General features: G+C 65.5%; 59 protein-coding genes and 1 tRNA gene (2 of these 60 running past the window's edge). 27 read left to right on the forward strand and 33 right to left on the reverse strand.

Features of this window, described 5'->3' with window-relative positions; all coding sequences use genetic code 11:
* Together EI171_RS21125 and EI171_RS21130 are read left to right on the forward strand one after the other, a co-directional pair.
* Positions 1-465 carry the 3' portion of a DMT family transporter gene (locus tag EI171_RS21125; protein WP_161534589.1) on the forward strand. 450 nt of this gene lie to the left of the window's left edge, so only the last 465 of its 915 coding nucleotides appear in the window; the start codon falls outside the window, past its left edge; it ends in the stop codon at positions 463-465.
* Between the two features lie 125 nt (positions 466-590).
* Complete coding sequence (locus tag EI171_RS21130) at positions 591-3278, forward strand: PAS domain S-box protein (protein WP_011088084.1); 2688 nt, start codon at positions 591-593, stop codon at positions 3276-3278.
* On the opposite strand, the gene EI171_RS21135 is transcribed toward EI171_RS21130, so the two are convergent.
* Complete coding sequence (locus EI171_RS21135; protein ID WP_028171426.1) at positions 3279-3632, reverse strand: GrlR family regulatory protein; 354 nt, start codon at positions 3630-3632, stop codon at positions 3279-3281.
* A 260-nt stretch (positions 3633-3892) separates the two neighbouring features.
* Here EI171_RS21135 and EI171_RS21140 point away from each other — a divergent pair, with 260 nt between their 5' ends.
* Complete coding sequence (locus EI171_RS21140; protein ID WP_011088082.1) at positions 3893-4390, forward strand: hypothetical protein; 498 nt, start codon at positions 3893-3895, stop codon at positions 4388-4390.
* Between the two features lie 57 nt (positions 4391-4447).
* Here the strand turns inward: EI171_RS21140 and EI171_RS21145 are convergent, their stop codons facing one another.
* A complete protein-coding gene (locus EI171_RS21145; RefSeq protein ID WP_011088081.1) occupies positions 4448-4834 on the reverse strand; it encodes a VOC family protein in 387 nt (128 codons plus the stop codon).
* Positions 4835-5016: 182 nt separating this feature from the next.
* Between EI171_RS21145 and EI171_RS21150 the strand changes: the two genes are divergently transcribed.
* The 3 genes from EI171_RS21150 (at position 5017) to EI171_RS21160 (ending at position 6522) form a co-directional block, all read left to right on the forward strand.
* Positions 5017-5583: a hypothetical protein gene (locus EI171_RS21150; protein ID WP_161537048.1), complete on the forward strand. Its 567-nt coding sequence runs from the start codon at positions 5017-5019 to the stop codon at positions 5581-5583.
* A gap of 162 nt (positions 5584-5745) precedes the next feature.
* Positions 5746-6294 (forward strand): hypothetical protein, encoded by a 549-nt coding sequence (locus tag EI171_RS21155; RefSeq protein ID WP_161534590.1) that lies wholly within the window; start codon positions 5746-5748, stop codon positions 6292-6294.
* Between the two features lie 151 nt (positions 6295-6445).
* A tRNA-Arg gene (locus tag EI171_RS21160) sits at positions 6446-6522 on the forward strand.
* A 66-nt stretch (positions 6523-6588) separates the two neighbouring features.
* On the opposite strand, the gene EI171_RS21165 is transcribed toward EI171_RS21160, so the two are convergent.
* From EI171_RS21165 to EI171_RS21170, 3 genes are all read right to left on the reverse strand, one after another.
* Positions 6589-7551 carry an AraC family transcriptional regulator gene (locus EI171_RS21165; protein ID WP_028171429.1) on the reverse strand — a complete coding sequence of 321 codons (963 nt, stop codon included), beginning with the start codon at positions 7549-7551 and terminating at the stop codon, positions 6589-6591.
* A 146-nt stretch (positions 7552-7697) separates the two neighbouring features.
* On the reverse strand, positions 7698-7871 hold the full coding sequence (locus EI171_RS44820; RefSeq protein WP_011088072.1) for a zinc ribbon domain-containing protein: 174 nt from the start codon (positions 7869-7871) through the stop codon (positions 7698-7700).
* 139 nt (positions 7872-8010) lie between these two features.
* Positions 8011-8295, reverse strand: a complete 285-nt coding sequence (locus EI171_RS21170; RefSeq protein ID WP_028171430.1) for a hypothetical protein — start codon at positions 8293-8295, stop codon at positions 8011-8013.
* A 338-nt stretch (positions 8296-8633) separates the two neighbouring features.
* On the opposite strand from EI171_RS21170, the gene EI171_RS21175 reads away from it, so the two are divergent.
* Positions 8634-9095, forward strand: a complete 462-nt coding sequence (locus EI171_RS21175) for a host attachment protein (RefSeq protein ID WP_161534591.1) — start codon at positions 8634-8636, stop codon at positions 9093-9095.
* 30 nt (positions 9096-9125) lie between these two features.
* On the opposite strand, the gene EI171_RS21180 is transcribed toward EI171_RS21175, so the two are convergent.
* On the reverse strand, positions 9126-9389 hold the full coding sequence (locus EI171_RS21180; protein ID WP_028171432.1) for a hypothetical protein: 264 nt from the start codon (positions 9387-9389) through the stop codon (positions 9126-9128).
* A 291-nt stretch (positions 9390-9680) separates the two neighbouring features.
* Here EI171_RS21180 and EI171_RS21185 point away from each other — a divergent pair, with 291 nt between their 5' ends.
* The 3 genes from EI171_RS21185 (at position 9681) to EI171_RS21195 (ending at position 11938) form a co-directional block, all read left to right on the forward strand.
* Positions 9681-10127 (forward strand): hypothetical protein, encoded by a 447-nt coding sequence (locus EI171_RS21185; RefSeq protein WP_011088070.1) that lies wholly within the window; start codon positions 9681-9683, stop codon positions 10125-10127.
* 98 nt (positions 10128-10225) lie between these two features.
* Entirely contained in the window at positions 10226-11098 is an 873-nt protein-coding gene (locus EI171_RS21190; protein ID WP_028171433.1) for a DMT family transporter, read from the forward strand.
* Between the two features lie 96 nt (positions 11099-11194).
* On the forward strand, positions 11195-11938 hold the full coding sequence (locus EI171_RS21195; RefSeq protein WP_161534592.1) for a hypothetical protein: 744 nt from the start codon (positions 11195-11197) through the stop codon (positions 11936-11938).
* A gap of 72 nt (positions 11939-12010) precedes the next feature.
* Here EI171_RS21195 and EI171_RS21200 read toward each other — a convergent pair whose 3' ends face one another.
* A complete protein-coding gene (locus EI171_RS21200; protein ID WP_038967080.1) occupies positions 12011-12313 on the reverse strand; it encodes a hypothetical protein in 303 nt (100 codons plus the stop codon).
* A 66-nt stretch (positions 12314-12379) separates the two neighbouring features.
* Entirely contained in the window at positions 12380-13825 is a 1446-nt protein-coding gene (locus EI171_RS21205) for a deoxyribodipyrimidine photo-lyase (protein WP_161537049.1), read from the reverse strand.
* A gap of 107 nt (positions 13826-13932) precedes the next feature.
* Between EI171_RS21205 and EI171_RS21210 the strand changes: the two genes are divergently transcribed.
* Positions 13933-15663, forward strand: a complete 1731-nt coding sequence (locus tag EI171_RS21210; RefSeq protein WP_097532102.1) for a Cache 3/Cache 2 fusion domain-containing protein — start codon at positions 13933-13935, stop codon at positions 15661-15663.
* Between the two features lie 125 nt (positions 15664-15788).
* Here the strand turns inward: EI171_RS21210 and EI171_RS21215 are convergent, their stop codons facing one another.
* Positions 15789-16448 carry a peroxiredoxin gene (locus tag EI171_RS21215; RefSeq protein ID WP_011088064.1) on the reverse strand — a complete coding sequence of 220 codons (660 nt, stop codon included), beginning with the start codon at positions 16446-16448 and terminating at the stop codon, positions 15789-15791.
* A gap of 392 nt (positions 16449-16840) precedes the next feature.
* On the opposite strand from EI171_RS21215, the gene EI171_RS21220 reads away from it, so the two are divergent.
* Positions 16841-17413, forward strand: a complete 573-nt coding sequence (locus tag EI171_RS21220) for a hypothetical protein (RefSeq protein WP_038967084.1) — start codon at positions 16841-16843, stop codon at positions 17411-17413.
* 36 nt (positions 17414-17449) lie between these two features.
* Here EI171_RS21220 and EI171_RS21225 read toward each other — a convergent pair whose 3' ends face one another.
* From EI171_RS21225 to EI171_RS21245, 5 genes are all read right to left on the reverse strand, one after another.
* On the reverse strand, positions 17450-19315 hold the full coding sequence (locus tag EI171_RS21225; RefSeq protein WP_110116336.1) for an alkaline phosphatase family protein: 1866 nt from the start codon (positions 19313-19315) through the stop codon (positions 17450-17452).
* A gap of 870 nt (positions 19316-20185) precedes the next feature.
* Positions 20186-20503 carry a response regulator transcription factor gene (locus EI171_RS21230; protein ID WP_038967096.1) on the reverse strand — a complete coding sequence of 106 codons (318 nt, stop codon included), beginning with the start codon at positions 20501-20503 and terminating at the stop codon, positions 20186-20188.
* Positions 20504-20555: 52 nt separating this feature from the next.
* Positions 20556-21779: an ABC transporter permease gene (locus EI171_RS21235; protein ID WP_011088060.1), complete on the reverse strand. Its 1224-nt coding sequence runs from the start codon at positions 21777-21779 to the stop codon at positions 20556-20558.
* Positions 21776-22501 (reverse strand): ABC transporter ATP-binding protein, encoded by a 726-nt coding sequence (locus EI171_RS21240; RefSeq protein WP_011088059.1) that lies wholly within the window; start codon positions 22499-22501, stop codon positions 21776-21778. The genes EI171_RS21235 and EI171_RS21240 overlap by 4 nt, the downstream gene beginning before the upstream one ends.
* Positions 22498-23928: an efflux RND transporter periplasmic adaptor subunit gene (locus tag EI171_RS21245; RefSeq protein WP_011088058.1), complete on the reverse strand. Its 1431-nt coding sequence runs from the start codon at positions 23926-23928 to the stop codon at positions 22498-22500. Before EI171_RS21245 ends, EI171_RS21240 begins: the two co-directional genes overlap by 4 nt.
* Before the next feature lie 599 nt (positions 23929-24527).
* Here EI171_RS21245 and EI171_RS21250 point away from each other — a divergent pair.
* Positions 24528-25187 carry a response regulator transcription factor gene (locus EI171_RS21250; protein WP_011088057.1) on the forward strand — a complete coding sequence of 220 codons (660 nt, stop codon included), beginning with the start codon at positions 24528-24530 and terminating at the stop codon, positions 25185-25187.
* Between the two features lie 90 nt (positions 25188-25277).
* Here the strand turns inward: EI171_RS21250 and EI171_RS44825 are convergent, their stop codons facing one another.
* Complete coding sequence (locus EI171_RS44825; RefSeq protein ID WP_171901290.1) at positions 25278-25778, reverse strand: hypothetical protein; 501 nt, start codon at positions 25776-25778, stop codon at positions 25278-25280.
* A gap of 35 nt (positions 25779-25813) precedes the next feature.
* Here EI171_RS44825 and EI171_RS21260 point away from each other — a divergent pair, with 35 nt between their 5' ends.
* The 5 genes from EI171_RS21260 to EI171_RS21280 all read left to right on the forward strand — a co-directional run bounded on the left by EI171_RS21260 (position 25814) and on the right by EI171_RS21280 (position 28148).
* The gene (locus EI171_RS21260) at positions 25814-26206 is read left to right on the forward strand and encodes a curlin (protein ID WP_011088055.1); all 393 of its coding nucleotides are present in this window, start codon (positions 25814-25816) and stop codon (positions 26204-26206) included.
* Between the two features lie 26 nt (positions 26207-26232).
* The gene (locus tag EI171_RS21265) at positions 26233-26667 is read left to right on the forward strand and encodes a curlin (RefSeq protein ID WP_051000353.1); all 435 of its coding nucleotides are present in this window, start codon (positions 26233-26235) and stop codon (positions 26665-26667) included.
* 44 nt (positions 26668-26711) lie between these two features.
* Positions 26712-27173 carry a minor curlin subunit gene (locus EI171_RS21270; RefSeq protein WP_011088053.1) on the forward strand — a complete coding sequence of 154 codons (462 nt, stop codon included), beginning with the start codon at positions 26712-26714 and terminating at the stop codon, positions 27171-27173.
* A gap of 12 nt (positions 27174-27185) precedes the next feature.
* Positions 27186-27470: a hypothetical protein gene (locus tag EI171_RS21275; RefSeq protein WP_038967087.1), complete on the forward strand. Its 285-nt coding sequence runs from the start codon at positions 27186-27188 to the stop codon at positions 27468-27470.
* A gap of 231 nt (positions 27471-27701) precedes the next feature.
* A complete protein-coding gene (locus tag EI171_RS21280; RefSeq protein WP_161534593.1) occupies positions 27702-28148 on the forward strand; it encodes a hypothetical protein in 447 nt (148 codons plus the stop codon).
* Here EI171_RS21280 and EI171_RS21285 read toward each other — a convergent pair.
* Positions 28145-28984: a GNAT family N-acetyltransferase gene (locus tag EI171_RS21285; RefSeq protein WP_161534594.1), complete on the reverse strand. Its 840-nt coding sequence runs from the start codon at positions 28982-28984 to the stop codon at positions 28145-28147. The two genes, EI171_RS21280 and EI171_RS21285, sit on opposite strands and share 4 nt — an antisense overlap.
* Before the next feature lie 100 nt (positions 28985-29084).
* Here EI171_RS21285 and EI171_RS21290 point away from each other — a divergent pair, with 100 nt between their 5' ends.
* Both EI171_RS21290 and EI171_RS21295 read left to right on the forward strand, forming a co-directional pair.
* On the forward strand, positions 29085-29789 hold the full coding sequence (locus EI171_RS21290; RefSeq protein WP_011088050.1) for an SDR family oxidoreductase: 705 nt from the start codon (positions 29085-29087) through the stop codon (positions 29787-29789).
* 271 nt (positions 29790-30060) lie between these two features.
* The gene (locus EI171_RS21295) at positions 30061-30894 is read left to right on the forward strand and encodes an outer membrane protein (RefSeq protein WP_011088049.1); all 834 of its coding nucleotides are present in this window, start codon (positions 30061-30063) and stop codon (positions 30892-30894) included.
* Positions 30895-30965: 71 nt separating this feature from the next.
* Here EI171_RS21295 and EI171_RS21300 read toward each other — a convergent pair whose 3' ends face one another.
* Positions 30966-32021 carry a serine hydrolase gene (locus EI171_RS21300; RefSeq protein ID WP_161534595.1) on the reverse strand — a complete coding sequence of 352 codons (1056 nt, stop codon included), beginning with the start codon at positions 32019-32021 and terminating at the stop codon, positions 30966-30968.
* Between the two features lie 327 nt (positions 32022-32348).
* Between EI171_RS21300 and EI171_RS21305 the strand changes: the two genes are divergently transcribed.
* Positions 32349-32738: a helix-turn-helix transcriptional regulator gene (locus EI171_RS21305; protein WP_161534596.1), complete on the forward strand. Its 390-nt coding sequence runs from the start codon at positions 32349-32351 to the stop codon at positions 32736-32738.
* Complete coding sequence (locus EI171_RS21310) at positions 32738-33229, forward strand: SRPBCC family protein (RefSeq protein ID WP_060912555.1); 492 nt, start codon at positions 32738-32740, stop codon at positions 33227-33229. Before EI171_RS21305 ends, EI171_RS21310 begins: the two co-directional genes overlap by 1 nt.
* Positions 33230-33408: 179 nt before the next feature.
* Here the strand turns inward: EI171_RS21310 and EI171_RS21315 are convergent, their stop codons facing one another.
* Entirely contained in the window at positions 33409-34383 is a 975-nt protein-coding gene (locus EI171_RS21315; RefSeq protein ID WP_161534597.1) for a tripartite tricarboxylate transporter substrate binding protein, read from the reverse strand.
* A gap of 36 nt (positions 34384-34419) precedes the next feature.
* Positions 34420-35301, reverse strand: coding sequence for an IclR family transcriptional regulator (locus EI171_RS21320; RefSeq protein WP_161534598.1), 882 nt, complete (start codon positions 35299-35301; stop codon positions 34420-34422).
* Between the two features lie 212 nt (positions 35302-35513).
* Here EI171_RS21320 and EI171_RS21325 point away from each other — a divergent pair, with 212 nt between their 5' ends.
* Positions 35514-36356, forward strand: a complete 843-nt coding sequence (locus tag EI171_RS21325) for a hypothetical protein (protein WP_028171453.1) — start codon at positions 35514-35516, stop codon at positions 36354-36356.
* A 65-nt stretch (positions 36357-36421) separates the two neighbouring features.
* Here the strand turns inward: EI171_RS21325 and EI171_RS21330 are convergent, their stop codons facing one another.
* The 4 genes from EI171_RS21330 to EI171_RS21345 form a co-directional block, all read right to left on the reverse strand.
* Positions 36422-37633: an ABC transporter substrate-binding protein gene (locus EI171_RS21330; protein WP_161534599.1), complete on the reverse strand. Its 1212-nt coding sequence runs from the start codon at positions 37631-37633 to the stop codon at positions 36422-36424.
* A gap of 46 nt (positions 37634-37679) precedes the next feature.
* Positions 37680-38531 (reverse strand): fumarylacetoacetate hydrolase family protein, encoded by an 852-nt coding sequence (locus EI171_RS21335; RefSeq protein ID WP_161534600.1) that lies wholly within the window; start codon positions 38529-38531, stop codon positions 37680-37682.
* Between the two features lie 27 nt (positions 38532-38558).
* Positions 38559-40067 carry a bifunctional 3-(3-hydroxy-phenyl)propionate/3-hydroxycinnamic acid hydroxylase gene (locus EI171_RS21340; RefSeq protein ID WP_161534601.1) on the reverse strand — a complete coding sequence of 503 codons (1509 nt, stop codon included), beginning with the start codon at positions 40065-40067 and terminating at the stop codon, positions 38559-38561.
* Positions 40068-40143: 76 nt separating this feature from the next.
* On the reverse strand, positions 40144-40935 hold the full coding sequence (locus EI171_RS21345) for a DNA-binding transcriptional regulator (RefSeq protein WP_161534602.1): 792 nt from the start codon (positions 40933-40935) through the stop codon (positions 40144-40146).
* A gap of 146 nt (positions 40936-41081) precedes the next feature.
* Here EI171_RS21345 and EI171_RS21350 point away from each other — a divergent pair, with 146 nt between their 5' ends.
* Positions 41082-42065 (forward strand): VOC family protein, encoded by a 984-nt coding sequence (locus tag EI171_RS21350; RefSeq protein WP_161534603.1) that lies wholly within the window; start codon positions 41082-41084, stop codon positions 42063-42065.
* 32 nt (positions 42066-42097) lie between these two features.
* Here the strand turns inward: EI171_RS21350 and EI171_RS21355 are convergent, their stop codons facing one another.
* Positions 42098-42760, reverse strand: a complete 663-nt coding sequence (locus EI171_RS21355; protein ID WP_011088037.1) for a response regulator transcription factor — start codon at positions 42758-42760, stop codon at positions 42098-42100.
* Positions 42757-44139: a histidine kinase gene (locus EI171_RS21360; protein ID WP_110116318.1), complete on the reverse strand. Its 1383-nt coding sequence runs from the start codon at positions 44137-44139 to the stop codon at positions 42757-42759. The genes EI171_RS21355 and EI171_RS21360 overlap by 4 nt, the downstream gene beginning before the upstream one ends.
* A gap of 190 nt (positions 44140-44329) precedes the next feature.
* Here EI171_RS21360 and EI171_RS21365 point away from each other — a divergent pair, with 190 nt between their 5' ends.
* A complete protein-coding gene (locus tag EI171_RS21365; protein WP_161534604.1) occupies positions 44330-45205 on the forward strand; it encodes a DUF3280 domain-containing protein in 876 nt (291 codons plus the stop codon).
* On the opposite strand, the gene EI171_RS21370 is transcribed toward EI171_RS21365, so the two are convergent.
* From EI171_RS21370 to EI171_RS21380, 3 genes are read right to left on the reverse strand one after another with little or no spacing between them, the layout of a single operon-like run.
* Positions 45202-46233, reverse strand: a complete 1032-nt coding sequence (locus EI171_RS21370; protein WP_161534605.1) for an L-idonate 5-dehydrogenase — start codon at positions 46231-46233, stop codon at positions 45202-45204. The two genes, EI171_RS21365 and EI171_RS21370, sit on opposite strands and share 4 nt — an antisense overlap.
* A 26-nt stretch (positions 46234-46259) precedes the next feature.
* Positions 46260-47027 carry an SDR family oxidoreductase gene (locus EI171_RS21375; protein ID WP_028171461.1) on the reverse strand — a complete coding sequence of 256 codons (768 nt, stop codon included), beginning with the start codon at positions 47025-47027 and terminating at the stop codon, positions 46260-46262.
* Positions 47028-47039: 12 nt separating this feature from the next.
* Complete coding sequence (locus EI171_RS21380) at positions 47040-48239, reverse strand: mandelate racemase/muconate lactonizing enzyme family protein (protein WP_038967093.1); 1200 nt, start codon at positions 48237-48239, stop codon at positions 47040-47042.
* A gap of 173 nt (positions 48240-48412) precedes the next feature.
* Here EI171_RS21380 and EI171_RS21385 point away from each other — a divergent pair, with 173 nt between their 5' ends.
* Entirely contained in the window at positions 48413-49180 is a 768-nt protein-coding gene (locus EI171_RS21385) for a GntR family transcriptional regulator (protein ID WP_011088031.1), read from the forward strand.
* Positions 49181-49204: 24 nt separating this feature from the next.
* Positions 49205-50569, forward strand: coding sequence for an MFS transporter (locus tag EI171_RS21390; protein WP_011088030.1), 1365 nt, complete (start codon positions 49205-49207; stop codon positions 50567-50569).
* 50 nt (positions 50570-50619) lie between these two features.
* On the opposite strand, the gene EI171_RS21395 is transcribed toward EI171_RS21390, so the two are convergent.
* From EI171_RS21395 to EI171_RS21415, 5 genes are all read right to left on the reverse strand, one after another.
* Positions 50620-50856 (reverse strand): hypothetical protein, encoded by a 237-nt coding sequence (locus tag EI171_RS21395; RefSeq protein WP_028171463.1) that lies wholly within the window; start codon positions 50854-50856, stop codon positions 50620-50622.
* 120 nt (positions 50857-50976) lie between these two features.
* Positions 50977-52227, reverse strand: a complete 1251-nt coding sequence (locus EI171_RS21400; protein ID WP_028171464.1) for an arsenic transporter — start codon at positions 52225-52227, stop codon at positions 50977-50979.
* A gap of 25 nt (positions 52228-52252) precedes the next feature.
* On the reverse strand, positions 52253-53527 hold the full coding sequence (locus EI171_RS21405; RefSeq protein WP_028171465.1) for an MFS transporter: 1275 nt from the start codon (positions 53525-53527) through the stop codon (positions 52253-52255).
* A gap of 64 nt (positions 53528-53591) precedes the next feature.
* Positions 53592-54032, reverse strand: a complete 441-nt coding sequence (locus tag EI171_RS21410) for an EamA family transporter (protein ID WP_011088026.1) — start codon at positions 54030-54032, stop codon at positions 53592-53594.
* A 151-nt stretch (positions 54033-54183) separates the two neighbouring features.
* Positions 54184-54733: the final stretch of a PAS domain-containing sensor histidine kinase gene (locus EI171_RS21415; RefSeq protein ID WP_028171466.1), read on the reverse strand. Its footprint extends 1928 nt past the window's final position; the window shows 550 of its 2478 coding nt (coding positions 1929-2478); its start codon lies off the right edge, out of view; the stop codon is at positions 54184-54186.

Consider the following 54733-nt stretch of genomic DNA (forward strand, 5'->3'; position numbering starts at 1 on the left):
CACGACATCGGCAGCGGCATCATTGCGGAGGCTGCGATCGTCGCTGCCACCATCTGCTACGCCTGCGCCGCGATCTTCGGCCGCAGCTTCAGGGGCCTCGACCCGATGGCGCCCGCCGCCGGCTCGCTGCTGGCGGGCGCGGCCGTCCTGATCCCGGCCTCGCTGGTTGTCGAGCAGCCCTGGACGCTATCGCCGTCGCTGAGTTCCGTGCTGGCGCTGTTCGCGCTCGCGGTGTTCTCGACCGCGGCGGCGTTCGCGATCTATTTCCGGCTGATCCAGACCCTGGGCTCGGTCGGGACCACCGCGCAGGCTTATCTGCGCGTGCCGATCGGGGTCGCCATCAGCGTCGCCTTCCTCGGCGAAACCCTGAGCCGGACCGCCTGGATCGGGCTGGCCTGCGTGGTTCTCGGCGTTGCCGCCATGACGATCCCGGCCTGGCGGCAGGCGAGCGTCAAAACGTCATAGAGCCGGCGAGGAGGGCGGGGCGAGAACCACGATATTAAGGATATTCCGAGGCGGGAGGCAGGTTCCCCCGGGCGTGCAATACGTCGTATATTGGGCTTCCAACAGCCCGGTCCCTCAACGCACCAATGTCCGCCGACTTGACGCCGCCCCCCGAGAAAAAGCGAATCTTCTCGCTGTCCATCGGCCAGCTTACGTTCGGAAGCTTCATCCTGGTGCTGGCGGTGATCATCGTCACCTCGACCGCGAGCGTGATCGCGATCCGGCACATCGACACGACCTTCGCCGAATTGCAGCGGCTCCAGAGCGTCGGCGACCTTGCCGAGGACATCGACCGCCGCATGAACGAATTGCGCCTTGCTGCGCGCGACTTCGTCACCGACCCCGGCGCCGGCATCCAGTTCAAGCAGGTGGGCGAGGCGGCCTCGACGCTCAGCGACATCCTGAAGAAGACCCGTATCGAGCTCGCGCCCGAGCAGCAGGACATGATCGACGGGGTCACCGAGCGCCTTGCGACCTATCGCAACGGCCTCGAGCGGATCTCCACCCTGATCGACCGCCGCGCCCAGCTGCTTGCCGGCCTGCCGCCGCTGCGCGACCAGTTCGACGCGGCGGTCTCCGGCACCGCGGACCGCGAGCTCGCCTCGCGCCTATCCGAGGCGCAGAGCCGGATCGCGCTCGGGCTGCTCGCGCGTAATCCCTCCGCGGCCGAGCAGGCCGCGCAGAACATGCGGACGATGGACATCGCCGACGCCAAGCTCCGGACGGCCGTGAATGATTACGCCGAGGCGATCATGGCGGTCGCCGTCCGGGAGCGGCAGATCGCCGACATCGACCGCGAGGTGCTGGGCACCGAGGGCCGGCTGATCGGCCGCGTCACCGAATTGCTGCGCGAGGTCAGCGCAAGGCGCGGCCATGTGCTGTCGCGCGATTTCGCCCGCACGCTTACGGAGGCGCGGTGGCAGAGCATCGTGCTCGGCAGCATCGGCGTGCTGATCGGCATCCTCGCGGCCGGCTTCGTGGTGCGGCGGACGGTGCGTCCGCTGGCCCAGATCGCACGATCGATTCGCGCGCTCGCGGCCGGCCAGAAAGACACTTCGATCCCGTCCGCCGACGTCGACAACGAGATCGGCGACATCGCACGCGCCGCCGAAGTGTTCCGCCGCGCGCTGGAAGAAGCCGACACCGCGCGCGAGGCGGCGGTGCGCGCGCTCACCGAGCAGCGCCTCGCCGAAGAGAGCTACCGGAAACTGTTCGAGGGCTCGGTCGACGGCATCTATGTGACGACGCCGGCCGGCGACCTCCTCAACGCCAATCCGGCGCTGGCGCGGATGATGGGCTATGATAGCCCGCAGCACCTCATCGACAGCATCAACGACATCGCCCATACGATCTACGTCCACCCCGAGGCGCGCGTCGAGTATCAGCGGCTGATGCATCGCGACGGCATGGTGCGCGAGTTCGAGTACCAGGTGCGCCAGCGCAGCGGCGACATCCTCTGGCTTTCCGACAGTGCGACCGGCGTGCGGGACGAGCAGGGCAAGATCATCCGCTACGAGGGCACGCTGCGCGACATCACCGACCAGAAGCGGGCGGAAGACGCCATCGCCGAGGGCCGGCGCCTGCTCCAGCAGGTCATCGATACCGTGCCCGCGGTCATCAACGTCAAGGACCGCGACCTGCGCTATGTGCTGATGAACCGCTACATGGCCGGCATCTTCGGCATCGAGCCTGGCGATGCGCTCGGCCGCACCACCGCGGACCTGATGTCGCGCTACGGCGCGGCCAAGACTGACGAGAACGACAAGCGCGTGCTGAGGCTCCGTAAGGGGCTCGGCTTCTACGAGGAGGAGTACAAGGACGCCTCCGGCAACATGCGCCAATGGCTTGTCAACAAGCTGCCGCTGCTCGATGCCGAGGGCGAGATCGAGCGGATCGTCACGGTGGCGCTCGACATCGGCGAGCGCAAGCGCGGCGAGCAGGAGATGCGCAAAGCCAAGGAATCGGCGGAGACCGCGCTGCGCAATCTGCGCGAGACCCAGGCCTCGCTGATCGAGGCGGAGAAGCTCGCCGCGCTCGGACGGCTGGTCGCCGGCGTCGCTCACGAGGTCAACAATCCCGTCGGCATCAGCCTGACGGTCGCCTCCGCGCTGGAGCGCAAGACCGCGATGTTCACGTCCGAGGTCGAGCGCGGCGAGCTCCGCCGCTCGACGCTCAACGAGTTCCTCAACACCAGCCGCGACGCATCCTCGCAGCTGGTCTCCAATCTCAACCGCGCCGCCGAGCTGATCCAGTCGTTCAAGCAGGTCGCGGCCGACCGCAACTATTCGGACCAGCGCAGCTTCGACCTCGGCGACCTCACCGAGCAGGTGGTGATGAGCCTGCGGCCGGGCCTGCGCAAACACAATCTGACGCTCAACGTCGATTGCCAGCCCAACCTGACCATGAACAGCTATCCCGGCCCGTACGGGCAGGTGCTGACCAACCTGTTTCTCAATTCGGTGGCGCACGCCTTTCCCGACGGGCGTCCGGGGATCATCGACATCCAGGTGCGCGAGTCCGGCAAGGACAATGTCGAGATCATCTTCTCCGACAACGGCTGCGGCATGTCGCTCGACGTCCGCCGCCGCGCCTTTGATCCGTTCTTCACGACGCGGCGCGACCAGGGCGGCACCGGACTCGGGCTGCACATCGTCTACAGCATCGTCACCAACCGGCTCGGCGGCCGGCTCGATCTCGATTCCGAGCCGGGCGGGGGCACGCGCATCCAGATCATCCTGCCGCGCACGGCGCCGCTCGAGCAGGCTGCGGAATAGCTAGTCGACTTCGGCGAGCTTGTGCAAAGTAGCGCCGAAAATCAGGCTGGCCTTGCCGACGAGCGCCGTTCCCGTCATCTCCGCGCGCGTGTCCGTGTAGGTCCCACTGACGCCGATGCCGACCGGCGCCGGTCCGCCGAACAGCGGATTGTCGTCGCCCCGCGGTGAGGTGTGCCGCTGCACCAGCACCTCGCCTTTGAAGGAGTGATCATCCTTCACCACGTAGCTGCCGGTGTAATAGAGGTAGGCATCGCCGCCAAGGATCTTGCCGTCGCGGAAAAGAATCACGCCGCTGCCCTTGCCCGCTCGACCATCGAGCAGGTTCACGTGGATCGAATAGAGGCCGTTCTTCATAACGTCCCGCAGGCCGGCCGCCATCGCCCAATGGCGTAACCGGTAGAGCTTTTATGCCAAAGCACATCCCCTCGCGCAACGCGGCAGTTTGCCGGCCGGCCACGATAGCCGGCGGCCGCGAGCCGTAGTTGTCCCGGCTTGTTTGTGACGCGGTTATGACGGTCTCATCATGAGGCGAGGCCCGTCGTTGCGAATCAAGTTGGCCCGCGAAATGCATAACCATTGTTGCACTGGCCGCGGGGTGCTGGAGCAAGACAAACGTGAGCAACTGGATCGATTCCGGCGGCGATCAGCCGCGTCTGTACAGTGCGCGTCCCACGAATTGCAAAAGCGAACGACGGCGGATAGGCAGCGCGGTACGCTGGCGAAGCGTGACGAAGCTGGCATGCGCCTCGGCCTTGATCGCGCTAGCAGCCCCCTTCGGGCACGCCCGTGACCGCGGCCAGTTCGTCAACACCAATGCGGATTTGAAGGCCTGGTTCGACGGCCTGCGAAGCGGCAAGGGGCCGTGCTGCTCCGATGCCGACGGCTCGGCGCTCTCGGACACCGACTGGGACAGCAAGGACGGGCACTATCGTGTCCGCGTCCCGCGCTATGGCTACGCGCTCGAGGGCCAGAAGCAGGAACTCGTCTGGGTCGACGTGCCCGAAGAGGCCGTGATCTCGGAGCCGAACCGGGTCGGGCGTACCATGGTGTGGCCGATCTACGGCTATATGGGCGTCACCATCCGCTGCTTCATGCCCGGCAGCATGACTTAGCTGCGCCAGGCGGCACGCCGCCCGGTCTCGCTGATGGCCGATGTGGCGTGCGCCGCGTCAGGTGTATTTCTTGTCGCGCTCGAGCAGCTCGACGGAAATACCTTCGGGGCCGCGGATGAAGCAGATGCGCACGCCGGGCCGGATCGTCGTCGGCTCACGCGTGAACGTGACGCCCTTGGCCTTGATCTCGGCCGCGACGGCGTCGATATCCTTCACCGTGAGTCCGAAATGGTCGAGGCCCTGGTGCGGATGCAGCGGCGGCGGACTGACGGCGTTGTCACCCTCGAGCGGAGCGATGAAGATCCTGGCACCGCCGAGGTTCACGTCGATCCGTCCGGGCGCGCGCACGATCTCGCCACCGAGGATGTCCCGCAGCCAGGTCGCCGTGGCCTCCGGATCGGGGCTGCGCAGGTGGACGTGATCCCAGGTGACGGCGATTGGCATTTCATGTTCTCCCAACAGGGTCTTTCGATATTGCGGCGCATGTTAGCGACCCCAGCCGGTGATCGCCACCGTCCTTGCCGACTCGCTTGAAGCGCGGGAACCTTAGTTCGTCTCCCGGATTAAGGTAAGCAGTGGCCCAATCCGCCGTCGAACCTGTTGCGGCCACGATCGGTGATACAGCCATGAGCGCAAGGTTTGAGCGGGTCGGGTTGGGACGCTTCGCCGCCATTGGTGAGCGCACGGCGCGGGTCGTGACGGTCGCGAGCGTATCATTTGGCCGAAGCATTCTGTGGCTGCTGGCCGCCATCATCGTGGGCTGCGGCGTCTGGATGCTGCTGCCGCTCTCCAAAGGCAACAGCGCTGAACCGGTGAAGCCGGAGTTGGCATCCGTCGAGATGGCGCCTTCGGGCGATGCGGCAGTTGCGGTCACGCCGGGGTCCGAAGCCCAGGCTGCGGCAGAACTCGACCGTCTCAGGATTTCCTCCCAGACCTGGCGCCGCGGCGGCCTTGGCTCGAAGGCGCTGGTGACGTTCACGCTGCGAAATGACAATGACTATGCCGTAAAGGATTTGGCGATCGTTTGCGCGTTCGCACGGCGCGACGGCAGTCATCTGACCGACCGCAGCCGCGTTCTGGCCGACACGGTCAGCATGAAGAGCCGCAAGACCTTTGCGCGCATCCCTGTCGGCTACGTCAACGTCAATGCCGATCAGGCGAAGTGTTCGCTGGTTGCAGCCCGTCGCGCGTAAAGGGCGGCATTTTCGGGTAGCGGAAAAGTTACCCTTACCGGGCCTTGGCAGAAAAACCTGGGGTTGCCATTTGAACCAAAGGGCTGGGCCAGGAACCAATTATAGTATCGCCTGTTAAGGCGGAGTGCCCACGCGGGGATTGCGGGGGGCGGAGCGCGGCCAATGCCCATCTTTCGGTATTTCATGTTTGTCGGCGGAGCGTTGCTCGCACTGCTGTTTGCGGTGAACTTCGTTGTGCCGGCCTCGCCCGTGACGTCAGTCGTCGCGACCGCAAGCAATGACCAGCCGTTGATCCGGATCCGGTCCGATCGGCACCTGCCTGAGCGCGTCGTGCTCGACACCACCCAGCCGACGATTGCCCCGCCCGCGATGAAGACCGCAGCCGCAGCTGTCGTTGCGCCTCAGCCGCCGGTGCAGGATGCCGCCTCGGCGGCGCTCGCCGAGATGTCGGCCAAGGCGCGGGTGCGCGAGACGTTCGCCCAGTTCACGCCGGGCTCGAAGGCTGATGCCGTTGCAGCCAAGAAGACGGCTCAGGCCCAGGCGGAGGTACCGGCTGCATCTTCGCCCCGGGCTCAGCCCAAGCGCAAGATCGCAAGGGCGCATCCGGCGCCGCAGTATTATGGTGGGCCACAGTTTGGTGGGCCACAATACGGCCGGCCGATGATGGTGGCCCAGCAGCCGCATTTCGGCCTCTTCAACACGACCTGGTGAGAGCGCCTCTGACCCGTCTCGAAACGAGACGGGAAGGGCTTTTTATTGGCCAGCCTCTCTGCTAATTCGAACGCGTCCGAACGCCGCCGGTACGCTGGTTCGCCAGCAACGGTCCGGCGCTTCTCGGTTGCGGCCCGATGTACGGGCCGGGGCGCTCGTAGCTCAGCTGGATAGAGCATCGGATTTCGATTCCGAGGGTCGGAGGTTCGAATCCTTCCGAGCGCGCCAGCCTTGATGTTCCGGATATGTTCCGAAGTGGCGTCGATGCCGGTCAGCGTCGCACGGCTTGCGGCGTCAGCTTGTCGGAAGCCCGATCTGCCGCCCCCGCGCCAGCGTGTCCGAGGGCGCCTCGTGGAAGGTCGCACGGTAGGCAGCGGCAAACTCGCCCATGTGATGGAAACCCTGGGCGCGTGCGCAGGTGGCAACGGTGGCGCCGCCGCCTTTCAGCAGCCGGGCGCGTGTCGCCCATAGTCTCTTCAGGCGGATGTACTGGTGCAGGCTCATGCCGCGCACCTTGCTGACTGCGCCGCCGAGCGTCCGAATCGAGACGCCGAACTCGCCGGCGAGGTCGGCCGTATAGATCGGAGCGGTCGGATAGGCCGCGACGTATTCGTCGATCCACTGCACGAGCTTGGCCGACCGCCCGCCCTGGACCGAGGTGCTCCGCTCCGGTCGCGCGTCGATCCGAAACAAATCGTCGAGCGCGAGCAGCAGGCCTTCCTGGAGATGGGCGGCGGCCTCGGTGGTCTCGAACAGGAACGGCTGCACCGACGCGGTTCGCAGGATGTCGAGCAGGAGTTGCCGTGTGTGCAGCAGGGCCGGCCGGTTCGCGACATAGGCCCGCAAATCGTCGGCATGATCGAACCAGCCCCGGTCTTTCAGGCCTGGAGAGAAGATGATCATCGCATGATAGTTCGTGCGGGGTTCGACGAAATGGCATTCGTCGTTGCCGCGGAGCGCAACGAAGAAGCGCGCGTCGAGATCCATTCCCTTGGAATTGACCAGAAGGTCGTCGGTCATCGACAGGATCACCATCCCGCCCGGCATGCGATAGGCGGTGTCGAGGATGCGCGCGAACGATCTCATCACGATGATGCGGCACGCCGGCAGAGAGACGACGGCGCGAGCGGCCGCGAAGTTCGGGACGTCGAGCGGAATGCTTCGAGCGTCCTCCATCGACTCGATCGGCCGAAAGGCATCGACATCGGCAAAGTCGATCAGTTGAAGCGCGGAGGACGGGGCGAGGGCGTCGAACATGCGTCTGGCCGGCTGCTGCAATGTGACAATAAAATGAACGTCGGTACATCGCCATCAATGGCGAAACATCGCGCTTCAGTAAACCGGATTCCGGGCCGTAGTATTGCGGACATCATGCCAAGGCGTCCGTCAGATCATTGTCACCGTCAACGTTCCCGGTTCATCGGTTGGCCGGAGGCGAGGTCGATGAAATGGATGCGCGTGCAGGCGGGGCAGACGAAGGACTCGAAGCTCCGTCCCTCCGGTATCTGCTGCTTCTCCAGATGCGTCTGCACATTCATGCCCGTCTGGGGGCATCGAAAAACAATCAGGTCGGCCATCGTCGCAGAATGTCGGCGCGGCGAATTTTTCTCTTTGATCTAGATCAGTTTTGGAATTGCTCCAGACCGGCCGAACAGGCGCGCGTGGACCATCCGCGATCTTGCAAAAGCGAAGGGGCCCCGAGGGCCCCTTCGAATGTTACCAGCGGCGATAGCCGTAACCATAATAGCGCGGGCCGTAGCCGCCGTAGTAGCGCGGCGGTCCATAATATCGGGGGCCGTAGTACGGCCGCGGGCCGTAATATCCATAATAGTTCGGACGCCAGAAACAGCGCCCCCAAGCATCGCAGACCATGCGGACCTGCTCGACGTCGGAGACCTGCGGGACAGCAGGTGCAGGCGCGATGGGCATGGCGGACGCCGCCGGCGATGCCGCGAGGGCACCGAACAGGGACGCGGCGACGAGGCCAATCTTCAGATTCATAATGTCTTTCTCCGCTTACGCGATGCAGGATATCGAAGTTGTTCTGATCAAATTGTGGCGGAACCGAAATGTAATGCTGATGAACAAATCTTCAGTCGCTCCGCCGCGGGCCTGATCCGGCTGTGCCAGATTGCTCCAGCTCCGCGCTTCTGGCCATGTCGTGCTTGCCTCGCGGCCGCATCGCGGGACATCGCCACCAACCTTGATCCTGCGCAATTCATCTTCGGTGCTTCCTCCCTAGTCTTGTCGCCGTGGGCCGTCCTTCGCGGAATACGAAGAGCGCGTTCGGCCGGTCGTCCGCATCGGTCCGGGGCCCACTGTTTGCTTGGAGCTGTGCAATGGACAAGATGAGAATCGACAAGGGTGACTGGCTGGTCGTGTGCGACGGGCGCAAGGCGCTCATTCTGGAAAACCTCGGCGACGAGATGTTTCCGAACCTGCACACCAGGGAGGTGCACGAGCAGCCCAATCCCCCGACGAGCGCACAAGGGAGCGATGCGCCGGGCCGATTGCATGGCGCAGCCGGCGGTGCGCGCAGCTCGGTCGAGCAGACCGATTGGCACGATGAGGCCGAGCGCGCCTTCCTGCGCGGCCTGGCCAGCCGGCTCGACGCCGCGGTCAGCTCGGGCGAGACGTCGGCCCTGACCATGGTGGCCTCGCCGCGTGCGCTCGGCATGATCCGCGCCGATTATTCGGACGTCTTGCGCAAGGCGCTTCAGGGCGAGGTGGGCAAGGACCTCGTCAAGCTGCCGGTCTACGAGATCGAGAAGCAATTGCTGCTGTCGGGCGCCGCCAGATAGGGACGCCCGCAGCGGACGCGCCGGCGCCCCTCAGAAGCAGGGGTGCCGGCGGCGGTCCTGGCCGACATAGGCGGCCGCGCTCTGGTAGCAGCGGTTCGTCGAGGGGCCGTCGTAATAGGCGAAGGTGCCGGGGGTGATGCCGGGGCCATAATTGTGCAGATAGCTGATCGGGTAGGGCAGCGGGTTGACGTAGGAGCGGTGGTACCGGTGATGTCCCCGCGCCTCCGCGAGACCAGGGGCTAGGATTGCGGCCGACAGGGCAGCAACCGCGGCTACAAGCTTCAACTTGCTCATCTCGATTCTCCGGAACCCGCGCGAATAGGTCGTCCGATTATAGCCATTTCAGGCCGCCAGGACACCTGTCCGGCGGCCGGAAAACGGGGCCAGTCCCGCCGATTCCCGGGTGGGTGTGACAGAATTGCCGGAAGTGCGGCCGGACCCTGCCCATTTTTGGCCTTTTCGGGATGCTTAACGAATTCCCCACACAAGTATGACCAAAGAGAATTCGGTTAGAATCCTGTTGCCGGCCCTTTGGGGGTCCTTCGAGGCCGGTCCCATTCCTGAAGGCTTTCGTCGTCCGCCGCCATGCGCATCACGCTTTTGAGCCTGCTGTTGCTCTGCCTCGCCGCCGCCACGCCGGCGCGGGCCGAGCTGCACATCACCCGCGACCATGGCGGCTATGTCGAGGAGTACAAGGCCAAGTACAAGCGGGTCCGCGAGAAGGGCGAGCGCGTCATCATCGACGGCATCTGCAATTCGGCCTGCACGCTCGTGCTCGGCATCGTGCCGATGAACAAGATCTGCGTGACGCCGCGCGCCAGCCTCGGCTTCCATCAGGCCTATTACGACAAGGCCTTCACCTTCGGCATCAAGGTCACCAGCTCGGAAGGGACGTCCGACCTGATGTCCTACTATCCCGACACGGTGAAGGACTGGATCCGCCGCAATGGCGGGCTCACCACCGACATGAAGAAGATCAAGAACGGCGTCGAGCTCTGGAAGATCATCGACCCCTGTCCGGAAGAATGGTGAGCGGCTGATCCGAGCCGCTGCCGCTCGTCGCAGCGCAGCATCGCTAGGCGAGAAATTCGCATTGCCGCATCGGCCCCCATGGGGCAATGAGGGCGGCAATGAACCATAATCAAGAAGCCCTAACCGCCCGCGCCGCGCCGATCCTGTTCGTCCTGCTCTGGAGCACCGGATTCATCGGCACCAAATATGTCATCAGCAACGCCGATCCCTTGACCTATCTCGCCATCCGCATGGCGATCGTGGTCGGCCTGATGGCGATCATCGCAGGCATTGCGCGGCCGAAATGGCCCGACCGTATTGGCATCGCGCACAGCGCGGTTGCCGGCATCCTCGTCCATGGCTTCTATCTCGGCGGCACCGCGATCGCGATCGCGCATTCGATTCCGGCCGGGCTCTCCGCACTGATTCCGGGCCTGCAGCCGATCCTGACCTCGACCATCGCCAACCGCTGGCTGGGCGAGAAGGTGACGCCGTTGCAATGGGCGGGGCTCGTGCTCGGCCTCGGCGGCGTGGTGCTGATCCTGCACAACCGTCCCATGACGGGCGAAGCCGGGCTCGGCTGGCTTGCCTCGGTGGTCTCGCTGATCAGCATCACGCTCGGCACGCTCTATCAGCGTCGCTACTGCAACCACATCGACTGGCGCGCCGGCAATCTCGTGCAATATGTGGCCGTCACCGTCTTCTTCGCGATCGGCGCCTTCCTGTTCGAGGATCGCGTGGTGCACTGGACGCGGGAGTTCGTGCTCGCGCTCGCCTGGCTCACCGTGGCGCTCTCGATCGGATCGATCGGGCTGCTGTACTGGCTGATCCGCCACGCCGCGGCGACGTCGGTCGCGAGCCTGTTCTATCTCGTGCCCGCCGTGACCGCGCTGATGGCTTACGCACTGTTCGACGAGAAGCTCGATGCGATGGCGATTGCCGGCATGGCGATGTGCGCGGCCGCGGTGTTCGTGGTCAACCGGCGCGTCTAGGCTGACGGGGCGAGGCGACGGCATACATCCCTGACGTGCGCGGCGCGCCGTGTTAGGCTGGCCGCATTTCAGCTTCCCTTTCACGCGGTGACCTCCATGAAGAAGGCGAGACGTGCGCTGCTCGGCCGGTCCCTGAAGCCGGTCCGGATTGCCTGCATCAACTACGCGGAGGAAACGATCAGCGGCCGCATGATGAGCCAGCTCACCGCGGCGCTCCAGAAGTGTTACGACAAGCATTTCCTGCCGGTGTGGGGCTATCCGGTCGACCTTTATGTCACGAAAAGGCCGAAGCCCACCGATTGGCAGCTCGTCTATTTCGACGACGCCTCGCATGAGGGACTGCTCGGGCGCCATGAGCTGACGCATCGCGGCCAGCCGATCTCGAAGATCTTCGTCAAGGCGCTGGGCGAGGAGCCCGTCAGCGTCGCGGCCTCGCACGAGCTGTTCGAGATGGTGCTCGACCCCATGGCCAATCTCTGGGCCGACAAGAATAGGAACACGCAATACGCCTACGAGGTCTGCGACGCCGTGGAGGAGGACTCCTTCTTCGTCGGCGGCTTCGAGATGTCGAACTTCGTCTATCCGTCCTGGTTCGAACCGTTCGAGCATCCGAGCGGCACCAAGTTCGACCACAAGGGAACGCTGAAGGAGCCGTTCTCGATGACCGAGGGCGGCTACGTCATCAAGAAGGTCAACGGCAGGCGGGTGATCAAGCAGTTCGGCTCGCCCGAGAAACGGCGGCGCTTTGCCAAGGAGGACCGGCGCGGCCATCGCAGCGAATTTCGCGACCCGCGAGGGGTCCATCATCCGGGGCGGCGCGCAGCCAAGCGGCGAGGATAGGCTATTGCGGGGCGAAGCCTCCGGGCGCGTCCGCACCCGAAGGCTTGTTCGTGTCTGCTCTCGGGAGCGCGATCAGCGCTTGGCCTTCTTGGCCTTCTTTTTCTTCTTGGCGGCCTTCTTCGCGGATTTCTTCACGGCCTTCTTCGCGGTCTTCTTGGCCGCCTTTTTCGACGACTTCTTTGCGGCCTTCTTCGAAGTCTTCTTGGCCTTCTTCTTGGAAGCCTTCTTGGCCTTCTTCGGCGCTACTTTTTTCGCGACCTTCTTGGCGGCTTTCCTGACCTTCTTGACGGCCGTGACTGCGGCGTCCTTGGTCGCATCCACGGCGGTGGTGATCGTCTCCATTGCCTGTTCGGTGATCGGCTTATCGTCGTCCATATCGTCCCCCACGGTTTGTATGGAGCGATGACGATAGCGGGTTTCAAAATTGTGTCAAAGCAACCCTCAACCTTTGCGGATCTTTGCGTAGGCGGAGAGCGCACGCTCGCGTCCCCGGGCGTGATCGACGATCGGCTGCGGATAGGTCTTGCCGAGCGTGACGCCGGCGCTCGCCAGCTCGATCGGCGTCGCCTGCCAGGGCTGGTGGATCAGCTTCGCCGGCAGTCCTTGCAGCTCCGGCACCCAGCGCCGGACATAGGTTCCATCGGGATCGAACTTCTCGCCCTGCAGCTGCGGATTGAACACGCGGAAATAGGGCGCAGCATCGGCGCCGCAGCCCGCGACCCACTGCCAGTTGGCGGGATTACTGCCGGCATCCGCATCGACCAGCGTGTCCCAGAACCAGGCCTCGCCATCGCGCCAGTCGATCAGGAGGTGCTTGACCAGGAAGGACGCCGCCACCATCCGTACCCGGTTGTGCATCACGCCAGTGTGCCAGAGCTCGCGCAGGCCGGCATCGACGATCGGGTAGCCGGTGCGGCCCCGCTGCCAGGCGGCGAGCGCCTTGGTGTCGCGCTTCCAGGGGAAGCCGTCGAAGTTCGTTTGCAGGTTTTCGGTGGCGAGGTCGGGGTGGTCGTGGAGGAGGTGGCGGCAGAATTCGCGCCAGCCGAGCTCGCTCAGGAACTTCTCGATGCCGGGCCCGAGCGCCGCATCCTCGGCCGCGGCGAAGCGCGCGGCGTGCCACACCTGCCGCGGGCTGAGCTCGCCGAACCGCAAATGCGGCGACAGGCCTGACGTGCCCACCCGGTCCAGGCGGTCGCGGTCGCCGGCATAGCCGCGCGCGATCGTCTTGAGGAAGTCGCGCAGGCGCGCGCGGGCCGAGGCTTCGCCCGGCGTCCAGCGCTCGCGCAGGCCGCCCGCCCAATCGGGCTTGGTCGGCGCGAGCTGCCAGCTCTCCAGCCTGTCGCTCACGATCTTTGGATCCGGGCGCAGCTGCTTCGGCGCGGGCAGGGGTTTTGGCGGATCGCCGAGCGACAGCACGCGCCGCCAGAACGGCGTGAACACGCGCAGGCCCCGGCCTTCTTTGTTGCGGATCGCCGAAGGTGGGGCGATCAAGTCTCCGGGGAAGCTTTGCGACTCCACGCCGAGCTTTGCCAGTGTCGCTTCGAGCTGCCTCTCAACTGCCTGATGCGGCGCTTGCGCGATCCCGTTCCAGTAGACGGCGCGGGCGCCGCTTTCGCGCGCCACCTCGGGGATCACCCCGGCCGCCGGTCCCTTGCGCAGGATCAGCGATCCGCCCCGCGCTGCGATCTCGGCGCCGAGCGCCCGCAGCGACTGTGCCAGCCACCAGCGCGCCGCGCCGCCGGGTGCCCGGCCGGCTGTGTCGTCGAGTACGTAGAGGCAAACCACCGGCGCACCGGTCTTGGCGGCGGCATGGAGGGCGGGGTGATCGGACAGGCGGAGGTCATCGCGGAACCAGACGACGATAGGCGGCGCGCTTGGTGTGGTCAGGGCGTCCTCGTTTACAATTTGTAAAGCATGGGGCGGCGTGAACCGCCGTTAATGCGGCCGTAAGCCCCTTGCACGATTATGCAGGAATTACGGGGGTCATTCCATTCATGTCCAGCCTTTCGACGGCGAAGTTCCTGCCGCAGTTCAAACTTGGCACCAAGGCCGTCCTGTGCGCCGTGCTGCTGATCGCCGTAAACACGGCGCTCGTGGTTGGCGCCGGCTATTGGTCGCTGACCAACGCCTTCAATGACCGCGCGCTGCGCGACATCGAGGTCAATCTGCGCACGCTGGCGCTGGCCTTTGCCGAGATCGTGCCCGACGCCAAGATCACTGTGCGGGATGGTGCGGTCGCGCGCGCCGAGATCCCCAAGATGCCCGAATTTAGAGATCACGCCATCGTCGACCGCGCGGTGTCCTATGTCGGGGGCAACGCAACCCTGTTCGTGTTCGACGAGGCGAGCGGGCAGTTCGTCCGCCGCTCGACCAATGTGAAGAAGGAGAATGGCGACCGCGCCGTCGGCACCCAGCTTGCCGCCGATCATCCGGCGCAGGCCGGCTTGCGCCGTGGCGAGGCCTACAAAGGCCCGGCCGTTCTGTTCGGCAAGTCCTTCATGACCGCCTATTTCCCGGTCGCGGACGCGACCGGCAAGGTCGCCGGCATTCTCTACGTCGGCATCCCCATGGCCCAGTTCGAGAGCATGCTGACCCAGGCGATCTCGAGCATGGCCGCCGCCGCAGGGCTCGCCGCGCTGCTGGTTCTAATCCTCACCCTGCTGATCGTCCGCCGTGTCACCCGGCCGCTCACCTCGGTCACGCGCTCGCTCACGGCGCTGGCGAACGGCCAGAGCGACGTCGAGATCGATTGCGAGGATCGCGCCGACGAGATCGGCGAGATCGCCCGCACCGTCGCGGTGTTCAAGAGCAATTCGCTGGAGCGCGCCCGCATGCGCAGCGAGCAGGCGGCGGCTTCGGCTGCCGCAGTCGAGCAGCGCAAGGCCGACCTGCGCAACTTCGTCGAGCAGTTCCGCGGCAGCGTCGGCGGCATCCTCGACAAGGTGCTGACGTCGTCAGGCGAGTTCGAGCGGGTGGCGCGGCAATTGACCGACACCGCACGCTCGACCGCCGATCTGTCCGCACAGTCGGCCGGGGCGTCCGAGGACGCCTCCGAGCACGTGCGTTCGGCGGCGTCAGCCTCCGACGAGCTGAGCCAGTCGATCTCCGAGATCACCCGGAGAGTGCAGGAATCGAACGAGATCTCCGCCGAGGCGGTGAGGCAGGCCGAGGTCACCGACCAGCGCATCGCGCAGCTCTCCGAGGCGGGCACGCGCATCGGCGACGTCGTCAAGCTGATCACCTCAATCGCCGAGCAGACCAACCTCCTGGCGCTGAACGCCACCATCGAAGCCGCGCGTGCCGGCGATGCCGGCCGCGGCTTTGCGGTCGTGGCTCAGGAGGTCAAGACGCTCGCCGGCCAGACCGCCAAGGCGACCGACGAGATCTCGAACCAGATCGCCAGCATGCAGCTTGCGACCGAGGAATCGGTCGCCGCCATCAGGGCGATCAGCCAGACCATCGAGCGCATCAGCGGCATCGCCGGCTCGATCTCGGCTGCGGTCGAGCAGCAGAAGAGCGCCACCCACAACATCGTGGCCAGTGTTCGCGCCGCGGTCTCGGGTACGGCCGAGGTCGCCGTCAACGTCCGTCACGCCGCCAAGGGCGCAAGCGAGACCGGCGAGACGTCGAGCCGGATGTTTGCCTCCGCGCAGGCGCTGTCGGGCGAGAGCCTGCATCTGAAGGCCGAGGTCGACGGCTTCCTCGAGCGCGTTCACGCGGCGTAGGGCTCCAACGCGGTCATTCCGGGGCGGTGCGTCAGCACCGAGCCCGGAATCTCGAGATCCCGGGTCTGGTCCTTCGGACCATCCCGGGATGACTTTTAGCGGTCGCTATTCGCGACCGCCAAAAGTCACTTAGGCTGCGGCACGATCCGGATGTAGGGCTTCGGCTCTTTCCAGCCCTGCGGGTAGATCGTCTTGGCCTCGTCGTTGGAGACCGAGCCTGCGATGATCACGTCCTCGCCCTGCGTCCAGTCGGCCGGGGTTGCGACGCGGTGCTTGGCGGTGAGCTGGAGCGAGTCGACGACGCGCAGGATCTCCTGGAAGTTCCGCCCCGTTGTCATCGGATAGACCAGCACCAGCTTGATCTTCTTGTCCGGCCCGATGATGAAGACGTTGCGGACGGTCTGGTTGTCGGCAGGCGTGCGGGTGAGGGGATCACCCGAGGTCGAGGCCGGCAGCATCTCGTACAGCTTGGAGACGTTGAAGTCGGTGTCGCCGATCATCGGATAGTTCGGAGCCGCGCCTTGCGTCTCCTTGATGTCCTCAGACCACTTCGCGTGGCGATCGACCGGATCGACCGAGAGGCCCATCAGCTTGACGCCGCGCTTGTCGAATTCCGGCTTCAGCTTGGCCAGTGCGCCGAGCTCGGTCGTACAAACCGGCGTGAAGTCCTTGGGGTGCGAGAACAGCAGTGCCCAGCTGTTGCCGATCCAATCGTGGAACTTGATCTTCCCTTCGGTCGTCTCAGCTTCGAAGTCGGGGGCGGTGGTGCCGATCGGAAGTGTCATGGTTCTACCTCATCACATTGAATTTGCTTGAGAATTGGTCTCTGGCCGTCGCCGTCAGTATAGGGGCTTGGCGAGGCTAAGTGAACGTTGACTGAACCGCTTGAAGTAAAATGTGAATTCCTTCTCTGAAGAGCCGATCTCCTAGCACTTTTCTGTTACAGCGGCACCTGCGGCGAAACATCTCCACCGGGGCCTCACGGTCTCGATTGCCCCGATAAAGCCTTTTATGACCCGCATCACGCCCGCCCGACGCTCTCCGGAACCGAAATGGTCCTCATAGCGACTAATCGGCAACCATTGAGAAAAGTCGCGATCCCCGTATCGAATCATTAACCACCCCTTTACGCCCGCATGAAAATGCTGGTCGGTCAGAAGAAATCTGGAAGTGAACTATGTCTGCCGCTTCGCCTAAGTCTGTTGAGTCGCCGTCCCTCGAACCGTCCTGCCGCGATACCGCGGCTCATGCTCTCTCTATCGTGCGCGACGGCGTGATCACGGGCGAAGGCCCGACCACGAAGGGCCGGGTGCACTTCTCCCGCTCGCTCGATGCCGATGACACCGCCTGGTGCACGCGCATCCTGACCGCCACCGCCGTCAACGACCAGCCGGTCAGCCGCGCCGAAGCCGAGACGCTGTTCGAGATCAACGAGGCCGCGACCGAGCGCACCGACGGCGGCCGGTTCGACGACCTGCTTGCCAAGGCCGTGGCTCACTACGCCGCAAGCGCCTCGGGCCTGAAGGTGCCGCCGCGCAGCGTCGCGCTGTCGGCCGACACCGAGATCGAGAGCTGGGCGCCGTCCTATGCCTCCAAGGTCAACAGCGAGATGCTGGAGTGGATCGCCGGCCAGATGCGCGGCAAGCGCCAGAACAATCGTCGCCTGATGGCGATGGTGGCGACCTTCCTGGGCGCCACCGCGCTGCCTCTGGCGGGCCAATTGCCGAACGTGTTCGACATCGGCATGTAAATTTGCGTCTCTTGAAGACGCGAACAAGCGGCGGGGTTATTTCCCCGCCGTTTTTTGTTTGCCGGCGTCCGGCTCGAGTCCGAGCGTGCGGCCCGGGAAGCCGGCGGCGTCGAAATAGCGCTGGCTGCCGACGCGCTGGAGGTTGAGCACGGTCTGAAGGCCGTTCTCGGACATCTTCGACTTCTCGACGCCCTTGAATGCCTTCGGCACGATGCCGTTGGGCAGGGCCTCCGACATCACGCGGCCGATCAGGCCGCCGTTGTGTGCGCCGCGCAGGCCCATCAGCTGGGCGGCCGTCATGCCGACGTCGGCATTGCTGACCGGGATCAGGCTGACATAGCCGGCTTTGAAATCCGGTCCGATCGCGGCCATGAAGTTCATGGTGTCGCCGCGGCTGAAGCTGCCATGCATGCCCTGGCCCTGGCGCAGCACGGTGTCGGCGACCTGCACCGAGCAGTTGGTCGGCGCCTCGCCGCAATCGCTGGCATAGGAGCGGAAGTTGACGACGATCGACGGCGTCGGCGTCGCCGACTTGCCGCGCAGATTGAGGCTCGACAGCGGCAGCGTGCCGGGGAAGCGGCCGAGCGAGTCCTCGACGAACAGGCCGGAGACGTAGTCCTGCTCGAGCAGGGCCTTGATCGTTTTCGCCGCGAGCTTCTTGTCCTTGCTCGGCAGGTAGACCAGGTCCGAGCCGCCATTGGTGGCGACGACGAGATCGGGCTTCTCCGGATCCTTGCCGAGCACGCCGTTGCCGGCCTTGGGATGCTTGTTGCCCTCGACCTTCGCATTCTTGTCGTTGGGGTCGAACAGCGGCAGATCAAGCGCTTTTGCAAGGTCGAGCGCCAAAAAGCCCATCGGCAGGAAGTCCTTCGGCGTGTCGTCATAGCTGACCTTGGCCGACGGGCTGGTCTTGCTCTCCTTGGAGATCGTCGAGAAGCCGTGGTCGGCCGAGATGATGATGTTGGTCGAGGCGGCGAGCCCGAGCTCGTCGAGCGCCTTGCGGAGCTGGGCGAGGTTGTTGTCGGCGTTCCTGATGCCGGCCATCGAGGTCGGCCCGTTGATGCCGGGCATGATCTGGTTGAGGCTGTCGCCGGTGTTGTGCTGGCTGCCGTCAGGGTCGCGCGACCAGAACACCAGGACGAACGGCTTGTTGCGCGCCTTGAACATCGGCAGCACCACCTTGGCGGCGACGTCGGCGAAATACGCCTGCTGCGCGACGTTGGCGACGGTGGTGCCGGGCGTCTTGGCATCGCCGGCCTTGCTGTTGTCGCCGCGCGGGGGCGTCGCAAGGGGCAGGCCGGCCTTGGTCAGCGCCGCCTTCACCTCGTCCGACAGCGCCACGCCGTTCTTGCCGCCGGTGGAGTCGTCGAACACCACCGAATGCAGGCCGGGCTTCTCGGGCTTGTCGGTGTGGTCGAACTGGTAGGTCGGCCCGACCTTGCCGATCGCCGCCGTGCTCAGCCCCTTGTCGCGGGCCATTTTCAGAATGGTCTCTTCGTTGAGATAGTCGCCCTTGAAATGCTCGTCGATGTCGCCGAGCACGGCGTCGTTCTCGATGAAGGGGACCACGGTGTCACCGGCCGGGACGGAGGTGTAGTTGGTCCAGATCGTGTTGGAGAACACGCCGGTGTCGCCGAGATAGTGGCCGGTCGACATCGCCGAGCCGTTGGCCATGGTGAAGGTCGGGAAGAGGGAATGCGGATTCTTGAAGTTGACACCCTTGTCGCGGACCTCGGCCATCGCGGGCGCCGTTTCAGGGGTGACCTTCAGCGCGCGCAGCCCGTCCGGGATGAACAGGATGAGGTTGCGGGGGGTGTTGTTTTGGGCGGAGGCAAGTCCAGCGGAAAGTCCGGTGGACAGCACTGTCAGTCCGGCGGACAGCAACACCAGTGAACGGCGCATCAAATCTCTCCTAACGGTGAGGCGGCAAGGCCGCGACCGCGGCCCCGGCCTTCGTTTAGTTTTGCTGGATGACAGTTTTGTTACAAGGCCTGTTACTAGTGCAAGAGGGATGGGGAGGGGGACGGCAACCCCCTCGTGTCCCGGACGCGACGCAGCTCGTAGGATGGGTAGAGCACTTGCGAAACCCATCATGCTTCCCCGTAGACGAAAGGTGATGGGTTTCGCTTCGCTCTACCCATCCTACAACCCCGCAGACACACCTCCGCATCCTCGCGGCTTGTTTCGCCCGAGTTCTGCTTTGTCACTTCACCCTCATCAATGAAAGAGGGCGCAGGGAAGGCCGGGAGCCGGCTGGCTCCCATTGACCGCTATGCCAAGAGCAGGTTGCGCTACAATGCACAGCGGGAAACAGGGCAACCGGAGACATCCCGGCCTTCCCTGCGCGGATGGTTGGAACGGCTTATGTCGTGAGCTCCCCGGGGAGCGATGCACTATTGCCCCCGTCGCCCTGCGGATGGCTGATGCGCGTACCCGGTCGGGCCGCAACATCACCGCAAGGCTTGACGCACAGACCCCGGGCGTCAGGACCACACGATTTTGCCGTACGCAAGCTGCACCGGTCGTGCGCGCGACGCTTTTCGCTCACGGCTCTCCGCCCTGCGAAGCCTTCGCGCCAGTGAAACCTGCGTCCACCGCTGCCCGGCCCGCGTGTCGTGACGATCGCGATACGCCCCTCTTCCTTGGGCCGGAGTGAAAAATGTCTAACAAAAATCCGAATTCTAATAAATAGAATTATTTGATGCCGGTCGCTTGACCCCGGTCTTGAGTGTCTTGCCCGACGGGGTGCACAAGGGGTTGTGGCCGGGACACTTATTCCGGCGCGGTCGTCACCCGCGGAGTCTGCGCGAGGGCCTGTGCCGGCTTGACGGACGCCGGGTCGGCTCCGCTCCTGGTCCGATCGCGCCGCAGCGAGAGCGGGGCCGTCTTGAGCGCATAGATGATCGCGATCTGGGTCCGGTTCTGGAGACGGTACTTGCGCATGATGTTGCCGATATGCGCCCGCACCGTGTTCTCCGAGATCTTGAGCTCGTAGGCGATGTTCTTGTTCTGCATGCCTCGCGCGATCAACATCATCAGCTCACGTTCGCGCGGCGTCGGTGTAATCGAATCCTTCGGATCCGGGCTCATGACTGGCTCCTCCCTGGTCTTCTGGTTGACGTGGCAGCCCCCCGGCATCTTCTCACTCCGTCTTGAGCGCCTCGATCGGGCTCAGCCTGGATGCCTTGTGGGCGGGGTAGAAACCGAAGATCAGGCCGGTCGCGATCGAGAAGACGAGGGCAAGGCCGATCGCTTCGCCGTCGATCGAGGTGATCCATCCGGCCATACGGGCGACGGTCATCGAGAGTGTGATGCCGCCGGCAACCCCGATGGCGCCGCCGAGCAGGCAGAGGACGAGTGCCTCGCAGAGGAACTGGAGTCTGATGTCCCGCATCCGGCCGCCAAGCGCGCGGCGGATTCCGATCTCCCGCGTGCGCTCCGTAACCGACACGATCATGACATTCATGATGCTGATGCCGCCGACGAGCAGCGAGACCGAGGCGATGGCGACGAGCAGGAGCGCCACGGTGCGGATCGCGCCCTGCTGCGCTTCCATGGCGGCGGCCGGATCCTGGACCTTGAAGTCGTCCTCCTGGCCGGCGGGGATGCGGTGGCGCTGCCGCAGCAGGCTTTCGATCTCCGATCGCGCGCCCGCCATCTGACTGTCCGCGGCCACCTTGGCGATGATGTAGGCGACCGAATCCCGGTTGATGTTGCTCGCGCTGCCAAGGAAGCGCAGCTTGGCCGTGGTGAGGGGGACGAAAGCGACGTCGTCCTGCGCCGGGCCCTTGCGATCGAGCACGCCGACCACTTCGAGCGGCACCTTCATGATCCTGATCTGCGCGCCGATCGGATCGTCGCCGGGCGCGAACAGCTCGCGCGCGACGGTGCTGCCGAGGATCACGACCTTGCCGGCACCGGTCTCTTCGGTGCCGGAGAAATAGCGCCCGGCCGCGAGCTGCCAGTCGCGCACCATGAAGTGACCGGTCGTCGTGCCGTTGATGGTCGTATTCCAGTTCTTGCTCTCGTGGATGACCTGCGCCGTTCCGGCGATCGAGCCGGCCGCGGCCTGGATCTCCGGAATCTGCTCGATGATGGCCTGCACGTCGCTCTCGGTCATCGTCAGCTTGCTGCCGTCCTTGAGCCGCACGCCGCCCTGATAGACCGCGCCCGGCGTGATCATCAGCACGTTGGCGCCGATCGAGCGGATCTGCTCCTGGAGGCGAAGCTGCGCGCCGGACCCGATCGCAAACACCGTCACGATCGAGGCAACGCCGATCACGATGCCGAGCATGGTGAGGAAGCTGCGCAATGGATTGAGGCGCAAGGCGTGCAGGGCGATCTGAAAGCCCTGGAGCATCGTCATGACGCAGCGCTCCGTTTCGGCAGCAGGGGAACCAGCGTCTCGTCGCTGACGAGCTCGCCGTCGTGCAGGCGGATCGTGCGCCGGCACCGCGTCGCGATGCCGGGGTCGTGCGTGATCATCACGATGGTCTGGCCGGTCCGGTTGAGCGCGGCGAACAGCGCCAGGATCTCGGCGCCGGTGCGGCTGTCGAGCGCGCCGGTCGGCTCGTCGGCGAGCACGATCAGCGGAGAGGCGATCAGTGCACGCGCGATCGCGACGCGCTGCTGCTCGCCGCCCGAGAGCTGCCGCGGAAAGTGATGAGCCCGGTGCAGCATGCCGACGGCCTGAAGGCTCGCTTCGGCTCGCGCCAGGCGGTCCTTGCGACCGATGCCGCAATAGACCAGCGGCAGTGCGACGTTCTCGATCGCATTATGGCGTGCGAGCAGATTGTAGGACTGGAACACGAAGCCGATGCTGCGGGCGCGCAGGGACGACCGGCGATCTTCCGAGAGCCCGGCGACATTGGCTCCCTCGAGATGGACCTCGCCTTCGCTCGGCAGGTCGAGCAGCCCGATCATGTTCATCAGCGTCGACTTGCCGGAGCCCGACGGTCCCATCACGGCGACGATCTCGCCCTGTGCGATGTCGAAGCTGACGTTGCGCACCGCGGCCACTGCGACCCCGTCGGTGCGATAGGTCCTGGATACGGACCGGAGACTGATGAGGGGCAGGGGGGCGGTCATGATCCGAACCTGATTCCGAGAAACTCCATGCCTGCCGGCCGGATGGCCTGGCCGACGGCGACCTGGCTGCCTTCGACGAGGTCGCCGCTCTTGAGTGCGACCTGTTCGGTGCCGGAGGCGCCGACCGTCACCGCAATACGCCGGAGCGAGCCGCCGGCGGTGCGCACCCACACGCCGCTGTGCGCGGTGGTCGGGTCCGGACGTGCGCCGGACGGCTGGAAACGCAGCGCGGCGAGCGGCACCTTCAGCACGTCGTCCTGCCGCTCGATCACGATCTTCACCAGGGCAGTCATGCCGGGCAGCAGCGCGCCGTCGAGGTTGGAGGTCGACAGCACGACGGTGTAGGTGACGACGTGCTGCTGGTTCTGCGGCGCCTTGCGCACCTGCCGCACCACGGCCTCGAAGCGGCGGTCGGGGTAGGCATCCACCGTGAAATGGGCGCGCTGGCCGGAGGCGATGCGGCCGATATCGGCCTCGTCGACCTGGGCGTGAATCTCCATGTCTTCCAGCCGGTGGGCGACCACGAAGGTGGTGCGCGACTCCAGGCCGACCGCGAGCGTCTGGCCCTCGTTGACGAACCTGCCGACGACGACGCCGTCGATCGGCGAGCGGATCACGGTGCGGTCGAGATCGGCCTGGGCCGCGGCGAGAACGGCCGCCTTCTCCGGCACCGCCATTCGGGCCTGTTGCAGCTCGGCCTCGATCCGGCGGACGTCGGCCTGCGCGCCGTCCACGGAGTAGGAATTGAGCGACATCAGGACCTCGGCCTCGCGCTCCTGGGCCAGCCGTGCTGTGAACTCGGTCTGCGCGTCGTCGACCGTCGTCGTCGCCACCACGTTCTGCGACTGCAGCGCCAGCTTGCGCTGCAGGGTCCTCTGCGCCGAGGCCTTGACGGCTTGCGCGCTCTCGAGCTTGGCGGCGAGCACGTCCCGGCTGCCCCTGGCGTTCTGCAGATCGATCCTGGCGCGATCGAGCTTGGCGCGCGCGATGTCGACCAGGGAATTGGCGACCGCCAGGGAAGCCCTGGCTTCGTCGACCTTGGCCGCGAAGCTGCGCGGATCGATCAGGGCGAGCGGCTGGTCCTTGGCGACGGTGTCGTTGAAGTCGACATAGACCCGGGCGAGCTGCCCGGACAGCTGGGAACCGACCTCGATCGTCTTGACCGGCTGCAGCGCGCCGGTGACGGTGACGGTCTGCTCGATGCTGCCGCGCTGGATCGCGGCATAGCGGAACATCGGCGCATCCGACCCGAAGGCCGAAGCTTCGCGCCCGCCGGGCACGAGCAGCCGTTTCGTCGAGTCGTAGGCGTGAGCCGCCGTGTCTGCCGCGCTCCCGGCGGCGCCGGCGATGACGGCCGGCTCCGCGGCGAAGACCGCGGCAAGGCCGCATGCAGTTCCAAGCACGGCAATAATTGGCACAAATCGCATATCAAAAACTCGCCTGCTTGAAATGGCTTCGTTGGCGGCGCGGAGCGAGATCGCGCTATGGTTGTAAATTGTCAAAAGCAATATCGATCGTCAGTATGTCGTCGTTGCCGGGGCGACGGTCGGGTGCGCTGAGCGATCCAGAAGTAAAGTGCGGGGGTGCGACTTTTCGTGATTTGCGTGAAATGTATACCCGGCGTATGCCAAAGGTTGCGCGCGGTATCGAACTCGATAGGCTGACTGAACGTCCCGTATGATCTGGCCGATGCGGCCAGTCGCCGGCGTTCAAGTCGGCGTATGGGTGGCGACGCCATGACGCAGTCGGCGATACCGCGGCGACGACGTCGGATTGCTTCATTCGCGATAACGCGCCTCGCCGTGATGCCGCCGGTGGCGAGATCGAATCTCTGCAATCACGAAGCCCGATATGTGAACGCCTTCACTCGTCTTCACGGAGTGTTGGCCCTAAGACGTCGAACCGGTGGACCGACGCCATTCGTTCGATCCCCGCGAATTCAACCAAGCACCTTGTTCTCGCTTGCAAGAAGAATGGATGGCTCGCTGCTTGCTCATCGAGCCCCAAGCCGGGGAGTCCGTCTGCCATGAGCTCAGGTCAAGCCACCGTTTACGTCGTTGACGACGAGGTTCAGATTCGAACTGCGATTGGAAGTCTCTGCGAGGAGACCGGACACCAGGTGAGATTGTTTGCGTCGACCGACGAATTTCTCGCGGAGAGACTTTCTGGCGGGCCTTCGTGCCTTGTGCTCGACGTTCGCTTTCCCGGGACCTCGCCGACCGGTCTCGAGCTGCAGCGCCGGCTCGCCGAGACGGGCGTGCCGATTCCGATCGTCTTCATCAGCGGCCACTCAGACGTCCGTGTCTCGGTCGAGGCGATGAAGCGCGGCGCGGTCGAGTTTCTGCCAAAACCCTTTCGCGAGCAGGAGATCCTCGATGCGATCAGGCATGGCATCGAGCGCGACCGCAGGCGGATGGAACGCGAATACGCCGTGCGTGAGGCCCGGCTGCGCATCGAGACGCTGACGGCGAGGGAGCGCGAGATCATGCTGCTGATGGCCGAGGGGCTTGTCGCCAAGCAGATCGCGGCGAGGCTTGGCGTGAGCGAAGTGACGGTGAAGGTCCATCGCGCCCGGATGATGCGAAAGCTCGAGCTGCGTTCGCCGATCGAGGTGGCGCGGCTGATCGACAGCATGGGACGCGAAGCGGAGACGGCGCGCACCGGTGCAGGACAGCCGCAAACCTGAGGCTGCGCGTGGCGACATTCAGCGCTTCGTCTAGTCCGTACCGATTAGCATGAACTGCAGTCTGTCGCGATCGCCGCGATCGGTTCAGAGTCATCCCACGATGTCGGTCGCATTCAGGACCAGCATCCGAAACCAGTCAGACAACTTGGCCAGAAAGGGATACTCCATGCGCAAATTGTTTTTTGCTTCCGTTGCCGTGCTCGCTCTGTCTTCCGCGGCCCAGGCCGCCAATACTTCGACCACAGTGCAGGTCGGCTTGGTGAACGGTTCGAGCGTCACGCAGAACGGCCTCACCAACGACAGTTCGTCGACGACCCAGATCGGCATCCTGAACGGTGCGTCCACCATGCAGGGCACCAGCTCGCCGTCGCTCAACAACGTCAGCACTGTGAACCAGGCCGGCGTGCAGAACTCGGCGACCACCGGCCAGGTGGCCTTCGGCAACAACGGCAGCGCGATCACCCAGAATTCGTTCGGGCCGCCCGCGCTCCAGAACAACTCCGCCAGCGTCGGCCAGCTCAGCTTCGGCATCAACACGAGCACCGTCTCGCAGACGGCGCACTGAACCATCTCGTCGGCCGGATGCGTCACGGCGCGTCCGGCCAATTCTCGCGGAGGAACATGACATGCGGATCACCTATCTCGTTGCGACGGCCATCGCGCTCAGTGCACTGACCACCGTCGATGCCCAGGCCGGCAACTCGGCCAGCGTGCTGCAGTTCGGCACGACCAACAGCTCCTTCATCTCGCAGACGGGCTCGACCAGCAACAACGCCACGACGTTGCAGTTCGGTGCGACCAATACGGCGACCACCTTGCAGACAGGCTCGCTCCTCACCGTCAACACCGCGGTGACCGGGCAGGGCGGCACCACGGCGACGGCCTCCAACACGGCGCTGACCGGTCAGGTCGGCGGCTCCAATTCGAGCCTGATCGGCCAGATCGGCGCGAACAATACGGCCGGCGTCGGGCAGCTCGGCATCCTGAACGGCTCGACGATTCTCCAGCAGACTCCGTGAGCAATTCTGAAGTGGTGAGGCACGTCATGAAACGTCTCTCGAAACGCCTCTCGAAACGCCTCTTGGCAAGCAGCTGCGCCGCAATGTTCGCCTTGTGCTGCGCCGGCGCCGGATCAGCCGGCGCCCAGACCGCCGACATCAAGACCATCGTGTCGGTCGGCGGACCGCCGGTCGTGCTGAACCAGAACAGTCAGCTCAACATGGCGGGCGTGTTCATGGTCGGCGGCAGCACCAGCGCGACCGTTGTCCAGAACGGCACCAACAATGCCACGGGCGTCCTCCAATTCGGCGGGACGAATTCGGCGTCGGTCGGGCAGGCCGGGATGAACAATTTCGCCTTCGTCGGCCAGACCGGCCAGTCGGCGACCAGTCTCGTGTCGCAGCTCGGCGCCATGAACACGGGCACGGTGGCGCAGTTCAGCACGGTCAATACGTCGACGATCGTCCAGACCGGTCCGTAAAGACGCGCGAACTCATCGGCGTCGGGAACCAGCGGGGAAGCGCGATGCGGAGCGGCAGAGAGGTCTCGAAGCGGGTTCTGGCCGTGGCGGCGTTGCTTGCCGCCATCGGCGCGGCGACGCAGGCGTCGGCCGGATCCATCCAGCGCAGCGTGACGAACCCGAACGTGAGCATCGAGACGATCGTGCAATTCGGCAACGACGTTCAGCCTGTCACGATCGAGGAGAACAGCCGCGTCAATATCGCGCGGGTGATCCAGATCGGCGGATCGGGAACGGTGGATGCGACCATCATCCAGAACGGCACGCGCAACTATGCCAACGTGATCCAGATGGGCGGCACCACCAACGCGGCGGTCGGTCAGTCCGGCCTCAGCAACACCGCCGACATCACCCAGATCGGCAATTCCACCAATGCGCTCCTGCTTCAGATCGGCGACATGAACTCGGGAGCGGTGAGGCAGTTCGGACGTTTCAACTGGCTGGCGATCTTCCAGTTCGGCCGATGATGGAGGGATGACATGAGGTTGCTTCTGCTCGCATCCGGAATAGGATTCATGAGCGTGGTTGCGATGGCGCCGGCCGGGGCCGGCGACGGTCACACCACGGTGGTCCAGGACGAAAACGGGACGGCGGCGATCACGCAAAGCGGCGATCCCGCGCAGGCCGAGGTCAGGATCGAGAAAGAGCCCGGGCGCACCACGGTGTACCGGCGCAGCGGCGGAAACACCGCGATCGTGACGCAGGGCACCGGAAATGCGCAGGACATGCTCGATTGGCTGCGCAAGCACCAGCAAGACCACTGACACGTCCTGCTGACGCAGAGAGGCCCATCGTCCCTGAAAGGACGACGGGCCACCCGCGTTGGCCGGAACGACGTCGCTGAAACAGGCCGGGACTTCCGGGCGTTCTGCCGCACCTTGTTCCCCGTTAATCCCGTGTCTTAACCAACAATTAATTATACGTTTGCGGGTGGGCGACAGCCCGGCCTAGCGTGTGGTGGGGAGCCGCCGAAGCCAAACGAGTTGGTGCGTATCATGATGTCCAGATCATATGGGGCGCTGCTCGCCTCGCTCAGCGCAGCCGCGCTGCTCCTTTCTTCCAGCGACAGTTTTTCAAGGCCCGGCGGCGTTGCTGCGCATGGGCTCGCTGCGGCGCCGCCGGCCGCGGCAATGCGTCCGCCGATCGCGCCGGGTGCCCGGTTCCGCGGCCGCAATACGCCGTGGGTCTATTGGCCGGGTGGCGGCGGGTTCTTCTACGACGGCGCGGGCTACGGCCAGCCCTTCGCCGACGCCGGGCAGCCGCTCTCCAACGACGTGCGCTACACCTATACCTATGACGTTCCCTGGGACTGGACGCATCGCTTCCCGCCGAACGTGGTGCCGTCCGACCGGCCCTACGTGCCGAGCTGCCCGACGGAGCAGGTGACGGTGCCCGGCCGCGGCGGCGGCGAGCACACCGTCAACATCATGCGCTGCTACTAGCCCAGCTCAAAGCTGGTCACGCCGAAGACGCGGTCGATCCGCAGCGGCGCGATCGGCCCCGTGTACATCCGCGCCGTCTCGAACACCGGCTTGAGGCCGAGCTGTTCCGCGAGCGCGATGGCCTCGCGATTGACGGCGGGGACATCGAGGAAGACTTCGCCGCCGCCCGCACTTGCAAGCAGGGCCTGCACGACCTTCTCCGCGGCGGCGCGATCATCGGCGACGAGCGGGCCGATCTTGTGGCCGCTCCGGCACCGGCGGATCACGCCCCATGCGGCAAGCTTGCCATCACGCAACAGCGCGCGGCCGACATGTCCTGATGTGTTGATCCAGGCGCGCAGGAAGGCGCTGCGCCGCGCTGGGAACACCGTGGCATCGTCGGCTTCAACGAGCGCGAACGGAACTCTGTCGAGCGCGATGATATCGGCAGGCGCCGGCGGCGGGGTGAGGCTGCCGCCATAGCGGATATTGGCGTAGGCAAGCTGGAAGCCGGACTTTCTGTAGTTGTCCTGCTGCGCCACGACGCCGTCGAGCCCGATGACGCGGGGCTGCGCATGCGCGATCGCCGCGTTCCAGATGCGCAGGCCGTGGCCGGAACCGCGAAAACTTTCACGCACGATGTAGAACCCGAGAAAGGCGAAGCGGTCGTCGTAGTTGACACAGGAGACCGTCGCGACCGGCTCGCCGTCGATCTCGCCGACGAAGAAGGCTTGCGCGTCGGGGATGGCGAAGCAGGCGGCGTCGGCGAGGCCCGGATTCCAGCCCTCGGCCGCGGCCCAGTCGACGGCGATCGAGATCTCCTCGGGGCGCAAATTGCGGATCTGCAAATCGCTCATGACGGATGCCTTCGACGGTGGACCTGCCGGCAAGTCTGGCGGTAGAAGGCCTCATGATAGGCCGGGCCCGCGGCTCGCCTCAAGACAGGGATGATCAGTCATGGCAGCAGAGAAAGTCGCACTCGTCACCGCCGGCGGCAGCGGCATGGGGGCAGGGGCTGCGCGGCGGCTCGCGGCCGACGGCTTCCGCGTCGCGATCCTGTCGTCCTCCGGCAAGGGCGAGGCGCTGGCGGCCGAGCTCGGCGGGCTTGGCGTCACCGGCTCCAACAAGTCGAATGAAGATCTGAAGCGTCTCGTCGACGGCGCGATGGCGAAGTGGGGGCGTATCGACGTGCTCGTCAACAGTGCGGGCCACGGGCCGCGCGCGCCGATCACGGAGATTACCGACGAGCAGTGGCACACCGGCCTCGATACATATCTGCTCAACGTGATCCGGCCGACCCGGTTGGTGACGCCGGTGATGCAGGCACAGAAGGCTGGCGCCATCATCAATATCTCGACCGCCTGGGCATTCGAGCCGAGCGCGATGTTTCCGACATCGGCGGTGTTCCGCGCAGGCCTTGCCGCCTTCACCAAGATCTTCACCGACACCCATGCCGCCGACAACATCCGCATGAACAACGTTCTGCCGGGCTGGATCGACAGCCTGCCGCAGTTAGATGCGCGCCGCGACAGCGTGCCGATGAAGCGCTACGGCAAGGTCGAGGAGATCGCGGCGACGATCGCGTTCCTGGCGTCCGACGGCGCAGCCTACATCACCGGCCAGAACATCCGTGTGGACGGTGGGCTGACGCGCTCGGTCTGACGCCGACAGATTCGAATCGCGCTCGCGCCGCCTTGTCGTGATGCGACACCGGCGCGCGTAGCGCGCCGCGGATGAAGAGCGAGGCGTGGCTCTTGGGTCACACTCCTCGTCCGTTCGCACGACGTGGGGCGCACACTACGTCACAGTCCCTATGAACTTCGCCGCAGCCCAAGACGGCATGGGGCCGGCGGCCTATGCCCGATCTGCGCCGGATGCCTTCCGCCCGCGCGCATTCGAAACGCGAGCTGATCGCGTGGGCAAGGAGACTAGAATGAAGAAGTTTTTGCTGGCGGTCGCTTCGGTTGTTTTGGGCACCGCATCGGTGCAGGCGGCCGACCTCGCGGCGCATTACACCAAGGCGCCGATGATGGCGCCGGCCTACAACTGGACCGGATTTTACGTCGGCGGCAATGTCGGCGGGCAGTGGGGCAGCTCCGATCCCAGCACCTCGACCGTGTTTTCTCCGACGGGCTATTTCGCCGCCAGCAGCGTTCCCGCCATCAACACGGTCGGCGCCCAGGGCATCAACAGCTCCAGCGTGACCGGCGGCTTCACCGCCGGCTACAACTGGCAGGTCAACCATGCCGTGCTCGGCCTCGAAGGCGACATCAACTATTTCGGCTTCAAGGGCAGTGCGACCGGTTCGGCGCTTTATCCCTGCTGCGCGCCGACCGGCTTTACGGTGTCGTCGTCGGTCTCGGCCGACTGGCTCGCGACCATCCGCGGCCGTATCGGCTTCCTGGCCGCTCCGACCTGGCTGCTCTACGCCACGGGCGGCGCCGCGATCGCGGAGGTCAAGGGCAATTTCAACTTCACCGACACGTTTGCGGGAGCAACCGAGTCGAGCGCGATCCGCGACACGCGTCTCGGCTGGACCGCGGGCGTGGGCACCGAATATGCGTTCGGCGGCGGCTGGTCGCTCAAGGCCGAATATCTCTATGTCGATCTCGGACGCGCCAGCGCGACCAGCACGAACCTTGCTGCCTTCGTGCCGGCCATCGCATTTCCGAGCAACGTCTACACCCACTCGGTCGATCTCAAGTCGAACATCGTGCGCGTCGGCGTGAACTACAAGTTCGGCGGACCAGTCGTCGCCAGATACTGAGCTTCATCCCGTTCCGAATCTGGCGTGGAAAGCCCCGGCTCAGCCGGGGCTTTCTGTTTCGAGGGCCGGCTTCAGTGCGAGGCCACGAGCTTCGCCAGCGCGGGCAGGATCCTGTAGCGCGCGATCTCGTGCGGATATTCGCCGCGATTGGCCAGCAGCACGATGCCGATCCGCCGCGCCGGCACGAGGCCGAGATAGCCGGAGGCGTTGTTGAGGCCGCCCGGCTTGTCGACGACGGTGGCCTCGGGAAGATGCACCGTCTCCCACGCCATGCCTTGCCCGAATTTCTCGTCGACGCGGAAGGTCTCGTGCTGCGTCATCCTCAGCGCCTCGCGCAAATGCGGGTCGACCGAGTGGCCATCGACGCAGGCCGCAACGAAGGTCGAAAGATCCCGCGGCGAAGAGAATATCTGGCCGGTGCCGGGGAAATCGAAATAGCTCTGCTGGTTGCCGGGCGGGCCGATCGCCATGCCCTGATCCGAATAGCCCTGGACGACCCGCTGCATCCACGCTGCATCCATGACGGCACGGTTGTCCTCGCCGCGTACGGGCACCGAGGTCGCGGTCATACCGAGCGGCTTGAAGATGCGCTGTTCGAGCTGGGTTGCGATCGGCGTGCCGTAACAGCGTTCGAGCACGAGCTGGAGCAGCACATAGCCGGCATGGCTGTAGATGCGCTGCTTGCCGGGCGCCTCGCCAGACTGCGGTCTCCAGGCGTTGAGCATCTCGATGAACTGTGCGCGCGAGAACTCCTCGTTCGGCCAGGGCGGGTGGTCGGTCGGCAGCAGCAGTCCCGACGTGTGCGTGACGAGTTCGCCGACGGTGACGCGGCGGATAGAGTCGCCGGTGAGCTCGGGCAGGTATTTCGGCAGGCGGTCGTCGAGCCGCAGCTCGCCCCGGAGCGTGCCGAGCGCGACCAGCGTCGCCTCGAACGGCTTGCGCAGCGAGCCGAGGTTGAACAACGTGTCCGACGTGACCGGCCGTCGCATGGTGTCGTCGGCAAAGCCGTAGTTGAAGAACTCGACATGGCGGCCGGCATAGAGCGCGGCGGCGAGGCCGCCCGGTTGGTCCGGCGTCGCGGTCGGCGCCAGCTCATTGGCGACGATGTCGCGCATCTGCGCGATCATGTCGGAATCCGCAGCCGCCTCGCGCGGCCTGATGAGGCCGATTGCGAGCGGAAGCAGGGCCGCCCTGGCGAAGCCGCGCCGGCTGATCGAAAGAGATCGTAAGGTGACAAGAGAGGACACGCGCTTGATGAACAGATTGCCGACGCCCCCGGCGCCAGTCGTACCTGCAAACCGCGTCCCGCCTCAATTCACAATCGCGCGTTGGAAGTTCCGTAGCGAACCTTCTAGCCGCCTATCCAGCGCACGGCCGCGTCGACGACGGATTTTACTTAGCTTGTCGGCTAACAAATATTGACGCGGGTTCGCGACGGGTCTATAGTTAGCTTCATGGCTAACCAATTGTCTCGACTGGACCAGATTTTTTCCGCGCTCGCCGACCCGACACGGCGGGCGATCGTGATGCGGCTATGCGCCGGCGAGGCCTCGGTCGGCGAGCTCGCCGAGCCGTTCGAGATGGCGCTGCCGAGCTTCATGAAGCACGTCCATGTGCTGGAGACGAGCGGGCTCGTCCTGTCGGAGAAATCCGGCCGCGTGCGCACCTGCCGCCTCAGCCCGGACGCGCTCGTCGGCGCGGAGGACTGGTTCCAGCAGCAGCGCGCGATCTGGGAGGCGCGCCTCGACCGGTTCGAGGCTTACGTGATGAAGCTCAAGAAAGAGAAGGAGAGGGCGGCCGTCAAGCGGCCGTCCCGAACAACCAAACGGAAAGGTTCTGAGTGATGACGAATTCTGCCAATCCCGCTTTGTCGCAATGGTCGCTCGACCGCGAGATCGTGATGTCGCGCGTGATCGACGCGCCGCGCGATCTGGTGTTCGAGGCGTGGTCCGATCCGAAGCACCTGCCGCAATGGTTCGGGCCCAAGGGTTTCAAGATCGAGACCTTCGAGATCGACGTGCGGGTGGGCGGCGTCTGGCGCTTCAACATGATCGGCCCCGACGGCACCGTCTATCCGAACCGCATGCGCTTTCGGCGCATCGAGCGGCCGTCCTTGATGGAGATGGACCATGGCGTCGACGGGGACGACGATCCCGGCATGTTTCGCTTCACCGTCACCTTCGCCGAGCAGAGCAACGGCAAGACCGTGCTGATGATGCGGCAACTGGCCTCGAGCACGGAGCAGCGCGATGGCATGATCAGCTTCGGCGCCGTCGAATACGGCTACCAGACGCTGGACAAGCTCGCGGCTTATGTGGGCGCGTTGAAGAGGTAGCTGCACCGTCAGTCGTCATGCCCGGGCTTGTCCCGCCTGCGCGGCCGAAGCCGCTCCGGCGAGGCGAAGGCCCGGGCATCCACGTTCTACGTGCCGCGCGGTCAGGCGTGGATGGCCGGGACAAGCCCGGCCATGACGAGAGGAGGTCGATGGCGCCCCTCACTCGTCCACCTCGGCTGTCACTCCCCCTTCAGCCCGGCCTCGCGGATCAATCCGGCCCACCTCTGGGTCTCGCTGTCGATGAACTGGCCGAATTCGGCGGCGGTGCCGGTGCGCACTTCCAGGCCCTGGGCGGTGAGCTTGTCCTTCACGGCGGGGTCGGCGAGCACGCGCGAGACTTCGGTCTGCAGCTTGTCGACGATCGGCTGCGGCGTTGTGGCCGGCGCCATGAAGCCGAACCAGCCGGCGGCGATCACGTTGGGAAAGCCTTGCTCGCGCAGCGTCGGAGCCTGCGGATAGAGCGGGCTGCGCTCGCTTGAGGCGACGCCGAGCACGGCGAACTTGCCGCTCTGGATGTAGGGCAGCGCCGTCGGGAGTGCGGTCAGCGTGGCATCGACGCGGCCGGCGAGCAGCTCGGTGTAGGACGCCGCGTCACCGCGGAACGGGATGTTGAGACCCTTGACGCCGGCATCCCTGAACAGGAGCTCGCCGGCAAGATGCGGCTGCGAGCCGGCGCCGGGTGAGGCGAAGGTCAGTCCGTCCGGCTTCGATTTGCCGTAGGCGATCAGGTCCGGCAGCGTCTTGAACGGCGCTTCCGCGCTGATGATCAGGAACAGCGGCGCGATCACCGCCATCGCGACCGGCCGAAGATCCTTGCGATCATAGGTCAGCTTGCCGAACAGCGCCTCGGCGGTGGCATAGGGGGCCGCGACATAGAGAATGGTGTAGCCGTCGCCCGGCGCATGCGCGACGAGATCGTTCGCAATGCGCGTGCCGGCGCCCGGCTTGTTCTCGACGATGAATTGCTGGTGCAGGCTGCGGCCGAACTCTTCGGCGAGCAGACGCAGCGAGATGTCGTTGGAGCCGCCGGGCCCATAGGGCGAGATCAGCCGCACCATGTGCGACGGCCAAACGTCCTCAGCGCGCGCGGAGACTGGAAGCCCGGACAGGGCAAGGGCGAGGGTGCCCAGCAATGTTCGGCGTGTGACGGTCATGTTGGCCTCCCGGTGGTGGAGCGCCAGTTGTCTTGTTCATTTCCTGGCCCTCTTCTTGTTTTGCTTTTGTGTCTCGGCCGCCGGCCCTGCCGCGCCGACGATGGCGCGGATACTGTCGGCGAGCGCGGCGATGCGCGGGCCGATCTCGGCCTCCAATTGGCCGGGCTGGAGCCGGAACGCCGGAATGCCGCAATTGATGGAGAACGACCGCCTCGTCTCATCTGCATGAAACAGCGGCGCGGCGACGGCGTGGATCGAGGCCATGTACTCGCCCCAGCAGGTGCAGAAGCCGCGGCTGGCGCATTGTGCAAGGCCGGCGCGATATCTGTCGCGAAAGGCCGACCACAGCTCGGCATCCTCGCTTGCGATCTGCTGTTCGAGCAGCACTGCATCGGCCGGCGGCAAGGTCGCCGCCGCGGCGCGGCCCATTGCCGTCATCACTACGGGAATGGGCATGCCGATGTCGGGGACGTGCGGGCCGACATCGCCGGAGCGCGCGGTCTCGACATAGATCATCGACGTGCCGTCCAGCAGGCCGATCGAGACCGTGCCGCGCACGCTCTGCGCCAGCTCCATCATCATCGGGCGCGCGACCTGGCGGAACTGCATGTCGGCAAGCAGCGGATGCGCCATCCGCAGGGCGCGTGCCCCGACGCGGTATTTCGCACGTTCGGCGTCGTAGCGGAGGTAGCCGAGCTCGGCGAGCGTATGCGTCAGCCGTGCCACCGTCGGCCGCGGAATCCCCGTCAGCGTCGACAGCTCCATGTTGCCGAGCTGCGTCGTTCCGGCCTTGAACGCCTCGAGCACCACGAGGCCCTTTGCCAGCGTCGTCGCGAACGCGGCGTCATCCGCGCTCGAAGCCAGCACCGCGGCGGCGGATGAGGAGGCGGGAGGCGGTTTGGACGCGGTTCGAGCCATGGGAGTTTTAATGGACCCGCTCCGCTGGCTTGTCCAATATATTCGACAATTTTGCCTCTTACGTCCAATATGTGGACGCGCTCTCCGTCGTTACCGCGGGCAAAAAAGACGCGCGCGAGCGGAGCCGCACACAGATTTTTGTCGTGATTCCATGGCGTCCTGTGACAGGATTATTACGAATAGATGTCACGTCGATTACAGCGGAGCGATTCATGTTGCAGTGGCAGGCGCGGTCAAATCCCCTCGCGTGGTGGTGGGGGTCGCTCACGCTCGTCAGCAGCGCCAACATCCTCGTCTGGTTCATGCTGTATCGCGAGTTCTACCCGACGGTTGCGGGCAGCGTCGGCGGCGGCTCCGACATCGGGCTGATGTTCCTGCTCTGCGCGGGGTATGTGTTCGGCTGCGCCTTCCGCTCGTTCCTGCCGCGCGCCGACGTGCAGCGCATCTGCCTGTTCGACACCTGGCTCTCGAGCGTCTTTGTCGGCCGCTCGGTCGCGACGGTGGCCGAAGTCTGCTTCGCCGCGCAATGGGCGGTGATCCTGCATCAGCTCGGCACCATGACGGGTGCCGAGACGGCCGTGAACATCGCGTGGGTGATCGTGCCCGTGATCATCATCGCGGAGTGTTTCTCGTGGTACGCGGTCGTGACCACCAACTATCTCTACAACGCGATCGAGAATTCGCTGTGGGCGGTGACCTTCTTCCTCGCCGGCATCGCGCTGTGCCGCCTGATGCCGGAATTCCAGGGCGTGGTGCGCTGGGCTCTGATCGCCGGCATCGTCGGCATCGCCTGCTTCCTCGCCTTCCTCGTCACCGTCGACGTGCCGATGTATCTCAGCCGCTGGCGGGCAGGGCATGCCGAGGGCGGCAGGTTCCTGGGCTTCCTCGAAGGCCTGCATGACGTCTCGACCCGCTGGGTGGTGACCCACGACATCGCGCACTGGAAGGGCGAGCTGACCTGGATGTTCCTGTATTTCAGCGCCGCGGTGTGGTCGAGCCTGGCGCTCTGCGCGCTCTACGCGATGGAAGGCTATCTGACGCGCTATCTCGCCTGAGGGTTGATTCCTATTTTGACGCGTTTTCTTAACGCGAACCGGTATCCACTTCGCTTGAAAACGCTTTACTTGCCGACTAGGCTGCACTTGCTGCGGTCGAGCGGGCGGAAGGCCTGGTCGGGCGGGATCGTCGCGACCAGCTTGACGAAATCCCACGGGCCTTTCGACTCTTCCGGCGTCTTGACCTGGACCAGATAGAGATCGTGCACCATGCGCTGGTCCTCGCGGATGCGGCCGTTGGTGGTGTAGGCATCCGACACTGGCGTCGCCTTCATCTTGGCCATCACGATCGCGCTGTCGTCCGTATCGGTGTCCTTGATGGCCTGCAGATAGTGGCGTACGGCGGAATAAACCCCGGCCTGGATCTGTGAGGGCATCGCCTTGCGGCGCGCATAGAACGCATCGGAAAATTTCCGCGCCGCCGGCGAGATATCCTCGAAGAACGAGGTCACGATAAGGTCGCCGCGCGTGGCCTTCAGGCCGACCGCTTCGATGTCGACATTCTGGAACGACATCGGCACGATCTTCATGCCCTGCGCGGCGAGCCCGAATTCTTCGGCCTGCTTGATCGCGGTGGCGTTGTCGCCGGCGACGTTGATCGCCAGGACCTTTGCGCCCGAGGACTGCGCCTGGAGCAGGAACGAGCTGTAGTCGGGCGTGCCGAGCTGGGCTTTAACGCCGCCAGCAACCTTGCCGCCGAGCTCGGTGATGCGGGCGCGCGCGGTCGCCTCGATCGAATGACCGAAGGCGTAGTCGCCGGTGATGAAGAACCATGGCTCCTTGCTGGTCTGCATGATGCCGGAGACCACGGCAGTCGCGGTGGAGTAGGCGTCCTGGGTCCATTGCACGCTGGTCGGCGCGCAGGCCTCATCCGTGAGCTGGTTGGCGCCGGCGCCGGAGACGAGGAAGATCCTGCCGTTGCCGCGCACCAGCTCCTGCACCGCGAGCGCCGCGCCCGAGCTGCCACCGTCCGCGATCGCCTGCACGCCGTCGCTGAACCATTTTCGCGCGAGTGAGCCTGCAAGGTCCGGCTTGTTCTGGTGATCGGCCTGCAAAATCTCGATAGGCTTGCCGTTGATCTTGCCGCCGAACTCCGCCGCCGCCATTCGCGCCGCCTCGACCGAGCCCGGACCCATGGCGGTGGCGAAAATCCCGTTCATGTCGGTGAGGACGCCGATCCGGATGGCGTCGCCTTTGATCTCGGCGCGTGCGGCGGTGCCTGCGAGCGCCAGCGTGATCAGCAGGATAGCGGCGGAGGTCGTGCGGTGAGTGGCCATGGCGTTTCCTGATTTTGTTGTCGTTTTGATTGAGCGACGTTGGCGGTCACTCCGGTTCGGCGATGATCTTGTTGCGCAAGGTTCCGATGCCGGAGATCTCGACCTCGACGGTGTCGCCGGGGCGCATCCACAACGGCGGCGTGCGCTTTGCGCCGACGCCGCCGGGCGTGCCCGTGACGATGACGTCGCCGGGGACCAGCGGGCAGATCGTCGAGATGTAGGCGATCAGCCCCGGGATGGCGGTGATCAGGAGATCGGTGGTGGTGTCCTGCACCACCGTGCCGTTGAGCCGGGTCTGCAAGGTCAGCTTTGACGGATCGGGAATTTCGTCCGCCGTCACCAGCCATGGGCCGAAGCTGCCGCTTTCGGCAAAGGTCTTGCCGGAAAGGAACTGGCTGGTGTGACGCTGCCAGTCGCGGACGCTGCCTTCGTTGTAGCAGGAATAGCCGGCGATGTGGTCGAGCGCGCGGTTCGCGGGGATGTGCCGGCCTTGCTTGCCGATGACGAGCGCAAGCTCGCCCTCATAGTCGAAATCGTCGCTGACTTTCGGCTTCACGATCGGCTGGAGATGGCCGACCTGGCTGCAGGGAAAGCGAACGAAGAGTGCGGGCTTCTCGGTTACGATACGTCCGGTTTCAGCGACATGGTCGCGATAGTTCAGGCCGACGCAGATGATCTTGCCGGGATCGGGGATGACGGGCGCGAAGCTGACCTTGTCGAGGGCATGATCGGGCGCGGCCGACGCGACGAGCTTTGCCGCCTCGGCGACGCGACCGGCTTCGAGCAGCTGCCGCAGTGTCGTGCAGCCTGCCATGCGCGCGCCGAGGTCGACGACGCCGTTGTCCTTGACGGCCCCGAAAGAGGCGCGGCTGTCGACGATGAAAGAGAGCAGCTTCATGAGAGTGTCCTTGGAAAGCGGGTTCGGTCAGGCCGCGGACGGCACGCGGGTTGGGGGAGTAACGGCGGCGACGAGTCGTTCGAACTCGGAATCGTTGCGGGCCGTGCCACGCACATAGCGGTCGGGACGGACCAGCGCGGCGATGATGCCGTGCTCACGCAGCCAGTGCCCGACGCCCTGGGCTTCGTCGCCGGTCAGGATTGCGATCCCAGCCGGCGACGGGGCAAGATGCGATGGCAGCGCGGCCGCGCTCTCGACAAGCAGCACATGGCTGTAGCCGGTCCGGTCATCGCTGCGGCGACCGTCGTTCAGCTCGAACTGCGGTGCGAGATGCCCGGCCAGCGGCAGGCCGCCGAGCGCGAGCCCGGGGCCGAGCAGGGGCTTTTTCACCTCGAGTTTCACGGGCGCGTTGTCGCGCGCTTCGCCGGCGGCAAGGCCGGCCTCGATCGCCTTGGTGTTGATGATGCCGCCAAGGCGAATGGCGAGCTCGATGAACTCCCGCACATGCGGCCGGCGCTCGCTCTGATAGGTCTCCAGCAGATCAGGCGCGGCGCCGTCGCGGATGATCGCGCCGAGTTTCCAGGCAAGGTTGGCGGCATCCCGGATGCCGGCGCACATGCCCTGTCCGAGGAAGGGTGGGGTCTGGTGTGCGGAATCGCCCGCGAGCAGCAGCCGTCCGCCCCGCCATTGCTGCGCGATCACGGAATGAAAAGTATAGACAGCGGCGCGCTCGATCTCGGCGTCGTCGGGCGTGATCCAGCGCGACAGCAGCTCCCAGACCTTGGCCGGCTGCGCCACATCTTGCGAATCCTCGTCCGGCAACACCGTGATCTCCCAGCGCCGCCGGATGCCGGTGCCGCGCACATAGGTCGCCGGCCGCCGGGGGTCGCAGTGCTGGATGCTGTAGTCGCCGAGGTCATCGCGGTCGCGCTTGAGCAGCACGTCGATCACCAGCCAGCGCTCGTGAAAGCCGAGATCGTCCATGCCGGAGCCGATGAAGCGGCGCACCAGAGAGCGGGCACCGTCGCAGCCGACCACATAGCCGGCACGGACTTCACTCAGCGTCCCATTGGAAAGGTCCTCGTAGCGGACGCGCACGCCGGTCTCATCCTGATCCAGCGCGAACACGTCGCAGCGGTTGCGCAGGGTGACATGCGGCCAGCGCGCAAGGCCATGGATCAGCACGTCCTCCAGATCGGGCTGGTGGAAGCGATAGCTGAGATTCCATCCCATCGGCGTGAGCGTCTGCGGGCGCGACCAGTCCAGCAGCATCCGGCCGCCGGCGTCGAGAAAGAGCATCCCGGGGCTGAGGATGACATGCGGCAGGATCGCGTCGGCGAGGCCGATGGTCTGGAACACGCGCATGCATTCGTCGTCGAAATGCACCGCGCGCGGCAGGTGATAGGTCCGCGCCTCGCGCTCCAGTACCAGCGTCCGCACGCCGCACAGTCCGAGCAGATTGGCCAACGTGGCGCCAACCGGGCCGCGGCCGACGATCACGACATCAAACTCTTCGGGGGTGGACTTATGTTGCATGGGGCTATCTCTTCCCCAAGCCGCGCCGCGGCATCAATGCCGTCGCGCCAAGTGTCCGCCCAGCGGACGGACCCTGCTAGACCTCGACCGGGATGGCCGATGCCGTTTCCCGAAGCTGTCCTGCAAATTGCGCCACCGCTTCTTCAATTCCGAGGGCCGAGCGGATCCAGATGATGGAGATGCAGCCGAACACGGCGCCGTTGCGCACGATGGGGACCGCGATCGAGGCCGTCTTGGGATTGTACTCGCCCTCGCTGCGGATGGCGTAGCCGCGGGCTTGCGTCTCGGCGATCATGCGGTCGAGGCGGCCTTCGTCGAGGAAGGGGCGGTCGTCGGCCTCGTCGATGCGGCGCAGATGATTGACGATCAGGTTGCGCTCGCGCGCAGGACAGGCGGCGAGATAGGCGCGGCCCGCGGACGTCCGCAACATCGGCAGGCGCTTGCCGATCATGCCGCGGTCGATCGAGAGCGGGCTGCGGGAGTGCGTGGTTTCCTGCACCACCATCGCGGCGTTCTCGTAAGTCGAGAGATCGACCGGCCAGACGAGGTTCTTGCTGAGCTCGGCGAGATAAGGCGCCGCCACCTGGCAGATCACCACGCCCGGATCGTAGCCGTCGCCGAGACTGAGCGCGCGCCGGGTCACGCGAAAGCGGTCGTCGCTGGCGCTGCGGGCGACATAGCCAAGTTCCTCCAACGTCTCGAGCAGGCGATAGACGGTCGGGCGAGGCAGGTCGAGTGCGCGGGCGACGTCGCCCGCGCGGATGCCGCCGGACCGGTTGACCTCGTGCAGCACGTCCAGCCCACGCTTGAAGGCGCGGACGCCCTCCGACTGCCGCGGCGCTCCGGTCCGCGTCCGCTCCTTGGACACTTCGCATTTCCTCCCTTGTGCCGTTTCGCTCCGCGACTATCGTCATCGCAAACGAGAAGCGATTGCGGACGCCACCGTAGGAGCGTGCGCGGCCGGTATCAAGTTCGCCGCAGTGCGGCGGGTGCGATGCCCTCGGGAGGACGTCGATGGAAATCACCGCACTCGGCTATGTCCGGATCAATTCATCCCAGCTCGATCAGTGGGGCCAAATGGCAACCCGGCTGCTCGGCATGCAGCAGGTCGATCGCGGCGGCAAGATGCGCGCCTTCCGCATGGACGATCGCAAGCAGCGGCTGATCGTCGACGGCAGCAGCGACGCCGGGCTGGCGGTGATGGGATGGGAAGTTCCCTCAACCGCCGAGCTCGATCAGTTAGCCGGGCGGCTGGAAAGCCATAGCGTGAAGGTGACGCGCGGCTCGCGCGCGCTCGCCGACGAGCGTCATGTGGCCGAGCTGATCACGTTCGCCGATCCCGCCGGCAACCGGATTGAGGTCTTCTGCAAGCCGGAGCTTGCGAGCGAGCCTTTCCAGCCTGGGCGGCCGATCTCTGGCTTTCGCACCGGCGCGCTCGGCATGGGGCACGTGGTGCTGAACGTCGAGGACGTCGAGCCGCTGTTGCCGTTCTACCGCGACGTGCTCGGCTTCCAGGTCTCCGATTTCGGGCTCAAGCCCTATGGGCTCTATTTCTTCCACGTCAACGGCCGCCACCACAGCTTTGCGATGGTAGGCTCCGGACGGAAGGCGCTGCATCATTTCATGGTCGAGCTCGGCAGCCTCGACGATGTCGGGCAGGGCTACGACCTCGCGCAGCTGGATGACGGCCGTATTGCCTATACGCTGGGGCGGCACACCAACGACCACATGACCTCGTTCTACGTGAATACGCCCTCGGGCTTCTTCATCGAATATGGCTGGGGCGGCCGCGTCATCGATCCCGAGACCTGGCAGCCGCACGAGACCTTTGACGGCCCGTCGCTATGGGGCCACGAGCGGCTCAACATGCCGGAGGAGCAGCGCAAGCGCCTGCGCGACATGAGGCTGGACGCCGCGGCCCGCGGCGTGCGCGTCGCCGACCCGCGTGTGCCGCCGCTGAACTGCGCATGGCTGGACGCGGTGGTCGCGCGCGAATGATCCGCCGCCAGGCGGGAGAGCGCAAGCGGCGATCAGGCCTTGCCGAGATCGACCTGCGTCAACAGTCCCTGACGCAGCGCCAGGCGGACCAGCTCGATGTCGGAGTCGACGCCGAGCTTGTCCTTGATCAGCGAATGCAGGTTTGCCACCGTCTTCGGGCTGACGTGGAGCGTCTCGGCGATCTCCTCCGTCGACTCCTCGGCCAGCAGCAGCCGCAGCACCTCGAACTCGCGCGGCGTGAGGACGTCGGCAGCCGAGCTCTCGCCGCTGATGCGGCTCAGTGCGAGTTCGTGGTCGATGTCGGGGCTGATGGCGATCCTGCCCGCGAGCACGTCCATCACCGCGCGCACCAGCGTTTCGGGCGGACTGGTCTTGGTGACATAGCCCCTCGCGCCGGCGCGGATCGCCTGCACGGCAAAGCCCGCATTCTGGTGCATGGTGAAGACGAGGATTCTCGCGCCCTTGTCCCACTGCCTGATCCGCCTGACAGCCTCGATGCCGCCGATGCCGGGCATGCTCAGATCCATGATGACGAGGTCGGGCGCCACGGATTTGAAGAGACGGTAGGCCTCCGCGCCGTCGGCGGCTTCGGCGACGACGCGCAGGCCCGGCTGCTTCTGGAGCACCGAGCGATAGCCTTCGCGGACGACGGAATGGTCGTCGACCAGCAGGATGGTCGCATCGCCCGCGCTCATGCCGCCCGCTCCAGCACCGGCCGATCGGCCGCGACAGGGATGGTGACGCGCAGCGCAGTGCCGCCATGCGGTCCGGCCTCGAAGCTCAATTTGCCACGCAGGGCCGCGACGCGCTCGCGCATGCCGAGCAGGCCCATTCCGGATTTCGCGGCGGGATCGCTCGACCGTCCGTCGTCGTCGATCGCAAGCGCGATCTCGTCGGCACGCATCGTCAGTTCCAGACTCACCTTGGTTGCGCCGGCATGCTTGGCGGCGTTGGTGAGAGCCTCCTGCACGATGCGATAGAGGCTGGCGCTGATCGCGGCCGGCAGGGTCTCGAAGGCGCCGTCGAAGCGGATCGCAAACCGCGTCTCGCCGCGGCTGCGTCCGTTCCAGCCGGCGACCAGGCCTTCGAGGCTGGCGACCAGCCCGAGCTCTTCGACATCGGGCGGACGCAGCCTGAACAGCGTGCCGCGCAGCATCTCCATCATGCCGGTTGCAGTCCGCGCGATGCCGTCGCATTCGGACAGCAGGGAAGGGCAGTCCTGCACGGCGGTCTGGCGGGCGGATGCGGCGAGCGCGCGGATGGCGGCCAGTGACTGGCCGAACTCGTCGTGCAGCTCGCGCGCGAGATGGCGGCGCTCCTCGTCCTGGAGCGCGATCAGCTTTCGCGTCAGCTCGCTGCGCTCGGCTAGCGCGGTGTCGAGGCTTTCGGCGAGATGGTTGAAGACGTCGCGGATGGCGGAGAGCTCGGCGAGATCGAACGGCGGCAGCCGCGCGGTGAGGTCATTGGCGGCGATTCGTTCGAGGCCGGTGCGGATCATGCGGGTGGGGCGCAGCGCCCGCGCCAGTGCCGCATAGACCAGTGCGCAGAGCAGCGGCAGTGCGATCGCAAGCGCAATCATCAGGCGGCCGGCCTCGTGCCATGCCTCCGCCGTCTGCACGGCCGGATCGACCGAGACCACGGTCTCGCCGAGCTTCGCTCCGCGCACGATCACTGGCCGCGCTGCCTCACGGCCGGGGTCGAACAGGCTGCGATAGAAGGCCGCGAAGACCTGCGGCGGCGGGTTTGCCGGAGTAGGCGCGCCACTGCAGAACCGCTGGAGTATCTCGCCGCTCGTGCCACGGAATGCCAGGCACAGGCCGGGCGTCATCACATAGGCCGATACGGGGTCGAGGTTGGGGAAGTCCGAGCGCGGGTTCGCCACCCACTGGACCTTGCCCTGTTGCAGCTCCAGCGACTTCGCCACGATGGCGGCGATACCGTCGATGCGCGCATGCGCCTCGCGGTCGGCCGTGACAAGGAAATAGGCGGAGATCACGGCGAAGCAGGCGGCCGATATTGCGGCCACGCGCAACGTCAGACGGACCTTGAGATCGAATCTCGGGCGGTTCCACATCGGCAGGCACCTGGCGCGAACGGGTTTGTCGCCTCCGCATTAAACGGCAGAACGCAAGCGGCGGAAAGCGCTGCGCTTGCCGCAGTGCAACGTCGTGAAAATTTCCCGGCGTTCGCCGGGACGGGCACGGTTGCATGGCGAGAGGCGACCATCCAGGTTTTCAGGCCGTTCCGTCACACGAGGCCCGCTCATGCACCTGTCCCGGTTGATCTGCTCTGCTTTTCTCCTTGTCGTCCTCCCGGCGGCCTATTCGCCAGCCGGTGCCGGGGCGGCCATCGGCGTTGCCATGGACGATTTCAGCTATACCGATACGTCGGCCGAGCCGGCCAACCAGACCGCCGCCCATGAGCGGCGGCTGTCGGCGTTCATGGCGGCGCTCAGGCGGGATATCGGCGCGGATGGTCGCTACCGGCTGGCACCATCGGCCCAGGACGGTGCGGCGTTCAAGGTTATCGGCGGCATCCAGAAGACGAGCACGCTGGTGCAATGGGCCAAGGTCGCCGTGATCGACGTCGGCGCGAAGAGGCTCGTGATGGACAAGCTCTACACCTTCCGCGGCGACAATGATGAATCCTGGGAGCGCGCCGAGATTTTTGTCTCCCGCGAGGTGATGGCCGCGCTCAGCACGCCGGCGCCGGTCGCGCTGGCGGTGTTCGATTTCGAGCTCGAGGACACGACCGCAGCTTCGGCGGGCGCCTCGGCCGCTTCGGATGCGTCATACCTGGCCGAGGTCACCGGCAGCGTGCGTGAGGCCCTGGGCCAGTCCGGCCGCTACCGTATCGTCGATATCAGCGGCGAGGCGGTGAAGGCGCGTGCCTTGCGCGACTGTGGCGGCTGCGAGGCCGCGATTGCGCAAAAGCTCGGCGCGGACCAATCGCTGATCGGCGTGGTGCGGCGGGTCAGCCGCACCGAGTACACGCTCGGCTTCCAGGTCCGCGATGCCAGGACCGGCGCCGTGGTGTCGCGCGGCGACAGCGGCCTGCGCATGGGCGCGGACTATTCCTGGAAGCGCGGCGCCGTACGGCTGGTCAGCGACCGGCTGATCGAGAGCCAGGCAAAGCCCTAGAACGATAGCTGCACCTTCATCGACTGCGAACGGTCGCTGGCAAGCTCGAAGGCGGCGACCGCGTTCTCGAACGGCATGGTGGCCGTGATCAGCGGCTTGACGTCGATCAGGCCTTCGCCCATCAGGCGAACCGCGAGCTCGAACTCGGGATCGAAGCGGAAGGTGCCGCGGAGCTGCAATTCCTTGGCGACGATGGCGTTGATCGGCAGCGTCATCTCGCCGCCGAGGCCGAGCTGCACCAGCGTGGCGCCGGGCCTGAGCACGTCGAGCGCCGTGCGGAGCGCAGCCTGGTTGCCGGAAGCCTCGAACAGCGTGTCGAACACGCCCTTGCCGGCGCGCCAGGGATCGAGCGCGGTGGCATGGGTCGCGACGTTGATGGCGTGGGTGGCGCCGAGCTTTCTGGCGACCGCCAGCGGCGCGTCGGCGACATCGGTCACCACGATCTCGGACGCCCCGCCGAAACGCGAGACCAGGATCATCAGTGCACCGATCGGGCCGCAGCCGGTGATCAGCACGCGCTTGCCGAGGAGGGGGCCGGCCTGCTTGCCGGCATGCAGGCAAACCGCGAGCGGCTCGGCGACCGCGGCCTCGGCCAGCGACAGCTTGTCGGAGATCGGCACGGCCTGCGTCGCATCGATCGTGAGGAACTCGCGAAACCCGCCCTGCACATGGGGAAAGCGCATCGCGCTGCCGAGGAAGCGCATGTCGAGGCACTGGTTGCGCATGCCCTCCTGGCAATGCAGGCACTGGCCGCACGGCTTGCTCGGATTGACGGCGACGCGCGTGCCGGGCTTCACGCTGGTGACGCCGTCACCGACGGCCGCGACCACGCCGGCGATCTCATGGCCCAGCGCCATCGGCTGCTGGATGCGCACGACGCCGAAGCCGCCGTGGTGATAGTAGTGCAGGTCCGAGCCGCAGATGCCGCCATTGGCGATCTTGACGCGGACCTCGCCCGGGCCGGGTGCCGGATCGGGATAGCTGTCGATCCGCAGGTCTTTCGGGGCGTGAATGACGACGGCGCGCATGGTCTCTTTCCCTTAGCGTTTCGCGATCACATCGCGGCGATCATGCCGCCATCGACATAGATGATCTGGCCGTTGACGTAAGTGGAGGCGTCCGACGCCAGGAAGATCGCCGCGCCGACCAGCTCGTCCGGTCTGCCCCAGCGCTTGGAGGGGATGCGGCCCATCAGCCAGTTGTTGAAATCGGTGTTGTTGACCAGCGCCTCGTTCATGTCGGTCAGCATGTAGCCGGGGCCGATCGCATTGGCCTGGATGCCGTGCTGGGCCCATTCCACCGCCATCGAGCGGGTCAGGTTCTTGATGCCGCCCTTCGCTGCCGTGTAGGGCGCGATGGTGGGACGTGCGAGCTCGCTGCCGAGCGAGCCGATATTGATGATCTTGCCGCGCTTGCGCGGGATCATGCGCTTGCCGGCCTCGCGGCCGATCACGAAGGCGCTGGTCAGGTCAGTCTCGATCACCTTGCGCCATTCGTCGGTGGTGAACTCGACCAGCGGCTTGCGGTGCTGGATGCCGGCATTGTTGACGAGAATGTCGACCTCAATGCCCTTCTTGTCGAAGTCATTGAACGCCGCGACGATCGCCGGCTCGTCGGTGACGTTGAACGCAGCACCTTCCGCCTGGTGGCCGGCGGTACGAAATTCGGCGACGGCCTGCTCGACGCGCTTGGGATCGACGCCGTTGATAATGATCTTGGCGCCGGCCTTGGCCATGCCCTCGGCGATGGCGCGGCCGAGGCCGCGGGAGGAGCCGGTCACGAGTGCGGTGCGGCCGGAAAGGTCGAAAAGGGCGGTGCTCATCTCAAGAAATCCTCAGACGTTGGAGCGGCGCACGGTGAGATCGCTGCGGTCGAATACCGCAGGCAGCAGGTCCACGCCAAGGCCGGGGCCTTCCATCGGGAAGACATAGCCGTCCTTGATAACAGGCATCGTGGTGACGAGCTCGTTGTACCAGCCCTTGTAGAAGGCGCGCACCGATTCCTGGATCAGCGTGTTGGGCTGGCTGAACGACATGTGGATGGCGGCGATGAAGCCGATCGGGCCGATGCAATCATGAGGAGCAAAGGGCCGGTGATAGGTCTCGGCCATCGCCGCGATCTTGCGGCCTTCGGTGAGGCCGCCGGTCCAGCACAGATCCGCCATCACCACATGCATGGCGTCGCGGTCGAGCATGTCCTTGTAGGGGAAGCGCGAGCCCAGCGTCTCGCTGGCGCAGACCCAGACGTCGGTCGAACGCGCATATTCGGCGAGCGCCTGCGGCGAGTTCATGCGGATCGGGTCTTCGTACCAGGTCGGCTTGTAGGGCTCGAGCGCGCGCGCGATCTGCTTGGCGGTCGGCAGGTTCCACAGCGAATGGAGCTCGACCATGATCTCCATCTTGTCGCCGACCGCCTTGCGGATCTTCTCGAACGGCTCGATCGCCCGTTTCATCTGCGCAGCGGTGATGTAGAGCCCCTTGTTCTCCTGGGCCGCCGGATCGAACGGCCAGATCTTCATTGCGGAGATGCCGCTCTCCAGAAGGCTTTCGGCGAGCGCGTCGGCGTGGTGCATGAAGCCGTCGAGGTCCTCATAGGGACCCTTGGAGGCACCGAGATTCCAGTTCGCGACCGGGCTGATATTGGTGGAGCGGACATATTGCGTGCCGGCGCAGGTGTTGTAGATGCGCTGCTTGTCGCGGCAGAGGCCGCCGAGCATCTGGTGTACCGGCTGATTGCAGACCTTGCCGAACAGATCCCACAGCGCGATGTCGATCGCTGAAGCGGCGCGATACTCGACACCGGTCGAGGATTGCGCCATCGGCAGGTTCAGCATGTCGCGGTGGATCGCTTCGATGTGCAGGGGATTGCGGCCGAGCAGTCGGCCGGCGAACGTATCGTGGATCTGCGCTTCGACCGCGCCCGCGCCATAGAAGGTTTCGCCGAGACCGATCATGCCCGTGTCGGTGTGGACGCGCACCCAGATGACGTTGGAAAATTCCTCGGTGCGCAGCGTCTCGATCGACGTGATCTTCACGGCAACAATCCTCCCATCACAGGCGCCTCGCGCCTGAAGTCTCATTTCGCACTGCAACATGTTGCAGGTCGCGCCGAAGTCTTACGCCTGCTTGTAATATATCACAACATGTTTTAAGGGTGCCACAAATAGGCGCCACCCAGCAATGAGAGCGCGGCTGACAGGAGGACGACATGGCACGGCGCAAGCGCGCGCTCGAGGTGGTGAGAAACGAGGACGACGGCGAGGGCAAGCCCTCCCGGCGCAACCGGCTCAACTTCTTCGAGCTGGCTTACCAGAGGATCGAAGAGCTCCTCGTCCACTGCGAGCTCAAGCCCGGACAATTCATGACGATGCTGGAATTGCAGCACATCACCGGCTTCGGTCGCACACCGGTGCATCACGCCGTCAATCGTCTGTCCGCCGACACGCTCATCATCATCCGTCCGCGCCACGGCCTGCACATCGCGCCGATCGATCTTGCGCGCGAGCGGATGCTGCTCGCCTTGCGCCGTGACATGGAGCGCTTTGTCGTCCGGCTCGCGGCCGATCGCGCCAGCCTGTCGCACCGTAATCAGGCGCTGCACATCGAGCGCCTGCTGCGCGAGCGCCGCGCCACCCTGACCCTCGACGAATTCAATCACATCGACCGCCGCATCGATGCGCTGGTGCTGGAGGCGGCCGGCGAGCCGTTCCTGGTGCACACGCTGCGGCCGCTGCACACGCTGTACCGCCGCATCGGCTACATCCACCACCGCTTCATGCCGGGCCAGGCCGATCTTTCCGGCACGATCGACCATCATCTCGCCATTCTCGCAGCCGTCGCCAGCCGCCGCGTCGATGACGCCGTGAAGGCGAGCGATGCGCTGATCGACTACATGGGCGAGATGTTCACGGGCATGGAGGCGGGGATCGACCCGCGCCTGCTCGACTGCAGCATCGAGCCGCTGCTCGGCGCGTAAAGAGTTCTGGAGAAAGGAAGAAGAATGTCGACGATGGCGATGCCACAACCGACCGCGAGCGAAGCCGCGGTCCGCTACCTGATCACGAACTACAGTCCCAAGGGTAACAAGGTCGGCTGGCTGATGATGGCCTCGATCCTCGTCGAGGCCTGGGATCTCTATTCGATCGCCTTCGTGCTGATCTTCATCAAGGAGCAGTACAATCCCGATCCGCTGATGCTGGGTCTTGCCGCCGCCGGTACGCAGGGCGGCGCGTTGATCGGCGCGCTGCTCGGCGGCTGGCTCTCCGACAAGATCGGCCGCCGCGTCATGTTCCTGGTGACGATGGTGCTGTTCATTGTGCTGGCGCTGGCGCAGGCTTTCGTGCCGACCGTCGGTTGGCTCGTCGTGATCCGCTTCCTGCTCGGCATTCCGCTCGGCTCCGATATCTCGACCGGCTACACCTACATCATGGAATCCATGGCCAAGGGTGAGCGCGAGGTCATGGGCAACCGCTGGCAGTTCATGTTCGCAGTCGGTGAAGTGCTCACCATCGGCGTCATCGTGATCTTCCTGCTGATCGACATGCAGCACGAGATGCTGTGGCGCGTGACGCTCGGCCTCGGCGCGGTGCCGGCGCTGATCATCCTGATCATGCGTCATGACGTGCCGGAGACGGCGGTGTGGCTGGTGCAGAAGGGACGCTACCGCGAGGCCAAGCAGGTCGCGCGCGAGATGTTCAACGACAATCTCGACATGCTGCCGGATCAGGATGTGGTGGTTCCGAAGACCAGCACGCGTGCGTTCCTCGCCGACCTCAAGAAGGATCCGATCCGCTGGCGCGCCACGGTCTACGGCTGGATCGCTTGTTTCACCCAGGCGAGCGAGTTCTCGACCTTTGCGTTCTACCTGCCCGTGCTGTTCGTGATGGTCGGTGTGTCGAGCGTGCTCGGCATCAATCTGGTGACGATGGCGCTGTTCTCCTTCGCCGCTCTGTCCGGGTGGGTCGGGCCGCTGTTGACGCCGAAGATTGGCCACCGCGGCATCGCGATCGCCGGCTTCTCGATCGTGATGGCCTCGTTGCTGGTCGCGGCCTTCGCGCTTTACACCGACAACAAGATCCTGCTGCCGTTCGCAGCGGCTGCCATGTTGTGGGGCCATTACTGGGACGCGTCGAACTGCATGACGATCCCGACCATGGTCGCCAAGCCGAAGTACCGCGGCACCGCCAGCGGCTTCGCCTACATGTTCGTGAAGCTGCCGTCGTTCCTGGCGATCTTCCTGTTCCCGACGGTATTCGCTGCGATCGGGCAGGCGAATGCCACGCTGATGGTCGCGATCTTCCCGCTGATCGGATTGCTCGCCGCCATCTTCATCCTGCCGGAAGTGTACGGCTACGAGAACGACTGAGGATGCGCTGCCCGGTCGCGGCCGTTATGGCCGCGATCGGGCTTTTCCAGCTACGGGCTCAGGAAGACGGGATCGATCCCGGTCCCATGGCTGAGCAGGCCGATCGCCTGAAGCTGGGCGGCGTGCAGGTCGATTTCCACGATGGCGAACAGGGCCAGCAGCGCCACGACGGAGAAGACGAGCAGGGGATGGGATGTCTCCCCGCGGCCCTCAGCGGGCGCGATGAAGCTCCGGATTTCGCGGCGCAGGGAAAAGCTCTGCGGCAGCGCCTTTGATTGAATCTGCATGATGAACCTTCCTTGCCGCGGCATGTCTTGCGCGACAAGTGAACTCTAGCTGTGGTTGCCCCGCCGTCATTGATGCACCGCAAACAATTGCACTTGATTGGTCGGCGGATTCGGCCGCGACTACCTGATCGCGGCAGCCAGCGCGGCGACCAAAGCGGGCGGCGTCACCAGCAGACCCAGCTTGAGGAACGGCCAGGCGCCAACCTCGATCTTCTCCCGCCGCAGCGCGACCAGCCAGAGGATGGTGGCGAGCGACCCCGTTACCGACAGATTGGGGCCGAGGTCGACGCCGATCAGGATGGCGCTGACGACGGGCGCGGGCAAATGATCGCTGGCGGCGACCGAGCCGGCGACGAGGCCGACCGGAAGATTGTTGGCGACATTGGTGGCGAATGCGGTCGCGATGCCGACGCTCCAGGCAGCTTTCGGGATCGATTGCGCGACCGCTTGGTGCAGCAGCGCGCTGAGCTGCCCGATCACGCCGGTCTTCACCAGCGCTTCCACCAGGACGAAGAGCCCGCCGACCAGCGGCAGCACGCTCCAGGACACGCCGCGCAGCACAGGCAAAGGTGACTGCTGGCTGATTAGCAGCACGATCGCGGACGTCGCCACGCCGCAGATGAAGGTCGGCAAGCCGAGTTGCCTGTCGAGCGCGGAGGCCGTGACCAGCACGATTCCGATCGCGATGATGCCCACGGCTGTGAGCTTGCCGCCGCGGCTGAGCTTCGAATGCGGCACGCTGCGCGCGATGGTCTCTTCCTTCAGCGCGCGGTGCTGGGTCAGGCGCAGCACGACATAGGTGAGCAGGATCGAGGCTGCCGAGGGCAGGGCGAACAGGCGCAGCCATTCGGTCAAATGCGGCATGCGCGCGCCGAACACGACGAGGTTGGCCGGGTTGGAGATCGGTAGCACGAAGCTTGCGGCATTCGCGATGAAGGCGCAGACGAACAGATAGGGCAGCGGCTTGGCGCCGGCCGCGCGCGTCGCGGCATAGACGGCGGGTGTCAGCACGATCGCGGTGGCATCGTTGGAGAGCAGCACGGTGACAAGGGTGCCGACGAGATAGATCAGCAAAAACAGCCGCTGCGGCGATCCGTCTGCATATTCCACCGCGAGCGCGGCGAGATAGTCGAACAGGCCCTCGAGCCGCGCCAATTCGGCGATCAGCATCATGCCGATCAGGAAGAGATAGACATCGACGCCCTTCTCGATGCCGAGAAGCGCATCCTGCCACGGCAGCAAACCGAGCAGCACGAGGGCGCCAGCGCCGATCACGGCCCAGATCGCTTCGGGGAGGCGGAAGGGACGGATGATGACGCCGGCGGTCGCGGCGACGATGATGCTCCAGGCCCAGATGGCGTCAGACGGCACGTTCAGTCCTTGAGGTTTGGTCGGCTCATTCGGCTGCGATAGCTGATGTCGGCGGCGCTGTCTTCCCCTGCGGCGGCAAGGTTCCATGCCGCGTCTCGGGCAAGGCGACAAGGCAGACGATCGCGCCGATCGCAGCGACCGCGCCGAGCGTGACGAACGCCGCGCTGTAGCCCGCACCGACCACGACGAGGCCCGCAAGCGTCGTCGACAGCGCCGCGCCGATGCTCTGGGCGGTGATGACCGCGCCCTGCGCGACGTTGAAACGTCCGGTGTTGCGCATGAGGTCGGCGACAATGACGGGGAAGATCGCCCCGAAGATGCCGGCGCCGACGCCGTCGAGAAGCTGCACGCCGACCAGCCAGAACGGATTGTCGGAGAGCGTGTAGAGCGCTCCCCGGATGGGCAGTATCAGGAGTGCGGCGAGGAAGAATCGCTTGTGGCCCCAGCGGTCGGCCCTGGCGCCGACCAGCATCGCGAACGGCACCATCACCACTTGGGCTGCGACGATGCAGGCCGACATCAGGCTGGTGCCCATGCTCTTGTCCTGGAGCGCGAGCTTCTGGCCGACCAGCGGCAGCATTGCCGCGTTGGAGAGATGGAAGAGCAGGACGCAGATCGCGAAGACGAGCAGGGGGCGACAGGTCAAGAGTACGGCGAGGCCCGAGGGTGTTTCCCGCCGCTTGTCGCCGGCAGCGTCGTGCAGTCCGCGGGCAAGGTCGTGGTCGATGGCGCGTTCGGGGATCGCGATGATGCTGACGAGGCTCGCAACCGCCATGGCGCCGAGAAGGTAGAAGACGACAGTCGGTCCGAATCGCCAGGCGAAGAGTCCGGCAAGGCCGGCTGCGACCGCATTGCCGGCATGGTTGAAAGTCTCGTTGCGGCCGATCCGTCGGGTGAAGGCGGCATGGCCGAAGATGCCGAGCGAGACAGCCGCGATCGCCGGCGGGAAAACCACGGTGGCGGCCTGGGCGATGCCTTGCGAGATCGCAACCGGCCCGAAGCCCGGAAACAACGGCAGCAGCAGCGAAGCGAGTGTCACTATGATTGCGGCGACGACCATCACCAGCCGCTTCGCCCGGGTCGCATCGACCAGCGCGCCGGCCGGTGTCTGCGCCACGATACCCGCGACTGTGGCAATCGACATCACGAGGCCGATGCGCGCCTCGTCCCAGTGCTGCTCGGTGAGGAGATAGACGGCAAGATAGGGCCCAAGCCCGTCGCGGACGTCGGCGAGAAAGAAGTTGGCCGCATCCAGCGCACGGCCGGCGCGCCTTGCCCGATCGGGGTCTTGGCTCGACATCGGTCTCTCGATCGAGGCGAGAGCGCCCCGGCAGGAACGGATGTCACGGCACTTTTGTTCCGCCTCAAAACTTCACCGCGAGCAGCACCGCGCCGGCGCCGATCATGGCGATGCCGGTCCAGCCCTGCGCTGTCGGACGCTCGCCGAGGAAGGCGAACGCGAAGAGAGCAACCAGAACGACGCTGAGCTTGTCGATCGGCGCCACCAGCGTGGCGGGGCCAAGCTTCAGCGCGCGAAAATAGCACAGCCAGGATGCGCCGGTCGCGAGCCCCGACAGCACCAGGAACAGCCAGGTCCTGGACGAGATCGCCGAGGGCACGGCGAATTGCCCGGTGAAGAACAGCAGCACCGAAAAGGCGAGCAGCACCACGATGGTGCGGATGAAGGTCGCCAGATCCGGATTGATGTTCTCGACGCCGACCTTGGCGAAGATCGCGGTCAGTGCGGCGAAGCAAGCGGACAGCAGCGCCCAGGTCTGCCAGGCGGAGAGGAGGGCGGGTTTCATGTCGTCAAGTTCCGTTGCTTTGGGACGGGGCGCCAGCGCCGTCATTGCGAGCGCAGCGTAGCAATCCAGAGTCTTTCCGCGGAGGCAGCCTGGATTGCTTCGCTGCGCTCGCAATGACGGAGTCTGTGGGAGCTTCGTGCAACCATAACACTCACCGCGCCACCGACAGCTTTTCGGTGATCGCCTTGCGCAGGATGCGCGACAGCGATTCCACCGAATATGGTTTCTGGATCAGTTCGAAGCCGCGATGGGCGTTTTCGGCGAGCACGTTGCTGTAGCCGCTGGTGAGCACGACGGGCAGGCCCGGATAGCGCTCGCGGATGATGCCGGCGAGCTCGACTCCGTTCATGCCGGGCATGATGACGTCGGAGAAGACGAGGTCGACGGCGAATTCGTTCTCGCCGAGGATCGCGAGCGCCGCACTGGCGTTGGCAACACGGCGGACGACATAGCCGAGATCCTCCAGCAGCTCGGTCGAGAACTGGCCGACGTCGTCATTGTCCTCGACCACGAGCACGCGGTAGCCGCGCCCGGTGGTCGCGGCCTCGCTGGTCCGCGCTGCGGCTTCGTCGTCGGCGGCCGGGCTCTGCGCCTGCGGAAGGTAGATCGTGAAGGTCGCGCCTTTGCCAGGCGTGCTCATCACCGCGATGTCGCCTTCGGACTGCTTGGCGAAGCCGAACGCCTGGCTGAGGCCGAGGCCG

Source organism: Bradyrhizobium sp. LCT2, from assembly GCF_009931255.1.
GTDB classification, from domain to species: domain Bacteria; phylum Pseudomonadota; class Alphaproteobacteria; order Rhizobiales; family Xanthobacteraceae; genus Bradyrhizobium; species Bradyrhizobium diazoefficiens.

Coding starts and splice junctions, on each gene's coding strand:
- EI171_RS21130 (WP_011088084.1), top strand. CDS start 591: ATGTCCGCCGACTTGACGCCGCCCCCCGAGAAAAAGCGAATCTTCTCG.
- EI171_RS21135 (WP_028171426.1), bottom strand. CDS start 3,632: ATGAAGAACGGCCTCTATTCGATCCACGTGAACCTGCTCGATGGTCGA.
- EI171_RS21145 (WP_011088081.1), bottom strand. CDS start 4,834: ATGCCAATCGCCGTCACCTGGGATCACGTCCACCTGCGCAGCCCCGAT.
- EI171_RS21150 (WP_161537048.1), top strand. CDS start 5,017: ATGAGCGCAAGGTTTGAGCGGGTCGGGTTGGGACGCTTCGCCGCCATT.
- EI171_RS21155 (WP_161534590.1), top strand. CDS start 5,746: ATGCCCATCTTTCGGTATTTCATGTTTGTCGGCGGAGCGTTGCTCGCA.
- EI171_RS21165 (WP_028171429.1), bottom strand. CDS start 7,551: ATGTTCGACGCCCTCGCCCCGTCCTCCGCGCTTCAACTGATCGACTTT.
- EI171_RS44820 (WP_011088072.1), bottom strand. CDS start 7,871: ATGGCCGACCTGATTGTTTTTCGATGCCCCCAGACGGGCATGAATGTG.
- EI171_RS21170 (WP_028171430.1), bottom strand. CDS start 8,295: ATGAATCTGAAGATTGGCCTCGTCGCCGCGTCCCTGTTCGGTGCCCTC.
- EI171_RS21175 (WP_161534591.1), top strand. CDS start 8,634: ATGGACAAGATGAGAATCGACAAGGGTGACTGGCTGGTCGTGTGCGAC.
- EI171_RS21180 (WP_028171432.1), bottom strand. CDS start 9,389: ATGAGCAAGTTGAAGCTTGTAGCCGCGGTTGCTGCCCTGTCGGCCGCA.
- EI171_RS21185 (WP_011088070.1), top strand. CDS start 9,681: ATGCGCATCACGCTTTTGAGCCTGCTGTTGCTCTGCCTCGCCGCCGCC.
- EI171_RS21190 (WP_028171433.1), top strand. CDS start 10,226: ATGAACCATAATCAAGAAGCCCTAACCGCCCGCGCCGCGCCGATCCTG.
- EI171_RS21195 (WP_161534592.1), top strand. CDS start 11,195: ATGAAGAAGGCGAGACGTGCGCTGCTCGGCCGGTCCCTGAAGCCGGTC.
- EI171_RS21200 (WP_038967080.1), bottom strand. CDS start 12,313: ATGGACGACGATAAGCCGATCACCGAACAGGCAATGGAGACGATCACC.
- EI171_RS21210 (WP_097532102.1), top strand. CDS start 13,933: ATGTCCAGCCTTTCGACGGCGAAGTTCCTGCCGCAGTTCAAACTTGGC.
- EI171_RS21215 (WP_011088064.1), bottom strand. CDS start 16,448: ATGACACTTCCGATCGGCACCACCGCCCCCGACTTCGAAGCTGAGACG.
- EI171_RS21220 (WP_038967084.1), top strand. CDS start 16,841: ATGTCTGCCGCTTCGCCTAAGTCTGTTGAGTCGCCGTCCCTCGAACCG.
- EI171_RS21225 (WP_110116336.1), bottom strand. CDS start 19,315: ATGCGCCGTTCACTGGTGTTGCTGTCCGCCGGACTGACAGTGCTGTCC.
- EI171_RS21230 (WP_038967096.1), bottom strand. CDS start 20,503: ATGAGCCCGGATCCGAAGGATTCGATTACACCGACGCCGCGCGAACGT.
- EI171_RS21235 (WP_011088060.1), bottom strand. CDS start 21,779: ATGACGATGCTCCAGGGCTTTCAGATCGCCCTGCACGCCTTGCGCCTC.
- EI171_RS21240 (WP_011088059.1), bottom strand. CDS start 22,501: ATGACCGCCCCCCTGCCCCTCATCAGTCTCCGGTCCGTATCCAGGACC.
- EI171_RS21245 (WP_011088058.1), bottom strand. CDS start 23,928: ATGCGATTTGTGCCAATTATTGCCGTGCTTGGAACTGCATGCGGCCTT.
- EI171_RS21250 (WP_011088057.1), top strand. CDS start 24,528: ATGAGCTCAGGTCAAGCCACCGTTTACGTCGTTGACGACGAGGTTCAG.
- EI171_RS21260 (WP_011088055.1), top strand. CDS start 25,814: ATGCGGATCACCTATCTCGTTGCGACGGCCATCGCGCTCAGTGCACTG.
- EI171_RS21265 (WP_051000353.1), top strand. CDS start 26,233: ATGAAACGTCTCTCGAAACGCCTCTCGAAACGCCTCTTGGCAAGCAGC.
- EI171_RS21270 (WP_011088053.1), top strand. CDS start 26,712: ATGCGGAGCGGCAGAGAGGTCTCGAAGCGGGTTCTGGCCGTGGCGGCG.
- EI171_RS21275 (WP_038967087.1), top strand. CDS start 27,186: ATGAGGTTGCTTCTGCTCGCATCCGGAATAGGATTCATGAGCGTGGTT.
- EI171_RS21280 (WP_161534593.1), top strand. CDS start 27,702: ATGATGTCCAGATCATATGGGGCGCTGCTCGCCTCGCTCAGCGCAGCC.
- EI171_RS21285 (WP_161534594.1), bottom strand. CDS start 28,984: ATGAGCGATTTGCAGATCCGCAATTTGCGCCCCGAGGAGATCTCGATC.
- EI171_RS21290 (WP_011088050.1), top strand. CDS start 29,085: ATGGCAGCAGAGAAAGTCGCACTCGTCACCGCCGGCGGCAGCGGCATG.
- EI171_RS21295 (WP_011088049.1), top strand. CDS start 30,061: ATGAAGAAGTTTTTGCTGGCGGTCGCTTCGGTTGTTTTGGGCACCGCA.
- EI171_RS21300 (WP_161534595.1), bottom strand. CDS start 32,021: ATGATCGCGCAGATGCGCGACATCGTCGCCAATGAGCTGGCGCCGACC.
- EI171_RS21305 (WP_161534596.1), top strand. CDS start 32,349: ATGGCTAACCAATTGTCTCGACTGGACCAGATTTTTTCCGCGCTCGCC.
- EI171_RS21310 (WP_060912555.1), top strand. CDS start 32,738: ATGACGAATTCTGCCAATCCCGCTTTGTCGCAATGGTCGCTCGACCGC.
- EI171_RS21315 (WP_161534597.1), bottom strand. CDS start 34,383: ATGACCGTCACACGCCGAACATTGCTGGGCACCCTCGCCCTTGCCCTG.
- EI171_RS21320 (WP_161534598.1), bottom strand. CDS start 35,301: ATGGCTCGAACCGCGTCCAAACCGCCTCCCGCCTCCTCATCCGCCGCC.
- EI171_RS21325 (WP_028171453.1), top strand. CDS start 35,514: ATGTTGCAGTGGCAGGCGCGGTCAAATCCCCTCGCGTGGTGGTGGGGG.
- EI171_RS21330 (WP_161534599.1), bottom strand. CDS start 37,633: ATGGCCACTCACCGCACGACCTCCGCCGCTATCCTGCTGATCACGCTG.
- EI171_RS21335 (WP_161534600.1), bottom strand. CDS start 38,531: ATGAAGCTGCTCTCTTTCATCGTCGACAGCCGCGCCTCTTTCGGGGCC.
- EI171_RS21340 (WP_161534601.1), bottom strand. CDS start 40,067: ATGCAACATAAGTCCACCCCCGAAGAGTTTGATGTCGTGATCGTCGGC.
- EI171_RS21350 (WP_161534603.1), top strand. CDS start 41,082: ATGGAAATCACCGCACTCGGCTATGTCCGGATCAATTCATCCCAGCTC.
- EI171_RS21355 (WP_011088037.1), bottom strand. CDS start 42,760: ATGAGCGCGGGCGATGCGACCATCCTGCTGGTCGACGACCATTCCGTC.
- EI171_RS21360 (WP_110116318.1), bottom strand. CDS start 44,139: ATGTGGAACCGCCCGAGATTCGATCTCAAGGTCCGTCTGACGTTGCGC.
- EI171_RS21365 (WP_161534604.1), top strand. CDS start 44,330: ATGCACCTGTCCCGGTTGATCTGCTCTGCTTTTCTCCTTGTCGTCCTC.
- EI171_RS21370 (WP_161534605.1), bottom strand. CDS start 46,233: ATGCGCGCCGTCGTCATTCACGCCCCGAAAGACCTGCGGATCGACAGC.
- EI171_RS21375 (WP_028171461.1), bottom strand. CDS start 47,027: ATGAGCACCGCCCTTTTCGACCTTTCCGGCCGCACCGCACTCGTGACC.
- EI171_RS21385 (WP_011088031.1), top strand. CDS start 48,413: ATGGCACGGCGCAAGCGCGCGCTCGAGGTGGTGAGAAACGAGGACGAC.
- EI171_RS21390 (WP_011088030.1), top strand. CDS start 49,205: ATGTCGACGATGGCGATGCCACAACCGACCGCGAGCGAAGCCGCGGTC.
- EI171_RS21395 (WP_028171463.1), bottom strand. CDS start 50,856: ATGCAGATTCAATCAAAGGCGCTGCCGCAGAGCTTTTCCCTGCGCCGC.
- EI171_RS21405 (WP_028171465.1), bottom strand. CDS start 53,527: ATGTCGAGCCAAGACCCCGATCGGGCAAGGCGCGCCGGCCGTGCGCTG.
- EI171_RS21410 (WP_011088026.1), bottom strand. CDS start 54,032: ATGAAACCCGCCCTCCTCTCCGCCTGGCAGACCTGGGCGCTGCTGTCC.